This is a genomic window from Steroidobacter gossypii (assembly GCF_016801985.1).
GTDB classification, from domain to species: Bacteria; Pseudomonadota; Gammaproteobacteria; order Steroidobacterales; family Steroidobacteraceae; genus Steroidobacter; species Steroidobacter gossypii.
Genome location: NZ_JAEVLS010000006.1, coordinates 1 through 57,671 on the forward strand (window position 1 = coordinate 1; position 57,671 = coordinate 57,671).

Annotated in this window: 46 protein-coding genes (1 of these 46 running past the window's edge); 28 read left to right on the forward strand and 18 right to left on the reverse strand. The window is 62.5% G+C overall.

The window, feature by feature from the left end:
- Positions 1-249 precede the first annotated feature (249 nt).
- The 6 genes from JM946_RS23715 to JM946_RS23740 all read right to left on the reverse strand — a co-directional run bounded on the left by JM946_RS23715 (position 250) and on the right by JM946_RS23740 (position 4,042).
- Positions 250-699: a YaiI/YqxD family protein gene (locus tag JM946_RS23715; protein WP_203169877.1), complete on the reverse strand. Its 450-nt coding sequence runs from the start codon at positions 697-699 to the stop codon at positions 250-252.
- A gap of 114 nt (positions 700-813) precedes the next feature.
- Entirely contained in the window at positions 814-1,275 is a 462-nt protein-coding gene (locus tag JM946_RS23720; protein WP_203169878.1) for an HIT family protein, read from the reverse strand.
- Positions 1,272-1,808, reverse strand: coding sequence for a DUF6714 family protein (locus JM946_RS23725; protein ID WP_203169879.1), 537 nt, complete (start codon positions 1,806-1,808; stop codon positions 1,272-1,274). The genes JM946_RS23720 and JM946_RS23725 overlap by 4 nt, the downstream gene beginning before the upstream one ends.
- A gap of 486 nt (positions 1,809-2,294) precedes the next feature.
- Complete coding sequence (locus tag JM946_RS23730) at positions 2,295-2,894, reverse strand: tetratricopeptide repeat protein (protein ID WP_218043092.1); 600 nt, start codon at positions 2,892-2,894, stop codon at positions 2,295-2,297.
- A gap of 240 nt (positions 2,895-3,134) precedes the next feature.
- Positions 3,135-3,611, reverse strand: coding sequence for a hypothetical protein (locus JM946_RS23735; RefSeq protein ID WP_203169881.1), 477 nt, complete (start codon positions 3,609-3,611; stop codon positions 3,135-3,137).
- Positions 3,608-4,042, reverse strand: coding sequence for a hypothetical protein (locus tag JM946_RS23740; RefSeq protein ID WP_218043093.1), 435 nt, complete (start codon positions 4,040-4,042; stop codon positions 3,608-3,610). Before JM946_RS23740 ends, JM946_RS23735 begins: the two co-directional genes overlap by 4 nt.
- 207 nt (positions 4,043-4,249) lie before the next feature.
- Between JM946_RS23740 and JM946_RS23745 the strand changes: the two genes are divergently transcribed.
- From JM946_RS23745 to JM946_RS31360, 10 genes are all read left to right on the forward strand, one after another.
- Entirely contained in the window at positions 4,250-5,335 is a 1,086-nt protein-coding gene (locus JM946_RS23745) for a LirA/MavJ family T4SS effector (RefSeq protein ID WP_203169883.1), read from the forward strand.
- Positions 5,336-5,635: 300 nt separating this feature from the next.
- Positions 5,636-6,574, forward strand: a complete 939-nt coding sequence (locus tag JM946_RS23750; RefSeq protein ID WP_203170318.1) for a ribose-phosphate diphosphokinase — start codon at positions 5,636-5,638, stop codon at positions 6,572-6,574.
- Between the two features lie 499 nt (positions 6,575-7,073).
- Positions 7,074-7,790: a 50S ribosomal protein L25/general stress protein Ctc gene (locus JM946_RS23755; RefSeq protein ID WP_203169884.1), complete on the forward strand. Its 717-nt coding sequence runs from the start codon at positions 7,074-7,076 to the stop codon at positions 7,788-7,790.
- Positions 7,791-7,895: 105 nt separating this feature from the next.
- The gene (gene pth / locus JM946_RS23760) at positions 7,896-8,477 is read left to right on the forward strand and encodes an aminoacyl-tRNA hydrolase (RefSeq protein WP_203169885.1); all 582 of its coding nucleotides are present in this window, start codon (positions 7,896-7,898) and stop codon (positions 8,475-8,477) included.
- Positions 8,478-8,485: 8 nt separating this feature from the next.
- Positions 8,486-9,577 carry a redox-regulated ATPase YchF gene (ychF, locus tag JM946_RS23765; protein ID WP_203169886.1) on the forward strand — a complete coding sequence of 364 codons (1,092 nt, stop codon included), beginning with the start codon at positions 8,486-8,488 and terminating at the stop codon, positions 9,575-9,577.
- A gap of 222 nt (positions 9,578-9,799) precedes the next feature.
- Positions 9,800-11,965, forward strand: a complete 2,166-nt coding sequence (locus JM946_RS23770) for a type I secretion system permease/ATPase (RefSeq protein WP_203169887.1) — start codon at positions 9,800-9,802, stop codon at positions 11,963-11,965.
- Positions 11,962-13,383, forward strand: a complete 1,422-nt coding sequence (locus JM946_RS23775; RefSeq protein ID WP_203169888.1) for an HlyD family type I secretion periplasmic adaptor subunit — start codon at positions 11,962-11,964, stop codon at positions 13,381-13,383. Before JM946_RS23770 ends, JM946_RS23775 begins: the two co-directional genes overlap by 4 nt.
- A 95-nt stretch (positions 13,384-13,478) precedes the next feature.
- Complete coding sequence (locus JM946_RS23780) at positions 13,479-14,273, forward strand: hypothetical protein (RefSeq protein ID WP_203169889.1); 795 nt, start codon at positions 13,479-13,481, stop codon at positions 14,271-14,273.
- 20 nt (positions 14,274-14,293) lie between these two features.
- A complete protein-coding gene (locus JM946_RS23785) occupies positions 14,294-14,959 on the forward strand; it encodes a hypothetical protein (RefSeq protein WP_203169890.1) in 666 nt (221 codons plus the stop codon).
- 29 nt (positions 14,960-14,988) lie between these two features.
- Positions 14,989-23,280 (forward strand): calcium-binding protein, encoded by an 8,292-nt coding sequence (locus tag JM946_RS31360; protein WP_322110970.1) that lies wholly within the window; start codon positions 14,989-14,991, stop codon positions 23,278-23,280.
- A gap of 66 nt (positions 23,281-23,346) precedes the next feature.
- Here JM946_RS31360 and JM946_RS23850 read toward each other — a convergent pair whose 3' ends face one another.
- Entirely contained in the window at positions 23,347-23,931 is a 585-nt protein-coding gene (locus JM946_RS23850) for a hypothetical protein (RefSeq protein WP_203169891.1), read from the reverse strand.
- Between the two features lie 157 nt (positions 23,932-24,088).
- Here JM946_RS23850 and JM946_RS23855 point away from each other — a divergent pair, with 157 nt between their 5' ends.
- From JM946_RS23855 to JM946_RS23870, 4 genes are all read left to right on the forward strand, one after another.
- Positions 24,089-25,228, forward strand: a complete 1,140-nt coding sequence (locus JM946_RS23855) for a hypothetical protein (RefSeq protein ID WP_203169892.1) — start codon at positions 24,089-24,091, stop codon at positions 25,226-25,228.
- Positions 25,229-25,408: 180 nt separating this feature from the next.
- On the forward strand, positions 25,409-26,539 hold the full coding sequence (locus tag JM946_RS23860; RefSeq protein ID WP_203169893.1) for an efflux RND transporter periplasmic adaptor subunit: 1,131 nt from the start codon (positions 25,409-25,411) through the stop codon (positions 26,537-26,539).
- A 65-nt stretch (positions 26,540-26,604) separates the two neighbouring features.
- A complete protein-coding gene (locus tag JM946_RS23865; RefSeq protein WP_203169894.1) occupies positions 26,605-29,691 on the forward strand; it encodes an efflux RND transporter permease subunit in 3,087 nt (1,028 codons plus the stop codon).
- Positions 29,692-29,775: 84 nt separating this feature from the next.
- A complete protein-coding gene (locus tag JM946_RS23870; RefSeq protein ID WP_203169895.1) occupies positions 29,776-30,315 on the forward strand; it encodes a TetR/AcrR family transcriptional regulator in 540 nt (179 codons plus the stop codon).
- A 3-nt stretch (positions 30,316-30,318) separates the two neighbouring features.
- Here JM946_RS23870 and pcaD read toward each other — a convergent pair whose 3' ends face one another.
- On the reverse strand, positions 30,319-31,131 hold the full coding sequence (pcaD, locus tag JM946_RS23875; protein WP_203169896.1) for a 3-oxoadipate enol-lactonase: 813 nt from the start codon (positions 31,129-31,131) through the stop codon (positions 30,319-30,321).
- Positions 31,132-31,463: 332 nt separating this feature from the next.
- Between pcaD and JM946_RS23880 the strand changes: the two genes are divergently transcribed.
- The 5 genes from JM946_RS23880 to JM946_RS23900 all read left to right on the forward strand — a co-directional run bounded on the left by JM946_RS23880 (position 31,464) and on the right by JM946_RS23900 (position 37,385).
- A complete protein-coding gene (locus JM946_RS23880; protein ID WP_203169897.1) occupies positions 31,464-32,687 on the forward strand; it encodes a hypothetical protein in 1,224 nt (407 codons plus the stop codon).
- Between the two features lie 12 nt (positions 32,688-32,699).
- Positions 32,700-33,122: a type 2 periplasmic-binding domain-containing protein gene (locus tag JM946_RS23885; protein ID WP_203169898.1), complete on the forward strand. Its 423-nt coding sequence runs from the start codon at positions 32,700-32,702 to the stop codon at positions 33,120-33,122.
- Positions 33,123-33,251: 129 nt separating this feature from the next.
- Positions 33,252-34,931: a methyl-accepting chemotaxis protein gene (locus tag JM946_RS23890; protein WP_203169899.1), complete on the forward strand. Its 1,680-nt coding sequence runs from the start codon at positions 33,252-33,254 to the stop codon at positions 34,929-34,931.
- 118 nt (positions 34,932-35,049) lie between these two features.
- Complete coding sequence (locus JM946_RS23895) at positions 35,050-35,487, forward strand: YciI family protein (RefSeq protein WP_203169900.1); 438 nt, start codon at positions 35,050-35,052, stop codon at positions 35,485-35,487.
- Positions 35,488-35,552: 65 nt separating this feature from the next.
- The gene (locus JM946_RS23900; RefSeq protein WP_203169901.1) at positions 35,553-37,385 is read left to right on the forward strand and encodes a glycoside hydrolase family 15 protein; all 1,833 of its coding nucleotides are present in this window, start codon (positions 35,553-35,555) and stop codon (positions 37,383-37,385) included.
- Between the two features lie 104 nt (positions 37,386-37,489).
- On the opposite strand, the gene JM946_RS23905 is transcribed toward JM946_RS23900, so the two are convergent.
- Together JM946_RS23905 and JM946_RS23910 are read right to left on the reverse strand one after the other, a co-directional pair.
- Positions 37,490-37,669: a hypothetical protein gene (locus tag JM946_RS23905; protein ID WP_203169902.1), complete on the reverse strand. Its 180-nt coding sequence runs from the start codon at positions 37,667-37,669 to the stop codon at positions 37,490-37,492.
- A gap of 24 nt (positions 37,670-37,693) precedes the next feature.
- Positions 37,694-38,098 carry a hypothetical protein gene (locus JM946_RS23910; RefSeq protein ID WP_203169903.1) on the reverse strand — a complete coding sequence of 135 codons (405 nt, stop codon included), beginning with the start codon at positions 38,096-38,098 and terminating at the stop codon, positions 37,694-37,696.
- A gap of 284 nt (positions 38,099-38,382) precedes the next feature.
- Between JM946_RS23910 and JM946_RS23915 the strand changes: the two genes are divergently transcribed.
- Positions 38,383-41,142, forward strand: a complete 2,760-nt coding sequence (locus tag JM946_RS23915; RefSeq protein WP_203169904.1) for a serine/threonine-protein kinase — start codon at positions 38,383-38,385, stop codon at positions 41,140-41,142.
- On the opposite strand, the gene JM946_RS23920 is transcribed toward JM946_RS23915, so the two are convergent.
- Positions 41,139-42,251, reverse strand: coding sequence for an NADH:flavin oxidoreductase/NADH oxidase (locus JM946_RS23920; protein WP_203169905.1), 1,113 nt, complete (start codon positions 42,249-42,251; stop codon positions 41,139-41,141). The genes JM946_RS23915 and JM946_RS23920 overlap by 4 nt on opposite strands.
- A 35-nt stretch (positions 42,252-42,286) precedes the next feature.
- Between JM946_RS23920 and JM946_RS23925 the strand changes: the two genes are divergently transcribed.
- Genes JM946_RS23925 through JM946_RS23940 form a run of 4 tightly spaced genes read left to right on the forward strand, consistent with a single transcriptional unit; the run spans position 42,287 to position 46,261 of the window.
- Positions 42,287-43,060, forward strand: coding sequence for a HupE/UreJ family protein (locus tag JM946_RS23925; RefSeq protein ID WP_322110971.1), 774 nt, complete (start codon positions 42,287-42,289; stop codon positions 43,058-43,060).
- On the forward strand, positions 43,041-45,071 hold the full coding sequence (locus tag JM946_RS23930) for a TonB-dependent receptor (RefSeq protein ID WP_203169906.1): 2,031 nt from the start codon (positions 43,041-43,043) through the stop codon (positions 45,069-45,071). The genes JM946_RS23925 and JM946_RS23930 overlap by 20 nt, the downstream gene beginning before the upstream one ends.
- A gap of 10 nt (positions 45,072-45,081) precedes the next feature.
- Entirely contained in the window at positions 45,082-45,798 is a 717-nt protein-coding gene (locus tag JM946_RS23935; RefSeq protein ID WP_203169907.1) for a DUF4198 domain-containing protein, read from the forward strand.
- Complete coding sequence (locus tag JM946_RS23940; protein ID WP_203169908.1) at positions 45,767-46,261, forward strand: carboxypeptidase-like regulatory domain-containing protein; 495 nt, start codon at positions 45,767-45,769, stop codon at positions 46,259-46,261. Before JM946_RS23935 ends, JM946_RS23940 begins: the two co-directional genes overlap by 32 nt.
- Before the next feature lie 20 nt (positions 46,262-46,281).
- Here the strand turns inward: JM946_RS23940 and JM946_RS23945 are convergent, their stop codons facing one another.
- On the reverse strand, positions 46,282-46,983 hold the full coding sequence (locus tag JM946_RS23945; RefSeq protein WP_203169909.1) for an alpha/beta fold hydrolase: 702 nt from the start codon (positions 46,981-46,983) through the stop codon (positions 46,282-46,284).
- A gap of 250 nt (positions 46,984-47,233) precedes the next feature.
- Here JM946_RS23945 and JM946_RS23950 point away from each other — a divergent pair, with 250 nt between their 5' ends.
- Positions 47,234-48,109 (forward strand): hypothetical protein, encoded by an 876-nt coding sequence (locus JM946_RS23950; RefSeq protein WP_203169910.1) that lies wholly within the window; start codon positions 47,234-47,236, stop codon positions 48,107-48,109.
- 53 nt (positions 48,110-48,162) lie between these two features.
- Here the strand turns inward: JM946_RS23950 and JM946_RS23955 are convergent, their stop codons facing one another.
- The 4 genes from JM946_RS23955 to JM946_RS23970 all read right to left on the reverse strand — a co-directional run bounded on the left by JM946_RS23955 (position 48,163) and on the right by JM946_RS23970 (position 53,159).
- Positions 48,163-50,166, reverse strand: coding sequence for an acyltransferase family protein (locus JM946_RS23955; RefSeq protein ID WP_203169911.1), 2,004 nt, complete (start codon positions 50,164-50,166; stop codon positions 48,163-48,165).
- Between the two features lie 382 nt (positions 50,167-50,548).
- The gene (locus JM946_RS23960; RefSeq protein WP_203169912.1) at positions 50,549-51,112 is read right to left on the reverse strand and encodes a thioredoxin family protein; all 564 of its coding nucleotides are present in this window, start codon (positions 51,110-51,112) and stop codon (positions 50,549-50,551) included.
- Positions 51,113-51,130: 18 nt separating this feature from the next.
- On the reverse strand, positions 51,131-52,444 hold the full coding sequence (locus JM946_RS23965; protein ID WP_203169913.1) for a cytochrome P450: 1,314 nt from the start codon (positions 52,442-52,444) through the stop codon (positions 51,131-51,133).
- Between the two features lie 67 nt (positions 52,445-52,511).
- Positions 52,512-53,159, reverse strand: a complete 648-nt coding sequence (locus tag JM946_RS23970; RefSeq protein ID WP_203169914.1) for a class I SAM-dependent methyltransferase — start codon at positions 53,157-53,159, stop codon at positions 52,512-52,514.
- A gap of 171 nt (positions 53,160-53,330) precedes the next feature.
- Between JM946_RS23970 and JM946_RS23975 the strand changes: the two genes are divergently transcribed.
- Together JM946_RS23975 and JM946_RS23980 are read left to right on the forward strand one after the other, a co-directional pair.
- The gene (locus JM946_RS23975) at positions 53,331-55,316 is read left to right on the forward strand and encodes an Ig-like domain-containing protein (protein WP_203169915.1); all 1,986 of its coding nucleotides are present in this window, start codon (positions 53,331-53,333) and stop codon (positions 55,314-55,316) included.
- Between the two features lie 174 nt (positions 55,317-55,490).
- On the forward strand, positions 55,491-56,006 hold the full coding sequence (locus tag JM946_RS23980; RefSeq protein ID WP_203169916.1) for a DUF3280 domain-containing protein: 516 nt from the start codon (positions 55,491-55,493) through the stop codon (positions 56,004-56,006).
- 5 nt (positions 56,007-56,011) lie between these two features.
- On the opposite strand, the gene JM946_RS23985 is transcribed toward JM946_RS23980, so the two are convergent.
- Complete coding sequence (locus JM946_RS23985; RefSeq protein ID WP_203169917.1) at positions 56,012-56,398, reverse strand: VOC family protein; 387 nt, start codon at positions 56,396-56,398, stop codon at positions 56,012-56,014.
- A gap of 23 nt (positions 56,399-56,421) precedes the next feature.
- Entirely contained in the window at positions 56,422-56,826 is a 405-nt protein-coding gene (locus tag JM946_RS23990) for a nuclear transport factor 2 family protein (protein WP_203169918.1), read from the reverse strand.
- A gap of 106 nt (positions 56,827-56,932) precedes the next feature.
- On the opposite strand from JM946_RS23990, the gene JM946_RS23995 reads away from it, so the two are divergent.
- Positions 56,933-57,671, forward strand: the 5' portion of a protein-coding gene (locus tag JM946_RS23995; protein WP_203169919.1) for an AraC family transcriptional regulator. Its footprint extends 227 nt past the window's final position; only the first 739 of its 966 coding nucleotides appear in the window; it begins with the start codon at positions 56,933-56,935; its stop codon lies beyond the right edge, outside the window.

Consider the following 57,671-nt stretch of genomic DNA (forward strand, 5'->3'; position numbering starts at 1 on the left):
TGGATCAAGGGGTCGAACCCGTGCACCAGCCACCTGAGACGTTTCCGGGCTTAACCAAGGCCGTTCTGCTGATCAGTGCTAGTGCGCGCGCATTCCCATCAAGGCCCGAGGCACATCGTGCGCCTCATACAGGCCGAATACATGAATGCAACCATCCCCAAGACCTCAGAAGTGATTTTCCTCTTGCAAGGGTGGGGCGGACCATACAAGAAACGAATGTAAAATTCGGCTTGCGATCCTGGTGCGCACCTAACGTCGGCGCTTCGCCAGGAATGCATCGAGGCTGTTGGCAAATGCCTGTCGGTCTCGTTGACTCAGCGCGCTAGGGCCTCCCGTGGCGATTCCGCTGCCACGCAACTCGTCCATGAAGTTCCGCACCGACAGCCGCTCCCGGATGTTGTCCTTGGTGTACATCTCGCCGCGCGGGTTCAGGGCATGGCCGTTCTTGTCGATCGCCGCGGCTGCCAACGGAATATCGGCGGTGATGACCAGGTCCCCTGCGGCGAGCAGCTCGACGATGCGTTTGTCTGCAACGTCGAGACCGGGTGGCACTTGTAACGAGCGAATATAGGGCGATGGTGGGATCCGCAATGCTTGATTCGCGACCAGATTGATTTGAACGCGCTCGCGCTCGGCGGCGCGAAACAAGATTTCCTTGATCGCGCCTGGGCAGGCGTCAGCATCGACCCAAATCTGCATCGAGCTCTCGGTTTCCTAAGGCATGTGAAATGCGCAATCGCGTCGCGGTCTACAGAATACACCGGTCACGTGTCGAGCTGTTTGGGGGACGTGTGCCGCCAACCCTTCGATGCTTTATCTTTCACGCGCTCGCTCCAGCGAACTTCTCAGACGGCTAGCCACGTCCATGCGTTCTTCGATTGCGTAGGGTGCTGCCGCTCCCCCATAGAGCCCGTCATCGCGGAAGCGAGGGAAAACGTGAAGATGGAAGTGCCAAACGTCCTGATTGCCCGCCGGGCCATTGTGCTGGCGCGTAGAGATGCCCTCGCATCCAAATGCATCCTGCAAAGCGTTCGCGATCAGGCGGGTCGCGCGAAAGAAGTCTTCGCCGAGATTGTCCGGGATGTCGAAGACGTTCTCATAGTGAGCGCGGGGAACAATCAGGCAGTTGCCACGAATTCCGGCGTAGTGGTGAAGTGGAACGAAGGCAAAGACTCGGGGTTCCACCAGAATGATCGCCGATTCCGACGCCGGTTCATCCAGTGTTCCTGCCAGACGGCAGAACGGACATTCGTAGCCAGCCGGCGCGTGTCTCATGAGGGCTGGCGCTCCGGCTTGGCACTTGGCAGCCAGTACTCATGCGCCAATAGCACCTTGATCTCCTGCTTGGTCCAGGGGTCTTTGGGATTGTCCTGAGCAGCGACATATCGAAGTACAGCCACGCATGCTTCCCGCTGGCCTGCCGTGAGCTTCGAAAATTTCTCCACGAAATAGTCGTACAGAGCGCAATCCGGTTCATTCTTCGGCGGCGTCAACCATCTAACGAGTGCTGCGTAGTGCCCATACTTCATTCCTCTGAGCACTGCTACGAGCAGCGCAGGCAAGTAGAACCGGGTGCCGAGCGCATCCAAGTAACTCGATGCTAAGGAGATGTTGTCCAGCTCCGATTCTGGGATTTGCCACCATTCTCCTTTCACGTCCTGTTCCGCGGTGATTCGTCGGAGTTCCTCCGGGTCGGAGATCCAGTCATCCATCGCGACTGCCGCTCGAAGCCCGCAATGGGAGGGAAACGGTAGCGATCCGAACTCCGCCCTGACAAGGTCCATCGTGGTCTCGACGTCGTGAGTCATTGTCTCAGCTCAACCACTGGATGATGCCACTCTTTCAGATATCTACGACCTGCCTACTCCGCCGTTGATTCAGGAGGCCGACCGGTGCGCCGGTTCTCAATGGCCTTCTTGATCCTATAGTACAGCCCGATCAATCCTACCAGGCCCCCCAGCGCCAGCGTTGCCAATGCGCCAAGATACGTCATCGGCTGATGCTTGACGTTGTAGTACCCAATCTCCTGGCCTGATTGCTTGCCACAGCGCGCGGAACACGAAGGACAGCACGCACAGCCCGATCGCGCCCCATCCGATGATTCCGAATATCTGCTTTCCCTTCATGGGGCTCTCTCGATTGCTGTGAACAATCTCAGATTCTTCCGTGGGTCGATCGATCAACTACCCCGGTCTGGCTGACAACGCGAAACGGGAGGGAGCTTTCTGCAGAAACGTCGAATGTTAAATTCAACTCTGATTCTGGGTTCGCATAGCAGAGTGTGATGGAGTCCCTTAGGAAGCGGCACACTGTGTTCCGTAGGGCGTCCGATCGGTTCGGGCCTGGCCGGTTGGGAAGGTGCGTCGCAGCTCATCGGCCCTGGCTTTCAGAGGCGACGCTTCGGCAGGACGACTCAGCGCTTCCAAGGTGACTGCGTATTCATCAAGAAATACTGCGTATCCGAGCGGGTCTGCTGTCTGAGCATCCATGCGCTCGAAGAGTTGGTACAGCGAGGTGAAATAGTGCTCTGCTGAGGCGTAATCCTTGCGGTCGAAGTACATGCGGCCAAGTTCCATCTGAGCGAGATGCACAGGACCGTTGCTGCCCTGGTCGAGCTCCAGTGCTCTTTTCAGACTTTGTTCCGCTGCCTCCCAGTCGCAGATCACTCCGGAGGCGCGGCCATACTCGTAGTACAGGACAGACATCTGACGCGGCGTCGCGCCCCCGACCTGGGCGTTCGGAATCGCTTTGGCGAGGTTCGATTGGGCCCGTCGCCAGTCGCCCGCATCGCGGGCAGTCCACGCTGCCTCCGAATAGCGTACCGCGGTACTGCGGTTCACAGGATTGGCGCACCCGGCCAACGCACATGTCAGTGCTACAACCATCGCTTTCAAGTCTTCTTCTCCCTGATGCCGCGCGTGAGTCGCGGGCGAAGGCGCATGATGACTAATCTCGTATGAGCCAGCTGTGAGGTAGTCCGTGGTGTGGCTTGTTTGTAGCCAGATCTCAGCGGTACCTGACACCATCACCAGATCGTTAGGATCGTAAAAAAATGCACCCCTAGAAAGGTCAGCAGGAGGCACGCAACTGACACCGCGCCGCGGCGAAGCTTCCGAATTTCCATACTCTCAGATTCATCGACGCTCGCGGCGCCAGGCCTGCCGGTCCAAGGTGAGGTTCTCGTCCGCATCCATGACGCCATGCTTCACGAGCTTCTGAAGGCTGGTTCTTCTGAGCAGGAAGTTCTTTGCGTAGCGACTGAACTCGTCCACGTCGGCAATGACGGGGCCGCCGTCCGGTTCTGGGCCATGGTATACGGCGCCTTCCATGAGCAGGAGGCAGTGATACGGAATAGCCACGGTGACCCACAGCTTCATGGGATCGTAGGAGCTTGAATAGTGAATTCCGATTTGCCAACGATAGCGACCGAATTGGACATGACTCGCGCCGATCTCCTGCACGCTCAGCCACACCGTCGGTTCCGGGACGACCCATCGGCTGCGCGTGCCCCGTTGCTCGCGCTGTTCCGCTAGGAAGAGTTCCAGAATCTCTTTCCAAACATCGTGGGGAAAGAGTTCTGACTTGAGGAAGACGCGGCTGTCTTCGCTCACTGTGCCGTCGTTTTCATCTGATAGGTGCCAGCGGCGCCATCGATCTCGATGGTGAACGAGTAGGAGCTCGATTCGAAGAGCTCCGCGCGACCAGTAACTACGATGCTATTGGTACCGTTGGGTGAGCAGCGAACGTCGAACAATTCGAGCTCCAGGTGATCGTTATTGAGTTCAGCGAACGTGAAGCCCCTGGCCACTTCGAGCCAGGTGCCGCGCGCGTTGGGTCGAACCATGTCGACGAACAGCATGGTGCCGCCGTAAAGGTACGCCTGAAGAATGCGAAACCGGCCGGACTGGCCATCGATCTGCCACTGACCGCATGTTTCGAGGGAAGTCACAGAAGAGTGAGGCAACTCCTCGTAGCCGACGTCGCGGCCGAGCGCAAAACCGGACGCGCACGAGAGCATCAGCACTAGTGCTCCTGCTGTCATCCCGCGGACTTTGTTGATATGCATCGATCCTAGTGTAAGGCAGGTTCATCACCTCGTGTGGATGAGCATGGCGGCGAGATCCAGGTCAGCGAGCGTCTGGCGGCCTCGCTGCCACAACGGCTGGGCCTGTAACGAAATCCTGAAGCCGGGAGGATTGACCGCGAATGGATTTATGTATATTCGCCGGCGCCTACAGGGAGTGTCGCGATGCCCGAGATCACCTCGAACGACAAGGTCGCCGTTCAGAGCTTCATCAACACGCAATTCGGTTTGAACGATCCGGTGCTCGCGGCGGACTACGCCGAAATCGCCATGTTCCTTTCGGTCGAGCAGCGATGGGGACCGGAGGTGGCGAGGCTTTCGGGTTTCCTGGAAGAGGAGTACTGGGTGCAAACGGCCAAGGGCTTCTCCAATCGGCTCTCCACGGCGATCTCGACGGTGGGCGCGCAGTTGGGCTTCAGCAACTATTCGAACGGCATCGTGATGGCCGGTTTCACCGACCCTGGCGTGTTCACCTCGTATGTGTCGAAAGGCTCCTTCTGGAAGGACGCGGTCAGCAGCAATCACGGTGAGTACAGTCACAGCCTGCAATGGCTGACGCTCGGGCTGGCGGCCGCTGGGAAACGGCTGAGTCTGCGTACTACCGCTTCATATCTGTTCAAGAACGCAGTGGCGCACCAGAGCGATAAAGAGTTCGTGGTCCCGGGGCGCAACCAACCCAGCAAGATCTATCTCTGGGATTTTCTGGTCGATTGTTTCGATTTCGGTCCCGACCCCGACTGGCAGGCGAATACCGCCACCCATACGGCGCGCTCGCCGACCCATTTCAATACCCGAATTCAGGCCAGCAAGACCTGGATCGGCCGGCACCTGAGAAAGAGGTACGCAAAGCGCGGGTGGGCCGCACCGGGATCCCCGACGCCCACCTCTACCAAGGGATACGCCATCGAGCGCGCCACGCAGAAGGGCTATCAACAGCAACACTCCAACTCGGGAGGCAACTACGTCTACGAACACAGCCGGGTGACCACGCCCGTCACGGTCAACAAGCCGGCTGGGCCGCGCGGCCGACTGAAGGGCCAGCTGACTATCAGCGCAGGTGCTTGGGGGGCGGAGGCGCCCCGAACGGCAACCCTGCAATGGACCACCCGCCTCGGGACAGTCCTGCGGCTGACCTACCTTGGGAACACCGCCGAGTTCAACGCGGGCTGTCACGACGTCACCTTCGATTTCGGGGAGGACGCGGGCCACAGGCTCACGGTCCTGAACCTGGCGAAAGCCAAGGCGAGCTGACCGCGACCCTGGAAGGGGTGCCACGCCGGCGGAATTGCTTGCACCGGGGAGGCTAAGACGGCCCGGTTTCGTGTATATTGCGCCCCCGCTTTCGACCGTGTGCTTAACTGGTTCACCGGTATCGCTGGTGCCAGCTGGGCGTCAGCCACGGGGAATCCATTGGGAGTGGAGGGGGTCGAAACCCGGGTGGAATCAGTAAGTTGCTGATTTCTTTAGTCCTCTGGTCGGGTGCTGCCCGCGCTTCGAGGCCCGAATCCTTCCGCCCCAGTCAATCGGAGTGTTTGAATGGATCGTGCCACGATGGCGGTGTTCACGGGCAACGCCAATCCGCAGCTCGCCCAGGACATCGCGCGCCACCTGACCGTGCCGCTGGGCCGCGCTGCCGTCAGTCGCTTCAGCGACAGCGAGTGCACGGTCGAGCTGCTGGAAAACGTGCGCGGCCGCGATGTGTTCATCGTGCAGCCGACCTGCATGCCGGCCAACGATCACTTGATGGAATTGCTGGTGATGACCGACGCCTGCCGACGAGCCTCGGCCGCGCGTATCACCGCTGTGATTCCTTATTTCGGTTACGCCCGCCAGGATCGCCGCCCGCGCGCCATGCGTGTGCCGATCACGGCGAAGCTGGTCGCGAACATGATCGCCAGTGCCGGTGTGAACCGCGTACTGACCGTTGATCTGCACGCCGATCAGATCCAGGGATTCTTCGATATCCCGGTGGACAACGTGTACGCCTCGCCGGTGTTGCTCGGCGACGTGTGGAAGCAGAAGTACGACAACCTGATGGTGGTGTCGCCGGACGTGGGCGGCGTGGTGCGCGCCCGAGCGCTCGCGAAGCGGTTGGATGATGCCGAACTGGCCATCATCGACAAGCGTCGTCCGCGCCCGAACGAGTCGGAAGTGATGAACATCATCGGTGAGGTCGAGGGCAAGACCTGCGTGCTGATCGACGACCTGGTCGATACCGCGGGGACGCTGTGTCACGCGGCCGAAGCGCTGAAGGCGAACGGCGCGAAGAAGGTGCTCGCGTACATTACCCACGCGGTGCTGTCGGGGCCGGCGATCGACCGGATCTCGCAGTCGCAGCTGGATGAGTTGGTGGTGACGGATACGATTCCGCTGCGGCCGGACGCCCGGAGCTGCAAGAAGATTCGTCAGCTGACGGTGGCTGGGTTGCTGGCGGAGACCATGCGGCGTATTCGCGATGAGGAGAGCGTCAGCTCTCTGTACATCGACTGATTTTGCTGCTCGCGGCTGCCTGTCGGCGCCGCTCGCAGGGAGAGTTTCTTATTTAATGGCGCGGCTATCGCCGCGCCGAGTGTTTTAGTCCACGGCTGCCGCCGCGCCGGATCGAGACCACCGCGGCACCGCCGCGCGGATCGAGACCACCGCGGCTGCCGCCGCGTGGCATCTGGGCTGATGCGGCGGGCGGCGACTTTGGTCGCGGCGCAGCCGCAGAAGATAACCAGCGGCGGCGTTGGGCCGCAGGGTTTGAGTCGTTTCCTCTCGCGGGGAAGTCGCGACAAGAAGGAAAACACGGTGGCGGCGTAGGGCCGCAGGGTTTGAGTCGCTTCCTCTCGCGGCGAAGTCGCGGCAAGAAGGAAAACACGGTGGCGGCGTAGGGCCGCAGGGTGAAGTTTCTTTTCCTGGTGCGGCGAGAGCCGCGGCGGGGAAGTCCACGGTGGTGGCGGGATTGGTCGCGATCCGCCGCTGCTTTGTTTCTCAACTGGAGTTATTCATGAAAACCTCATTCGATCTCGTCGCCGACTCTCGCGACGTGCAGGGGAAAGGTGCGAGCCGCCGCCTGCGTCGTTCCGGGAAGGTTCCGGCGATTCTTTATGGTGGCCATCAGGAGCCCAAGCAGATCCTTCTGGACCACCAGAACCTGCTGTCGCTGCTGGTGAACGAGAAGTTCTTCTCCACCATTCTGTCGGTCAAGATCGACGGCCAGCCGCAGGCCGCGATTCTCAAGGACGTGCAGCGTCATCCGGCCAAGAACCAGATCCTGCACATGGATCTGCAGCGCGTGCTGGAGAACGAGCAGATCCGCATGACCATTCCGCTGCACTTCAAGGGCGCGAGCGTGTCGCCGGGCGTGAAGACCCAGGGCGGCGTGGTGTCGCACCTGTTGAACGAAGTGGAAGTGGCCTGCTTGCCCAAGGACCTGCCGGAATATCTGGAGATCGATCTGTCCAACATGGAGATCAACCAGATCCGTCGTCTGTCCGACCTGCCGCTGCCTGAAGGCGTCGAGCTGGTCGCGCTCACGCACGGTCGCGACGAGGCGGTGGTGTCCATCCATCATCCGCGCGCCGAAGAAGCGGCTGCCGAAACTCCGGCCGCTGCTGCGGCGGCTCCGGCAGGTGCTGCTCCGGCCGCGGCTGCGAGCGGTGGCGACGCCAAGAAGGCGGCCGCTGCTCCGACCGCTGCCAAGGGCGGCGCTCCGAAGAAGTAACGCACACACGCTCACCGGTCGCGGTCACGCGGCCGGTGGGGCGTGTAAGCGATGGCGGGCGCATTTCCAGTCCGCCATCGTTGCGTTACTTTCGGTCGTACTGCTATGGCGGGCACTTCCCTCAAAATCATCGTCGGCCTCGGCAATCCCGGGCCGGAGCATCTGCTCACGCGCCACAACGCGGGCTTCTGGTTCGTGGATGCGCTGGCGGCCAAGCTCGGCGGCAGTTTTCGCAGTCATGCGAAATTTCACGGCGACATCTGTCGCGTGCAGTACTGCGGCCAGGACATCACCCTGCTCAAGCCGTCCACTTACATGAACCGCAGCGGGCTCGCGATCCGCGCGCTCGCCGATTACATCAAGGTGGAAGCGGGCGAGATCCTGGTGGTGCATGACGAGCTCGACCTGCCGGTGGGCGATGTGCGTTTCAAGCTCGGCGGCGGCGCCGGCGGCCACAATGGCCTGCGCGACACCATCACTCACATGGGCCCGGATTTCTGGCGGCTGCGCATCGGCGTCGGCCATCCCGGCGACAAATCGCAAGTAATCGACTACGTGCTGCGGCGGGCGCCGAAGGAGGAGGAAGAAAGCATCCTCGGCTCCATCGAGCACGCGCTGCAGGCGTTGCCGACGTTTCTCGAACAGGGCGCGGAGCGCGCCATGAACGGGCTGCACAGCAAGAAGTGATCTAATCTATGGGCATCAAGTGCGGCATCGTTGGTCTTCCCAACGTTGGTAAATCGACTCTGTTCAACGCGCTGACGCGCGCGCAGATCGCTGCTGAAAACTATCCTTTCTGCACCATCGACCCGAACGTGGGCATCGTGCCCGTGCCGGATCCGCGCCTCGGCGTGCTCGCTGGCATCGCGAAGTCCGAGAAGCAATTGCCTGCCACGGTGGAGTTCGTCGACATCGCAGGTCTGGTGGCCGGCGCGTCCAAGGGCGAAGGCCTGGGCAACAAGTTCCTCTCGCACATTCGCGAGACCGATGCGATCGCGCACGTCGTGCGTTGTTTCGAGAACGACGACATCGTGCACGTCGCCGGCAAGATCAAGCCGCTCGATGACGTCGAAGTGATCAACACCGAGCTGGCGCTTGCCGATCTGGACACCGTCGAGCGCGGCTTGCAGCGCGCTGAAAAGGCGTCCAAGGCGGGCGACAAGGACGCGATCAAACAGCGCGACCTGCTCAAGAAGCTCAAGGAGCATCTGGACTCCGGCCAGCCGGCGCGCTCGCTCATCAAGGATCCGGAAGAGCGCAAGCTGCTGCACGAGTTGCACCTCATCACCATCAAGCCGTTGATGTACGTCGCCAACGTGTCGGAGAACGGCTTCACCAACAATCCTCACCTGGACTCGGTGCGTGAGCTCGCGGCTCGCGAGAATTCCGAAGTGGTCGCGGTCTGCGCAGCCATCGAAGCGGAGATCGCGCAGCTCGAGGAAGCCGATCGCGCCGATTTCCTGAAAGACATCGGCCTCGACGAGCCCGGTCTGAACCGCGTGATCCGCGCCGGTTACAAACTGCTCGGCCTGCAGACCTATTTCACTGCTGGCCCGAAAGAAGCCCGCGCCTGGACCGTGCGCGTCGGCGCCACCGCCCCACAGGCGGCCGGCGTGATTCACACCGATTTCGAGAAAGGCTTCATTCGCGCCGAAGTCATCGCGTTCGACGACTATGTGAATTTCAAAGGCGAGCAGGGCGCCAAGGAAGCCGGCAAGCTGCGCCTGGAAGGCAAGGAATACATCGTTCAGGAAGGCGACGTCATGCACTTCCGCTTCAACGTCTGATTTCGACCAGCGCCCCTGCCTGCGCGGGTGCACGCAAGTCAGTGCCCGAAACGGGAGGGGACCGAGGGTGTCCTCTTCCTCCGGGCCGCGAGTATCAAACTAAATATTCGCTCGCGCATCCTTCGCTCCAGCTCCCCCATCGGTTCCTCTGCATGGACAGGGTGCGGTCATTCCTCTATATAGGTGACGGCAAACACCCGGCAAGAAACCGGAATCCAAGGAATGGCGCAGGGGATAGCGAATTTGCGCGTGCCGGTGGGGGCCATCGGGCGCGATGAACACAGGGATTTGGGACTGGCCGGGCTGGTGTTGCTGGCGAAGTTTCATGACATTGCTGCCGACGCGCAGCAACTGGCCCACCAATTCGGCCGCGGCGGCGAGCTGTTCGACGAGCCGACGTTGTTGCTCGCTGCGAAACAACTGGGGCTGAAAGCCCGCGTCGTTCCGCAACCCGCCGAGCGCCTCGACAAGATCGCGTTGCCGGCGCTGGCGCTGCAAGCCGACGGCGTGCATTTCATCGTCGCCAGGGTCGGCGACGAGAGCATTCTGATCCACGACCTGCAGCAGCAGCGGCCGCAAGCCATCTCGCGAGCGGATTTCCAATCGAGATATTCCGGCAAACTGTTGGTTGTGACATCGCGCGCGTCCGCGCTCGGGCAACTGGCGAAGTTCGATTTCCGGTGGTTCGTGCCGGCGGTGGTGAAGTACCGCAAGCTGCTGCTCGAAGTCTTCGTCGTCTCGTTCTTCATACAGCTGCTCGCCCTGGTCACGCCGCTGTTCTATCAGGTGGTGATGGACAAGGTGCTGGTTCATCACGGCCTCACCACTCTGAATGTCATCGCTATCGGCCTGCTGTCGATCGCCGTCTTCGACGTTCTGCTCAGCGGGCTGCGAGCCCACGTATTCGCGCACACCACCAGCAAGATTGATGTGGAGCTGGGCGCGCGGTTGTTTCGGCACATCGTTTCTTTGCCGCTGACGTACTTCGAATCCCGCCGCGTGGGTGAGACCGTCGCGCGCGTGCGCGAGCTCGAGAACATTCGCAGCTTTCTGACCGGACAGGCGCTCACGTTGGTGCTCGATCTGTTCTTCACCTTCGTGTTTCTCGCCGTGATGTTCTACTACAGCGGCTGGCTGACGCTGATCGTGGTGATCTCGCTGCCGTTGTACGCGCTGTGGTCCGCCTCCATCACGCCGCTGCTGCGTAAACGGCTGGACGAGAAGTTCGCGCGAGGCGCCGACAACCAGTCGTTCCTTGTCGAGACAGTCAGCGGCATTGGAACGGTGAAGGCGACCGCCGTCGACACTCGCATGACGCGCACTTGGGACAACCAGCTGGCGGGCTATGTCACTGCGGGATTCCGCGTGACGCGGCTGGCGAATATCGGGCAGCACGGCGTGCAGCTGGTGCAAAAGCTGGCGAGCGTGGCGCTGCTGTTCTTCGGTGCGAGACTGGTGATCGAAGGCAAGCTGTCGGTGGGCCAGCTGATCGCGTTCAACATGCTTGCTGGCCAGGTGACCGCACCCATCATCCGGCTGGCGCAGCTCTGGCAGGATTTCCAGCAAGTGGGCATCTCGGTCGAGCGCCTGGGCGACATCCTGAACACTCGCACCGAGTTGCCGGGCAGCCGCGTGACCTTGCCGGAGATCAAAGGTCGCGTGACGTTCGAACGTGTGACCTTCCGCTATCGCCCGGATGCGCCCGAAGTGCTGGACCGTATCGATCTGGATATCGCGGCCGGCGAAGTCATCGGCATCGTCGGCCGCTCGGGGTCCGGCAAGAGCACGCTGACCAAGCTGGTGCAACGTTTGTATGTGCCGGAGCGCGGTCGCGTGCTGATCGATGGCCATGACCTGGCGCTCGCCGATCCGGCTTGGCTGCGCCGTCAGCTCGGCGTGGTGCTGCAGGAAAATTTTCTTTTCAATCGCACCATCCGGGAAAACATCGCGCTGAGCGATCCGGGATTGCCGCTCGAGCGGGTGATTCAAGCGGCCAGACTGGCGGGCGCGCACGATTTCATCCTGGAGCTGCCGGAAGGTTACGACACCAAAGTCGGCGAGCACGGCGCCGGACTCTCGGGTGGCCAGCGGCAGCGTGTGGCCATCGCGCGAGCCTTGATCAGCGATCCTCGCATCCTGATCTTCGACGAAGCGACCAGTGCGCTGGATTACGAGTCCGAGCACGCGGTGATGTCGAACATGCGAGCGATCTGCCAGGGCCGCACCGTGTTGATCATTGCGCATCGTCTCTCGACGGTGCGCATGGCCAATCGCATCGTGGTCGTCGACAAAGGGCGCATCGTCGAGGCCGGCAGCCATGCCGAGCTGGTGGATCGCCCTGGCGGTCAGTATGCGAACCTGTATCGCCTGCAGCAGGGTGCGCCATGAAACATCGGGTGCAGGCCTGGAAAGAATTCATGGGCCGCTACGCGCAGGCGTTCAAAGCGGCTTGGTCGATCCGTGAGGCGCTGGATCCACCGAAGCGCAGCAGCGACGAGCTGGCGTTTTTGCCTGCTCATCTGGAACTGATCGAATCGCCGGTGTCGCCGAGTCTGCGCTGGACCATGCGCATCATCATCAGCCTGTTTTGCGTGGCGCTGTTGTGGTCGGTGCTGGGCAAGCTCGACATCGTCGCGGTCGCGCCCGGGCGTACCGTTGTGAGCAGCCGCACGAAGGTGCTGCAGCCCATGGAGACCGCCGTGGTCCGGCGCATTCTGGTGCGCGATGGCCAGGCGGTGAAAGCAGGGGATCTGTTGATCGAGCTGGACGCCACCAGCGCCGCGGCCGAATTCGAGCAAGCCCATGAAACGCTGATCAGCGCGCGCCTGGCGGAAGCTCGTTTTGCCGCCCTCGAGACGGCTCTGCAGACCGGCGTACTGCCGCCCGTCGAAGTTGCCGAGCCGGTCTCGCAGCATCGGCTCGACGCCACGCAACAGCTGGCCAACAGCGAATTCAATCAATATCAGGCCAAGCAACAAAGTCTGCAAGCCACCATCGCGGTTCGGCGGGCCGAAGCACACACCGTGCAATCGCAGATCGGGCCGCTGGAAGAAAGTGTCCGCATCGCGCGCGAGCGCACGGCCAATCTGGCCGGCTTGTTAGATAAGAAATATATCTCGCGTCACGATTATCTCACTCGCGAACAGGAACGCGTCGAGATGGAGCGCGCCCTGACCGCGCAGCAGGCGCGGTTGCAGGAAACGCTCTCTGCGATTGCCGCAGCGAACGATGAGCTTCGGGTGTTGACGGCGGAGACCCGCCAGCGAACGCTGGATGGTCTGCGCCAGGCGCGTGAACAGATCCATCAGTTCACCGCCGAGGTCAGCAAGACCCAACAACGCAGTCAGCTAATGCAGTTGCGCGCCCCGGTCGACGGCACGATTCAACAGCTCGCCATCCACACCATCGGCGGTGTGGTGACGCCGGCGCAGGAGTTGCTTGCGATCGTGCCATCCGACGAGCTGCTCGAGGTCGAAGCGACGGTACTCAACAAGGACATCGGCTTCGTTCGGGCCGGCCAGCGCGCTACCGTCAAGGTCGAAAGCTTTCCCTACACTCGTTACGGTTATCTCGAAGGCGTGGTCGAGAGCGTCTCGCACGACGCCGCGCAGGACGAGAACCTGGGGTTGGTATTTCAGGCGAGAGTCAGGCTGAGCAAGGCATCGTTGCTGATCGACGGTGTCACGGTGGCGCTGACACCCGGCATGACGCTGAACGTAGAGATCAAAACGGGCACGCGGCGGGTCATCGACTATGTCTTGAGCCCGCTGCGTCGACATCAATCCGAGTCCATGAGGGAAAGATGACGATGCGGCACGTTTTTCACCTCAAACCCTGGCCCTTATCGATCGGCTGTTGTCTCCTGCTTGGCGCCGCCGCTGCATCCGCTCAGGACAGTCCGATGCTCACCTATGCCGCCATCCGCCAGGAAGTCGAGGTGCTGCCGCTTTCAGAGGATCCCCGGGTCAAGCCGCGAGCGGCGAGCTTCTTTCAACTGGCGGGCGCCGCCGACGAGCAGCTGTGCAACGAGGTGCTGCAAACTTTCAACGAGCCAGGGCGCTATTCCGGCGACAACGGTGCGCGCTGGCTGTTGAACAACTCACAAGAGATCGAACTGCGCAGCATGAGCGCGCAGGGCGCGGCCGAGGGCGCGGCGGTCAGCGTCTTTCTCGGTCTGGACTACGTGAACGTGGATATCGATGCCGACGGCAATGACGAACACGTCTATCGGCTGACGAGCGTGCTCAGCAGCCAGGAGCATCAGCGCCTGATGATCGTCGGCGAGCAGTTGCAACGGCGCCCGGAGTTGCTGAACGGCCAGGCAAGGCGATGCTCTCAGATCGACCCCTCTGGCTCATGTGACTCCATCAACACCATGATCAGGTATGCGCTCACCGCGCGCACGCCGGACCGCATTGCCGGTGAATGGGCGTTCACCAGGCAGGACATCTGGAGATCGACCACCGCGGACCGCGACTCCCGCCGCTTGATTTTCATCGGTCGCAATCAGCCGAAAAGAAACATCGGCAGCGCCACCGGAGCGTATTGGAGCCTGTACCGGATTCGCTCGAGGGTGCTCGCGGTGGCCGCGCCCAACCAGGATTTCGCGCCGCCGGAGCTGATGGTGTTTGCTCCAGAGCAGCGGCGCAACGGGATTTTGCAATGTGTGCTCATGCCGGTGGCATGGCATAACTGACATCAGAGGAACCCTGATTCATGAAGTCATTCGTGGTGACTATCGCGCTTGCTTTGCTGCTCGTGGCTGGCGTGGCGGCCCAAGCGCAGCGACAGAAACAAGCCTACGTCGAGATCAAGAGCGAGCCCCAAACCGAGCTGTGCGTTTCAGCGCGCCAGGCAGTACACGAGTTGCGCGACGGAACGAACGACGGGCTTTTCGCAAAATTCCGCGATCCGAGAACGCGATCTACGAGTGACGTGCAAGTCGCGGGGTTGTCGTTCCCGGCGTTGCAGGCCAAAACGTTCGCGACCGTGGATGACGCCGCGACCGAACGGTCCCGCGAAGTCACGTTCTATCACCTGGATCTCGACAACGACGGTTCGCCCGAAATGATCACAGTGGTGACCGGCGGCCATGGCGCTGCCGGCGATGGCGACACCTTTTCGATCTTGCAGCACGACCTGCTCTCGGCGCCGCAACCGGTGCGCAACGACGAATTCATCCAGGTTGCCTTGCAGCTCGGCGGCCGGACTCACACCTTCTATGGCAAGCAATTGCAGTTCGACCCCGCCTACTACATGCATCCATTCGTGTTTCGAGGCAAGCACTATCTGTTGATCGAAGGCAACCGCGCCAGCGACCGCCCACACCTGGTGGTGGAGCTGCTGCCGGGAGCCAGCCTGGAGACCCGCTGCTACTTCTGATGATCTGTCGTTGACAAGGAGAATTTCACATGGCTGTGAACACCACCGCTTCCTGGACGATCGCCAACCAGCTGCCCGACTTCAATCGTGACTACGGCGACTACGAGGCGTTTCGCAATGCGCTGATCAAGATCAGCGAGAACGACGTGCTGTTCCTCAGGGAGCTGAACAACAACATCACCGCGGACGACCTGCGAGCGCATTTCGACGGCGTCAACAGCGTCGCCATCGGCTACGGCCTGGATCTCATGGTCCGCAGCAACCAGGCGATCAACCAGTATCTGGCGGCGGCGGGGCTGCCGGCGCTCTCGGCGGCGGATTCGGCGACTTTGAGCGCAGCCCGAGCGATGAGGAATCAGTACACCAACGACCAGATCAGCGATGCGCAGAAGAATCAGTATCTGGACAATCTCGCGACCACTCTCAACATCACTTTCCCGCCGAATGCCGGCCTCGCCGTCAAGTATCAGGCGCTGATGAATCATTACGTGGACGAGCTGGAGTTGGCGTTGGGCGATATCCAGGACGCCAACGAGATGCTGTCGCATCACATCCAGACCACGCTGGAACACCGCATCGACCTGGCCACCATGCCGCAGTCCAAGGAGCGAGCGGCGATCCTGAGCGTGCTGTATCAGATCCCGGGCTCGCCCACGCTGATCGGGCTGGCCAATGGCACGGTCACGGATTCGGATGAAAACACTCGCGCCAAGATCTGGGTGGAGATCCGCTACCTCACCAGCACGGCGTATCAAGCGCGTCGCAATCGGGAATCCGATGCGTTCGGGTTGTTCGACGGCGCCACCGGTCAATTCTCGGGCAACACCGACGAGGCGCTCGAAACCATCGATTATCTGCTGCGAGGCGAGCGCGTCAGCGCCAGTGGCGCTCGATCGAATGTCTACGACAGCATCACTGCCGCAGAGCGCACGGATATGCGCGCCGCCATCGCGACGGCAATGACTCACCTGTCGACCACGTTCGCCGATGGAGTCGCGCTGGATGCGGCCTATTTGCTTCGGGAAGGCGAAACCGAGCTCGACGTGGCCGATGTTTCATCCAGCGGCGTCAACCTGGTGCGCGGCAATCAACTCGACAACACGATTCGTGGTCGCGAGCTGCAGGATTTCATTTATGGACTGGGAGGTGTGGATACTCTGTACGGCAACGCCGGAGATGACAAGCTCTACGGAGGCGCCGGGGACGACGTCCTGCACGGTGGCGACAATGACGACACCTTGCACGGCCAAGAGAACAACGACGAGTTGAACGGGGATGGCGGCGTCGATCGCCTGTACGGCGGCGCCGGCACAGACACGCTGCGCGGTGGAGCGGAGGGTGATTTTCTCTATGGCGGCGCCGAGAGGGATCGACTGTATGGTGGCGCCGGCCGCGACCATTACTTTGCCGATAGCGAGGACATCATCGAGGACGAAGACGGCCTGGGCGTGGTCATGCTGGGCAACCGGGTGCTCAGCGGCGGCACGCGCACCGAAGACGATCCGGAGAATACATATTACGGCGGCGGCAACACCTATGTGTTGAATGGCACCACCCTGACCATCAATGGCGGGCTGGTCATCAACAACTTCAACAACGGCGATCTGTCCATCAATCTCAGGACCGAGGAAGAAGACGAGGATGAGGAGGAAACGCCGGACACCGATGAGGCCGAGCATCGCACCTCGCCCATCGTGCTCGACCTGGACGGCGACGGCATCGAAACATTGCAGCTGGGCGCCAGTTACTTCGATCTGGACGGCGACGGACTGAGCGAACGCACCGGCTGGGTCAGTCCCGACGACGGCTTGCTGGTGCACGATCGCGATGGCAACGGCGTCATCAGCAGCGGCGCCGAGCTGTTCGGTAACAACAGCGTGCTGAGCAACGGGCAGCGCGCCGAGCACGGCTTCCAGGCGCTCGCCGAATACGACAGCAACGGCGACGGGGTGGTCGATGTACAGGATGCCGCTTATGCCTCGCTGCAAGTCTGGCGCGACTTCAACGGCAACGGAGTGAGCGACGTGGGCGAGCTGCAGAGCCTGGCCGATGCGGGCGTGCTGTCGATCGGCACTGGCTACAATGTGTCGACCCACGTCGATGCCAATGGCCATGAGCATCGCCAGGTTGCGACCATCCTGCTCAGCAACGGCACGGCCTCCACCGCCGCGGACGTTTGGTTTCGCGTGGATACCACTCATCGCGTCAACAGCGGCGCCATCGAGCTGACGCCCGAGGTGCTGTCGCTCGCCAATGCCAGAGGTTTCGGCCAGGTGCATGACTTGCACCAGGCCATGGTGCTCGATCCGGCGTTGATGGATTTGTTGCATCAGTACGTGGCCGCGACCGATGCCGCTGCCCGCGATGCATTGCTGGACGATCTGATCTATCGCTGGGCCGGCGCCGCGAATGTCGATCCATACAGCCGCGATCCCACCAAAGTCTACGGCCACGTGATGGATGCGCGGCAACTGGTCACGCTGGAGCATCTGGTCGGCCGGCCCTACATGGGCATCTGGTGCTGGGGGGAATACGATCCGAATCCGCACGGCCAGGCGGCGCCGCTGCTGATCGCCGAATATCTCGAATTCAAGCGGTTCACGGCCGCGCAGATTCTGGCTCAGACCGAATACGCCGCCGAGCTCGACATCATCAAGTCGGTGTTCGGCTCCGATGCCGGGCGCATGGTGGTCGATTGGGATGCGTTGCTGGGCAAGCTGCAGACGTTGTACGCAGCGGGGCAGACCGATCGCATCGAACAGGTCATCACCGTGCTCACCGATCTCGGCACGTATTCGCCGAGTTACCGGGCGGAGCGAGACGCAGCCTATCAAGCCATCGCTGCCGCGAACGCCAACCTCGCGCCGTACTTCGACTTCTCGACGCGAGTCGGCACCGCCGCCAACGAAACGCTGTACGGCGTCGGCAATGGCACGATCTTCCACGGCCTGGAGGGTAACGACCGTCTGTACGGGTATGGCGGTGGCGACAGTTACCAGTTCAGCCGTGGCCACGGCGACGATGTGATCCTCGACTACGGCGGGCTGGATCAGATCGTGTTCGGCAACGGCATCACCCAGGCCGACCTGGAGTTTTCTCGTAACGCCACCACGGTCTGGATCCGTGTGAACAACGCCGATGGCAGCAATGCCGGCTCGCTGCGCATCGATAACTTCTTCGACTTCGACGGCACCGTGCACTTCGGCGCCATCGAGCTGATCCGCTTCACCGACGGCGCCAGTCTCAATCAACAGCAGATCCTGGCGCTGTTGACGGCTGCATCGCTGACAGCAGGCGATGACCTGGCGTTCGGCACTGCCCAAGGCGATACGATCGATGCGCTCGCCGGCAACGACAACGTGCATGGGCTCGGTGGCAACGATCAGTTGTCGGGCAACGCGGGCGACGATGTGCTGATGGGCGATGACGGCAACGACACGCTGAGCGGCGGCGCCGGGAATGACTCGCTCATCGGCGGCCGCGGCAGCGACACGTATCTGTTCAGCGCCGGTCACGGCGCGGATGTGATCCAGAACGCGGCAGAAGCCTCGGGCAAAGTCGACCGCATCGTGTTCGATGCGAGCATCGATCGAAACGCCGTGACCGTACGACGCCAGGGCAACGACTTGTGGATACAAACATCCGCGAGCGACAGCATCAGAGTCACGGATTACTTCCGCAACCAGACCGTCGGGGGCATCGCTGTCGAACAGATCGAGTTCAGCGACGGTACGGTGTGGAGCATCGAAGACGTGAAGGGCATGGTGCTGCAGGCCGGTTCGGGTGACGACAACATCGAAGGCTATGACTCGAACGACACCTTGTCCGGACTGGCCGGCGACGATCGTCTGAGCGGACTTGCGGGCGACGACCTCCTGTCGGGCGGCGATGGCGACGACACGCTGGACGGCGGCGTCGGCGACGATCAACTCACCGGCGACGCCGGCAGGGATTTTCTGCGCGGCGGTGAAGGCAACGATCTGCTCGATGGCGGGGCGGATGACGATCGATTGGACGCCGGCAGCGGCGACGACACACTGCAAGGACGCGCCGGCAATGACGTGCTCGATGGCGGCGCCGGACGTGACAATCTGTATGGCGGCGACGGCGACGATTCGCTCACCGGCGGCGCGGGGGACGACTTCCTGGCGGGCGGCGCCGGCAACGACCGTCTCGATGGCGGTGGTGGCACCAACCGTTATCTTTTCGCACGCGGCGACGGCCACGATACGATCGTCGACGCCTACGAAGACGTCGTCACGATCTACATCGCCAACCTGTCGCTGGAAGAAATCGTGTTCCGGCGCGACGGCACCAGCCTGGTGGTGACTTTCCAAAGCAGCCCCGACGATCGCTTGTCGCTGAGCTCGTTCTTTGTCGACGAGACCGCGATCAGCGGCATTCGCCTGCAGTACGGCGACGGCCAGGAAACATTGATCGACCCGGCGCAACTGCGCTTGCTGACCCTGGCGGGCACCGCAGGCAACGATGTCATCTACGCCTACTCCGGCAACGACAGCATCAATGCGCTGGGCGGCGACGACGTCGTGTATGCGGGAGCCGGCAACGATAACGTGCAAGGCGGCGCCGGCAACGATCGGCTGGAGGGCGGCGCGGATCACGACACTCTCGACGGAGGGACGGGCGACGACATCCTGGTGGGGGGCGATGGTCACGACACACTTAGCGGCGGCGCTGGCGCGGATCGACTGGAAGGTGGCGCGAACGACGATGAATATTCCTTCGATCCGAACTGGGGCGCAGACACGATTTTCGACAGCGCCGGCGGCGACGATGCCGTGTACTTTCACGAGGCGAACTATTCGGACGCGCTGTTCCGGCGCGATGGCCTGGATCTGGTGATCTCCGATCGCGGCACCGGTGATGAATTGCGGATCGTGGGGCAGTTCTCCAACGCAGCCGGCGTTTCCGGCGCGAATGCGATCGAGCGCCTGTACTACTACAACGGGATGACTGGCCTCTACATGAGTGAGGAGGCCATCAGGCTCAAGGCTCTGGAGGAGACGGCAGCCGACGACACGATTTACGGGCACGCCGACGACGACACGATCGATGGCGGCATTGGCAACGATCGGATCGATGCGGCCGCTGGTAACGATGTCGTCAGTGGCGGCGAGGGCAACGACATTCTCAACGCCGGCACGGGCGATGACGTGATGTCGGGCGGCGCGGGCGACGACGTCCTGCTGGGTATTACGGGCAGCAATCAGCTCTCCGGTGGAGACGGTGCAGACACTGTCATCGGTGGCGATGGCAACGACCTGCTGTTCGGCGACGGCGGCGACGATGTGCTCGACGGCGGCGACGGCGAGGACATCGTTCGTGGCGGCGACGGCGATGACGTGCTGAGCTCAGGCGGCGGAGTCTATGACGAGCTCTATGGCGACGCGGGCAACGACACGTTACGTGGCGCCGGCCTGCTCGACGGCGGCAGCGACGACGATCTGCTCGAAGGCACTGGCACGCTGTTGGGCGGCGATGGCAACGACACGCTGCGCGGTCTACGTTTCGATATCTTGCGAGGTGGCGCCGGCGACGATGTGTTGCAGGCTTATAGCAATGCCTGGGATCAAGGCAGCAATATCCTGGAAGGCGGCACAGGCAACGATACGCTGTATGGCTCCTTCGGCGAGGACACCTACCTCTTCGATCTCGGCGACGGCCACGACCTGCTGATCGAGCGCCGGCAGAACGAGGCGTACGGGAACGTCGCGCCCAGCAGCGATACGTTGAACTTCGGCTCGGGCATCGTCGTGACCGACCTGAGCTTCCATCGCCGTGGCGACGATCTCATCATCGAACACGCCAACGGCACGGACTCGATCACGGTACAGAACTGGTTTCGTGAGCCGACCGATCATTTCAAGCTGGAACATTTCCTGTTCGCCGACGGCAGCTCGCTCGGCCAGGCAGACGTCGAGAGCCAGGTGATCTATCACGGCACGGCCGGTGCGGATAGCTTCCTCGGCTATCGCGCCATCGACGACACGATGCTGCTGGGCGATGGCGATGATCTTGCCTGGGGTCGCGCCGGCAACGACATGCTCTACGGCGAAGGTGGCGACGACTATCTCGAAGGCGAAGCCGGCAACGACGCGTTGTATGGCGGCGATGGCAACGATCAACTCGACGGCGGGGCCGGCGTTGATTTCATGGTCGGCGGCGCGGGCGACGATAGCTACGTGTACGCGCTGGGCGATGGCGTCGACACGATCGACAACTCCGGTGGCGGCTTCGACGGCGTATTCTTCACTGGCGGCATCGATGCCAGCCGGTTGAGCTTCAGTCGCGACGGCGACGACCTGGTGATCCTGGTCGATGGCGATGCGGCCCAATCGGTGCGCGTGCTCGGACATTTCCTCGGCGGTGACCGAGCGATCAGTTTCGTGCAGCCGGACGGTGGATTCATGATCGAGGCCGAGCGCATCGGTCACATCGTCGCCGCACAAGGCGTGCCCGGCAATTTCGCCGCGCTGATCGAAGGCTCCAGCGCCGGCGAACAGCTCGCTGGCTACGAAACACGCGATCTGCTGCTTGGCCAGGGCGGCGCCGATACATTGTTCGGCATGGCGGGCAACGACCAGCTCGAAGGCGGCGATGGCGACGACTACCTCTCCGGCGGCAACGGGACGTCGGCGGGCTCCGGCGACGACGTGCTGATCGGCGGCGCGGGCAACGACGTCCTGGTCGGTGAAGACGGCGACGATCAGTTGAGCGGCGGCCTGGGCGATGACGACTACTACTATCGCGAAGGCTACGGCATCGACGTGATCGACAACAGCCACGGCGGCTTCGACGGCGCGTTCTTCATCGACATTGCGCTGGAGCGGTTGAGCTTCCAGCGCGACGGTGACGACCTCGTGATCCTGGTCGACCAGGATCACGGTCAGCAGTTGCGTGTCACCAATCATTTCCTCGGCGGCCACCACGCCATCGACTTCCTGCAGCCCGGCAGCGGGCCGTATCTCACCACGGCGCAGATCAATGCGTTGGTCGACAGCGGTTCCGGCGGCGAATACGACCAGGTCATTCAGGGCACGGCCGCCGGCGAGCAGCTGGTGGGCGGCGCCGCCAAAGATCTGATCCAGGCGCTAGGCGGCGACGATCAGCTGTTCGGTCTCGGTGGCGATGACACTCTGCAGGGCGGGGACGGCGCCGACTATCTCGCAGGCGGCAACGGCAGCGGCTCTGGCTCGGGCGACGATCGTCTCGAAGGCGGCTCGGGCAACGATACCTTGTTCGGTGAGGATGGCGCGAATGCTCTGATTGGCGGCGCCGGCGACGACGACTACGTGCACGGCTCCGGCCAAGACACGATCGACAACACCGGCGGCGGCTTCGACGGCGTGTTCTTCGACGCCGGGATTGCCGTCGAGAATCTCACATTCGCGCGCGATGGCGACGATCTGTTGATCAGTGTCAACGGTTCTGCCACGAACACAGTGCGCGTCACCAACCATTTCCTCGGCGGCGACTATGCGCTGGACTTCGTGCAGCCGGGCAGCGGCAGCACGCTAGACACGGCCGCCATCAATGCGCTCGCAGGCGAGGGCAGTGGCGATCCGGGAGATGGCGGCGATCAAGGTAATGACGCGGATTATCCAAATGTCGTTACTGGCACAGCCGCGGGCGAGCAGTTGCTCGGCAGTTCCGGGCGCGATCTGATTCGCGGCCTGGGTGGCGCCGATCAGCTGTTCGGTTTCGGCGGCGACGACAAGTTCGACGGCGGCGATGGCGACGATTACATCTCCGGCGGCAACGGCTCGTTCAGCGGCTCCGGCGACGACATCCTGATCGGTGGAGCAGGCAACGACACGTTGGTGGGCGAGGACGGCAACGATCGCCTGTTCGGCGGCGCGGGCGATGACGACTATTACTATCAGGCCGGCTCGGGCAGCGATTCGATCTACGCCGGCGGCGGCGCCGATGTGGTGTTCTTCAACGGCATCGCGCCCAATCGTCTGGGCTTTCACCAGGATGGCAACGATCTGATCATTCGAGTCGATGCCAACGCCGGTCAGCAGGTGCGCGTCGTCAACCACTTCCTCGGTGGCGAGCACGCGATTGCCTATGTGCAACCCGGCAGCGGCTTCGCCATTCCGGCGGCTCAGATTCCGGGATTGTTGACGCCGCTACCGGCGGGCTTGCTGGCGCAGGGGGCGATGGATCCGGTCACGCACCCGAATGCGGAGTTGGACAGTCTGATCGCGGCGATGGCGGGATTTGCGCCGGCGGAAGCTGGGATCAGCGAGTTTGCGCCGGTTCGGACGCCGCACTATCAGCTCGTGGCGACGCCGTAGCGCTGTAGAAACGGGTCGGAAGGCCTCCTCCCTCGCGGGAGGAGGCCGGTCACGGTCGGAGAATGATCAGAAGTTGAGACGGGCCTGCGCGCCGAACACGCTGACGTCGCCGCCCAGCGTGATCAATGCGCCCACCGAGAACTGCGGCGTGAAGTTGTAGCGGCCTTCGCCGATCAGGTAGGTGTCGCCATCGATGCCGGCCACGTCCACGGCCAGGTGCTCGACGCCACCTTCGATCTCGACCTTCGGTGCGACGATGGTGCGCAGGCGCACGCCGGCGAACAAGCCGGTGTCGTCGTCGTCGAAGCGGCCGATGTCCACTTCATACTGCACCACGCCGCCGCGGGCGATCAGATCCAGGTTGCCGCCCAGCGCCCAGTGGCCGCCTGCGCCCACCATGAAACGCGTGGCGTCGATGCCGTTGTCCAGGCTCAGATCCTGGAACTCGGCCAGCGCGAAAATGTTCTGGTACACGGGCAGCGAGCCACGCAGCTGCAGGCCGTCGCCATCCTCATCGAAGCCGTTGGCGTCGATTTCCGCTTCGGGGAAATGCGCCACGTCCACGTAACGGTAGCTCAGGGTGTCAGCCATGCTCGTCAGCGGCAGAGCCAGAGCGGCTGCGCAAATCAGGTTTTTCGCGTTCATCTTCATGGTTGCGTTCGTGCACTCTCAAGTCGTAGCGCGTCGGTGCGCTGAATGTATTCTACTGTTCTCGCCCGCCTGGCGCTCGGATTCGAGCACTGACGTCGTCAGCTGGCGACAATGCAAGCGATTCCGCTGGATCATGAGCACGGTAAGGAGCATTGGTGTGGCGCGATGGATTTTTGTGACTTTGATCACGGCGCTGCTGTCGTCTTGTGGTCGTCACGGCGCTGACCGGGCTACGCAGGAAGACTGGAGCGCCGAACAGCTGCAGGCCTTCGAACAATTCAAATCCGATGCGACGGCGCGCCCCAGGGTCGTCGAGAGCATCGCCCGATCGTTTCCTGCAACCTTCAATCACGCCGACCGCGCCATTTCACAACAAAGATGGGTCGAGCTACTCGGTCGGCCCTCGGTATCTTTCTCTTCGGTGGAGCGCCCGGAGTATCTGGCGGGCGAGGGGCCACCTCAGGATTTCGATCCACGGGAGCTGCACATCCTGCTGTACGACGTCGACTGTCTCATGACGGGCGATGGCGATGTTTGTTCGCACCTGGAAGTCATCGCGCTCAAGCAGCGTGTGCTGCGGGTTCGTTTGTTACATGGCCGTCGCGAGGAGTCGGTGGCGCTGTTGTCGGAGCCTGCGACTCCTCCGGTGCGTCCGGAACACAGTCGCTTGATTGCAGAGATGCCGCGGGCAGGTTGGCGGCAGGTGGCGAGGGGTCGCGCGCAGGAGCTCGCGAAGCAGTTCGGGGGCAGGTCGCTGGACTCCGAGTTCTACGAGCACGGCGACGGCGATGTCGTGTATGGCCGCATCGTCGCCCCCATGCAGCTGATCAAAACCTCCGCGAGCGAATCAGTTTGTATCGCCGACGCTGAAGATATTTTCGTGCCGTCGTTACAGCAGGACCCCAGGAACTCGGCGCAGCGCCGTGCTGCAAATCTGCGGCTCGTGGTGTTCGCGGCCAGTATCGAGGCGTGCGCCGAGGCTTATCGCGGTGGCCAGTTCGTGCGGTTGACAGGTGAGTCGCTGGCTGCCACCCAGTTGGCAGGCATCCATGATCTGTTCGTCCGACGGTTCGCCGCCGAGTGCGATGTCCCTTCGTGGCTGACGCCCAACGGTTTGATGCCGGCCACTGGCGGTAGCTATCGTATTGCCGTCGCGCCGCCGGCTTCCGGCAGGGATCGCTGGTCTTTCGAGGTCGCGGTGGACTTTTCGGTGCCAAAAGGTGGCAACTATTCGGCGCAGGTTGCAATCAGTCCTTGGGGCACCCGCTTAAAGGGCGGTCGCCAGACCGATCGTTAGTTTTTCCCGCTCCGGCGAATCTCTGGCAGTTACATTTATGTTACTGCCCCGCGCATCGACATCCCGTCGATTACTGCTTTCCTGGCAAGAGTGACTTTCGCCGCCCCCGATTGGTCCTGGGCCAGCACGCGGATACTTTGCACGCTCTCGGTACTCATCGAATGAACCTGGGGATCAGTCATGCAATCGCGTCAATGGATAGGATCTTTCTTGCTGGTGGGCGCGGTGATCGTGTCCGGCGTGCTGCTCAGCGCTTGGAAACGATCCAGCATTGCTGAATCGGAAGCAGCGGCCGCCAGCCAACCCGAACCGGCGGAATCTATCGTCACCGCCCTGGTTCGTGAGCACGAGCACGTTCGGACGACGACGTCCATCGGCACGGTGGTCGCGACTCGATCCATCACCGTTCGCAACGAACTGCCGGGCACGGTCCGACACGTTGCTCTGGAGCCGGGCAAGATCGTCGAAGCCGGCACCGTTCTGGTGGCCATGGATGTCTCCGTCGAAGAAGCCGATCTGCAGGCGCTGCTGGCGCAAGCCGAGCTCGCGCGGACCCAGTTCGCTCGCATGCAACGCATGAGCGAACATCGCGCGGCCTCTGAAATGGAAGTGGACAGCGCACGCGCCGAGCAGGAAGTCGTGCAGGCGCAGGTGGCTCGCATCAAGGCCGTCATCAATCGCAAGATCATCCGCGCGCCGTTCCGGGCTCGCATTGGCATTTCAGACGTGCATCCCGGTCAGTATTTGAACGAAGGCACGCTGCTCACGACCCTGCAAGGCGTGGACGACGAGGCCTACGTCGACTTCACCGTGTCTCAGCAAGTTGCCGCGGATCTCCGCCCGGGAAACAAGGTGGATGTATTTACCGGCAGCGGCACGACGGCGGGCACAGAGGCCGAGATCGTCGCGATCGACGCGCGAGTCGATCCTTCCACTCGTAACGCGATGGTGCGCGCCAAGATCAAAGGCGATGCGCCGGCGCCGGGCGCGTCGGTTCGAGTTCAGGTGGACGTCGGCACTCCGACGATGGCGGCCGTCGTGCCGGCGAGCGCGGTGCGTAAAGGCCCGTCCGGCGATCACGTGTTCGTGGTGCTTGCGGATGAACACGGCAAGATGCGAGCTCGTCTGCGTGAAGTGCAGGTCGATGCCATGGCGGGCGATCAGATCGTCATCACCAAGGGCCTGGAGCCCGGCGAGTTGGTGGCGGCGTCCGGCTCGTTCAAGTTGCGGGAGGCCGCGCTGGTGGCGGTGACCAATCCGGCCGAGTCGGTGGCGCAGAACGAATCGCACTCCGCCGCGACCAGCATGTAACCACTCGGTATGTAACAGCTAAGAATGGGCCGCGCGCAACGCGGCCCGTTTCAGGGAACACGCACATGCGCTCATTCACAGATATATTCATCAAGCACCCCGTGCTGGCGGTGGTGGTCAACCTGGTCATCGTGCTGGTCGGCGCACGGGCGTTGTTCAACCTGCCGGTGCAGCAGTTCCCGAGCGTCGAAAGCTCGTCGATACTCATCAACACGGTTTACACCGGCGCCAGCGCCGAGACCGTGCGTGGCTTCCTGACCACGCCGATCGAACGGGCGGTCTCGGCGATCGGTGGCGTCGATTACGTGGAGTCGACCAGCCGCGCCGGTCTGAGCACCGTCACGATTCGACTCAAGCTCGATCACGACAGCACCGACGCGCTGGCGGAAGTGACGGCGCGACTCCAGCAGGTTCGCTCCGAACTGCCGGCGGAAGCCGAGCCGCCGGTGGTCGAAGTGCAGCGCGCGGACCGTCCGTATGCAACGTTTTATCTGGGCTTCACCTCGCCGGATCGCACCGTTCCTGAGTTGACCGACTGGCTGTCGCGCACTTTGCAGCCGCAGTTGTCGACACTCGAAGGCGTGCAACGCGTGAGCTACGAGGGCAGTCAGCCACTGGCGATGCGCGTGTGGATCGATCCGGATCGGCTCGCCGCCCGCAACCTTTCACCTGGCGACGTGCACGACGCTCTGCGTCGTAACAACTATCTCGCCGCCGTCGGCCAGACCAAGGGCAACCTGGTGCAGGTGAATCTGCTCGCCAACACCGACCTGCGCGCGGTCGATGAGTTCGAGCGGCTGATCGTCGCCGATCGCGGTGGCGCCATCGTGCGCTTGAGCGATGTGGCGCGCGTCGAGCTGGGCGCAGAAGAGGCCGCGATGGTGGCCAAGTACAACGACCAGCAGAGCGTGTATCTGGGCGTGTGGCCGCTGCCCGGCTCGAATGAGATCGAAGTGGCGCAACACCTGCGCAAGGAGATGGAGCGCATCGAAGCCACCTTGCCGGCCGATGTCGAAATGCGCCTGGTGTGGGACGGCACCATGTTCATGCGCAGCGCCCTGGAAGAAATCACCAAGACGCTGGGCGAGACCGTGCTGATCGTGGCCATCGTGGTGTTCCTGTTCATGGGCTCGGTGCGCACCGCGCTGGTGCCGTTGGTCGCCATGCCGGTGTCGCTGGTGGGCGCGGCCATTGTGATGATCGCGTTCGGTTTCAGTTTGAACCTGCTGACCATTCTGGCCATCGTGTTGTCGGTGGGCCTGGTGGTCGACGACGCCATCGTGGTCGTCGAAAACGTCGAGCGGCATGTGCGTGAAGGCAAGAACCGCATCGAGGCTGCGTTGGCCGGTGCGCGCGAGCTGGCTGGACCCGTGATCGCCATGACGATCACGCTGGCGACGGTGTACACGCCGATCGCGTTCCAGGGCGGGCTCACGGGCTCGTTGTTCCTGGAGTTTGCGATCACGCTCGCGGCGGCCGTCGTGGTCTCCGGTCTGGTTGCTCTGACTCTGTCGCCGGTGATGAGCTCGCGCTTCGTGCACGAGCACGGCCATGAAACCAAGCTCACCGTGCTCGTGAACCGCGGCTTCGACGCGGTTCGGCGTCGGTACGAGGGCTTGCTCGACGGCGCGCTGAACATGCGCTGGGGCATCGTCGCTGTCGCCGCGCTGGTGACGTTAGCGGCGTGGCCATTGTTCATGTACTCGCGTCAGGAGCTGGCGCCGGTCGAAGACCAAAGTCACATCAGCTTGTTCTTCGAAGCCTCGCCGGATTCCTCGCTGGTGGCGACCGATCGCGACTCGCAACAGGTCGTGAAGGCGCTCACCGCGTTCCCTGAAGCGGACTTCATGTGGTCGCTGACGGCGGCGTGGGGCGGGTTCGGCGGCCTGGTTGCCAAGGATTGGCAGCAGCGCGAGCGCTCGACCGAGGAGATGTATGGTGAGGTTTACGGCGCCGTGTCTCAGGTTCCCGGCCTGCGCGTCTATCCGCGCCTGGATCCTCCATTGCCGACGCCAGGGCAATATGACGTCGAAATGATCGTGCAGAACGAAGCTTCGATCGAAGAACTGCTCGCGACCACGCAGGCCATTCTCGATGCCGGCTTGGCCAGCGGCAAGTTCCTGTATGTCGACACCGATCTGAAAATCGATCTGCCGCAGGCGCGCGTGGTGCTCGATCGCGAGCGACTGGCCGATCTCGGCTTGGATCTGGCGGGCGTCGGTCGTGAGCTGGGCACACTGCTCGGCGGCGCGTACGTGAATCGGTTCAATTATTTCGATCGCAGCTACAAGGTCATTCCGCAGATCGGCGACGAGGATCGCGCCACGCTCGAACCGTTGCTCGATCTGAAGATCAAGACGCCAGACGGTGCGCTGGTGCCGGTCTCGACCTTCATGCACATCGAGTCGGACACCGGTCCGCGCACCTTGAATCGTTTCGCGCAGCGTAACTCGGCGCGCATCTTCGGGGGCGTGCAGCCTGGCGTGACCAAGGAAGAAGGTTTGCGTGTGCTCGAAGATGCGGCAGTGAAGGCGGGCGGACCGGGCGTGCTCATCGACTACGCCGGTGAGTCGCGCCAGATTCGACACGAAGGCGCGGCGTTGACGGCGACGCTCGGCTTCGCGCTGATCCTGATTTATCTGGTGCTGGCTGCGCAGTTCCATAGCTTCCGCGATCCGTTGATCGTGCTGCTGGGATCGGTGCCGCTGGCGATCTCGGGTGCGCTGGTGTTCACGTTCCTCGACATGACCACCATCAACATCTATTCACAGGTGGGCTTGATCACGCTGGTGGGTCTGATCGCGAAGAACGGCATTCTCATTGTCGAGTTCGCCAATACGCTGCAGGAGCGGGGCCTGGAGAAGATCGCCGCTCTGCGTGAGGCGTCGCTGACGCGATTGCGGCCGGTGCTCATGACTTCGGCGGCGACGGTGTTCGGTCACTTCCCGCTGGTGCTGGTGTCGGGGCCGGGCGCCGAGGCGCGTAACAGCATCGGCATCGTGCTGGTGACCGGCATGGTGGTCGGCACGCTGTTCACGCTGTTCGTGGTGCCGGTGTTCTACACATTGATTGCTGCGGATCATCGCAAGCGTGGCGCCGAGGCGCAGGCACCGACAGTGAAAGGTACGCCGGTGCCCCAGCCGGCTGTCTGATCAGGAACGTCGCGATTTGGACAGTTTTGACCAAATGGGCCGGGCCCGGCTTGATAAGAGCCGGTCCGGCGCCACGTCTGGCGCATGTCCACAATTCCATCCACTCGTGTCCGCGCCGCAAGTCAGCGGCGTCGGCAACTGCTCGACGCCGCGGCCTCGCTGGTCATCAGGAAGGGCGCTGCCGGCCTGACGTTGGATGCGGTCAGCGAAGCGGCGCATGTCAGCAAAGGCGGTCTGCTGTACTACTTCGATTCCAAGCAGTCGCTGTTCGAAGGGCTGGCCGATCATCTGGCCGAGCAGTTGCAGATGGAAGTGGAAAAACAAGCCGAGGGGGGCAGTCTCGCCCGAGCGTTCTTGCAGCTGGTGGCGCGCATGGGGCAATTGCCCAAGCACGAGCAGGTGTTCAAGGCGATCACCATCATCTGCACCGCTCAGCCGGAACTGGCTGCACGCGTGCGGGCTCGTTTGAATCTATTCCAGAAGAATATCTCGCCCGAGCTGGCGCTCGAGGAGCTGCATCTGCGGCTGGTTGCCGATGGCATGTGGCATGCCGACTTGTTCAGCTGTTACGAGATCACGCCCGAGCAGCGCGCCGCCCTGTTACAGAAGCTCGGCGTCGCCTGACCCTCAGGCGGCGGTAGTCGCGGGCTGGGTCAGCTCGCCTTGCAGGAATTCGATGAGCGTGCCGTTGAATTCCTCGGCGCGCTCGATGTTCGACAAATGTGCCGCCTCCAGCATCACCAGCTTCGACTCTGGAATATTGCTCGCGAGGAGCCGCGCGTGCTCCGGCGTCGTCGATGTGTCCGCGCTGCCGCCGATGACGAGCGTTTTTGCCGTGATCCCGCGAATCGATTCGCGTTGATCCATGTCGCGAATGGCCGCGCAGCAGGCGGCGTACCCCTGCGGTGACGTTTCCAGAAGTAACGAACTAATGCGCGCCACTTGCTCCGGATGCTCCTGATGAAACTGCGGCGTGAACCAGCGTTGCAGCGTGCCTTCCACCAGCGCCGCCATGCCCTGGCTCATCACCGTCTGTATTCTCGAATCCCAGTTCTCGCGCGGGGGCATGTGGGGCGAAGTATTACACAGCGCCGCTTTCAGCACGCGATCCGGCCACTTGGTCGCGATGTGCATGGCGATCATGCCACCGAGGGAGATGCCGCAAAGATGAGCTCTGGCCACCCCGCACGCATCGAGCACGTTGAGCGCGTCGGTGGCCAGCAGGTCCATCGTGGCTTCTTTTTGCGCGCCGCTTGTAGATTTGCCATGCCCCCGGGCGTCGAAGCGGATCAACTCGAAGCGCTCGCTCAGGGGCGCCAACTGCTCGTCCCACATTTCCAGCGATGTGCCCAGCGAGTTGAGCAACAGCAGCGCCGGCGCTCCCGGACGTGGCGTGTGCTCGACCCGAAGTTGTACATCCTGTGAGGTGACTTGCTTCATTCCGCCTCCAGCGTGCGATACAGGGCACCTTATCCTACAACATAAGACCCGGCACCTGATTCGGGCCGGCGAGTGTGACGGCGGTCGCGGTCTTCGTCGGTAGCACTGCCTTGCTCATCGGTCGCTTTCCATATCCATGGGTAAATGACAGCGTTGCCTGGTCAAGAATGTGAACCAGTGCGTCGGCCTAAGGGAGTCCCCGTAGGGCGAGGTGCATGTTTCCGGCAGTGCCGCATCAGGAGAGATCAAATCAAGTCGCCATGCTGCGACGCCGATACGAAGGCTGTCATGGGGCCATCTGCTCCGTGCATCCAACTACCGGAGTCTCACGCATGTCCTCTCGTTTTCCCCTCATCGCGATCGCCGTAGCGGCAGCGTTGCCGACGGTGGCATCTGCGGTGGATTTCTCGTACAGCGGCTTTTCGACCGCGGCCTATTCGCAGACCGACACCGATCTCGCCGACGTGGGCTACAGCTCGCAGCCGGATTCGATCGACAAGGGCGGCAGCTTCGAAATCGATTCCAAGCTCGGCCTGCAAGTGACGGCGAAGTTCGACGAGATGTTCTCGGCGACCGTACAAGGCGTGGCCTATACCGACCTCACTGGCGATTGGGAGCCGCATCTGGACTGGGCGTACGTCCGCGTTCAGGCGACGCAAAGCACGAGCCTCCGCGCCGGCTATCTGCGCGCGCCGACTTTCATGTACTCGGATTCGGTATTCGTCGGTTACGCCAACGTGTGGGTGCGTCCGCCGCTGGAAGTTTACAACTTGTCGCCGGTGTATCAGCTGCTCGGCGTCGACGCTACTTACCGGGCGCAGTTCGGCAATGTCATCGTCTCCGTGAATCCCTATTTCGGCGAAGGTGAAGTCAAGCTCGGCACCGGCGAGCTCGAGGTGTCCGAGTGGCTCGGTCTGGCGACCACCGTCAACTACGGCTCGTTCCAGGCGCGCATCGGTTATAGCCGGCCCAAGATCGACGCAAGCTCGCTGTCGATCGGCCCGATGACCGACGCACTGCTCGCAATTCCCGCCAGCATGTGCGGAGGCTGTGCGAGCGTGGCCGAGAAGCTGACCATCGATGGCGCAAGGATCGAGAACTTCAACATCGGCGTGCAGTACGACGACGGCGCGAACTTCATCGCGAGTGAATTTGGCGAAGCGCGCAGCGACCAGGGCGGCTACTTGCTGCCGGATCGCCGGGCCGCCTATGCCACTTACGGCCGTCGCTTCGGCAACCTGATGCCGTACGCGACTATCGCCGGGCTACGTCGTCAGGAAGCGTTGAGCACGAACGCGATTCCCGCGGGCGGTGCGCTCGGCGCCCTGAACACGACCGTGAACGATTTGATTCGGACCGCGGGCGCCAACGACCAGGACAGCTACAGCCTGGGTGTGCGCTACGAGCTGCCTTCGTTCTCTATCGTCAGAGGCGCAGTGGTGAAGTTTCAGTACGACCACATCGACGCGGACGGCCGCGGCAATCTGAACAATGTGCAGCCGGGCTTCGATGGCAAGGTCAACATGTTCAGCGCCTCCTTCGATTTCATTTTCTAAGAGCCATTCGTCATGCGTAGTTTGAAAACGATATTGAGTTTGTGCGCGTTGACGCTGGCCGCCGCCAGCGCGAGCGCCGAAGTGGTCGTGATCGTCAACCCGAAGAACCCGGCGGCGGCGCTCACGGCCGAGCAGGTCGCGGCGCTGTATCTGGGCAACACGAGCACGTTCCCCGACGGCAGTGCTGCGGCACTGGCCGATCAGCCGGAATCCGCCGGCATTCGCGGCACGTTCTACGAGAAGGCTACAGGTCGCTCGGCCGCGCAGGCAAAGGCCACCTGGGCGCGTCTGACCTTCACGGGTAAGGGCACGCCGCCGAAGGAACTGAAGAGCGACGCGGACGTGAAGGCGTTCGTGGCTTCGGATCCGAAGGCGATCGGCTATGTCGACTCCAGCGCGGTGGACGGCTCGGTCAAAGCAGTGCTCAAGCTGTAACGATTCGGCGGCTGGCGGCGCCTCGTGGGGATGGCCGCCAGCCGCTGCAAGTTGTGCAGTATCCAAAGCAGTCGTTCTTATTCAGGCGGCGCGCATCCACGCGAGTCCGCCTACAGGCAAGTCAGTCCAATGAAATTCAAACATCGAATCTGGATGCTGCCGATCATGACGGCGGTGATCATAATGATCGGCATCGCGGTCAGCTCGCAGATGACCTCGCGCACCTCGTCGGCGCTGGCTCGCGTGGAGCAGGTTCAATATCCGACGGTCGAAGCTCTGCGCATCGTGGCGTCCGAACTGATCGACGTGCAGGAATCTTTGCAGCGCGCGGTGGCGGAAGGCGACGAGAATGCGTTGAGCGCGGCTTCCGAACATGCCATCAAACTGCGCGATGCTCTGCGAGAGCTCGGAGCAGTCGATAAGGAACGAACCCTGGCGAGGGATCTGGGCAGCGCGTTCGAGGATTACTATTCGGCCGCCACCTCGGCGACCAAGATCATGCTGGGCAGCGAAACCGGTGACGCCACCACGGCGATCGGTCGCATGCAGAAAACCAACGAGAGTCTGACTGCCGCGTTGACCCAGGCTCAGCAAGCCGCCATCGGCGAGTTCCGTTCCCTGCTCGCGAGCGGCACGGACAACGTGCAGCGCAGCCTGGTTGCCAGCCTGGTGACCGCCGTGGTCATGATGCTGGCGTTGGCTGTCGGTTCGTGGGTGTTGATTGGCAGTGTGTTCCGTAGCCTCGGCGGCGAGCCGGAAATGGCTGTGCAGATCGTGCGCACCATCGCCTCTGGCGATTTCACCCAAGTGGTGAGCTTGCGTGCGGACGACGATTCCAGTCTGTTGCACGGAATCGAAACATTGCGTCAGAAGCTGGGCACGCTGATTCAGGATGTGCGTGTCACGTCCAGCGCGGTCGATGCTGCGGCCGGTGATATCAATTCGGGCATCGAGCGGTTGAGCTCTCGCACCTCGGATCAGGCGGCCAGCCTGGAAGAAACCGCGTCGAGCATGGAAGAGATGACCGTGACTGTGAAGCGCAATGCCGACAATGCGCGTCACGCCAATCAGCTGGCGAGTGAAGCTCGCGATCAAGCGGAGCGCGGCGGTGCTGTCGCGTCTCGCGCAGTGACCGCGATGGCTGAGATCAACGAGTCCAGCCGACGCATTGCCGACATCATCGGCGTGATCGACGAGATTGCGTTTCAAACGAATCTGCTCGCGCTGAATGCCGCCGTTGAAGCGGCGCGCGCCGGTGAGCAGGGTCGTGGCTTCGCTGTGGTCGCCTCTGAAGTTCGCAGCCTCGCGCAGCGTAGTGCTACGGCGGCGCGTGAGATCAAAGAGCTGATTCAGGACTCGGTGTCCAAAGTTCAGGATGGCACCAAGCTGGTCGACGAGTCCGGCCGCCACCTGACCGACATCGTCTCGGCGGCCAAGAAGGTCGCCGACATCATCGGTGAGATTTCCGCGGCCAGCCAGCAGCAGGCCTCGGGCCTAGACCAGGTCAACGGCGCCATCACTCAGATGGACGAGTCGACCCAGCAGAACGCCGCCATGGCCGAAGAGACCTCCGCGGTCGCCGCTTCCATGAGCGAGCAGGCGCGCAAGCTCACGGGCTTGATCACTGTGTTCAAGATTCGTGAGAACAGCGGTCATCAGACCGTCGTTCGCGCTCCGCTGGCGCCGCCGGCGCTGAAACCCGCTGCTGCGAAGCCGGCCCCCTTGGCCAGCACCAAGCCCGCCCTGACTGCGTCCCCGCAGCCCGTGAAGAAGGCCGCCGGCTCGGATGTGGAGTGGCAGGAGTTCTAACCTAGATGTGATTTTCGCGTGGCAAAGTGTCGGTCTGGCCTGGGGAGGTTCGTCTTCAAGGCACAGACCGGCGGCCCGTTGTCGTCGGCAAGTCCTTCAGTGAACAAGGAGCACGGCAATGCGCGTCATGGTGATCATCAAGGCGACCCGGAGTACCGAAGCGGGAGTCATGCCCAGCGAGCAGCTGCTCGCGGACATGACCAGGTTCAACGAAGCGCTGGTGCAGGCCGGGGTCATGTTGGGCGGGGACGGCTTGAAGCCGAGCCGCCACGGCAAGCGGGTGCGGTTCGTCGGGGACAAGCGGCTGGTGATCGATGGGCCGTTTGCCGAGACCAAGGAAGTGATCGCCGGCTACTGGATCTGGCAGGTGAAGGACATGAACGAGGCCCTGCAGTGGGTGAACAAGTGTCCGCATCCCATGCCCGGCGAGGACACCGAAATCGAAATCCGTCCGTTCTTTGAAGCCGAGGACTTCGGCGCCGAGTTCACACCGGAGCTGCGCGAAAAGGAAGAGCGTCTGCGCGAGCAGATCGAACGGCAGCAAGCCAAGCAGTAAAGCTTGCATAGCCGGCGCGCTCGTCCAACGCAGGAACGATCGGGGGCGTGATGCATTAGTCCCAGATGAGTCGAGTATCGAGGCACATCGAAGACTACGGGCTGATCGGAGATTGCGAAAGCGCGGCGCTGGTGGGGCGCGACGGGTCCATCGACTGGCTGTGCTGGCCGCGCTTCGATTCGGATGCCTGTTTCGCTGCCCTGCTGGGCGGACCGGAGCATGGGCGCTGGTTGCTGGCGCCCTCGGACACTACCGCACAGAGCACTCGAAGTTACCGTGAGGACACGCTGATCCTGGAGACTCGGTTCCAAACCGAGTCCGGCTCGGTGCTGGTCGTGGATTTCATGCCTCCTCGCAGCGGCTCTGCTTCCGACCTGATGCGCCTGGTCATCGGCGAGCGCGGCGTCGTGCCCATGCATCTCGAGCTGGTGGTTCGCTTCGGCTACGGCGTGGCGACCCCATGGGTCACGCGCATCAACAAAGGAGTGTGGACCGCGGTCGCCGGCCCGGACATGGTGGTGCTACATACCGACGTGCCCGTGCACGGCGAGAACATGAAGTCCGTCGCGCACTTCACCGTCGAGGCCGGGCAGAAGTTTTCATTCGCCTTGACCTACGCGCGTTCGCATCACGATCCCGTGGCCATCCAGGTTCCGGATGTGCCGGACGCGCTCGCGGACACCGAGCTGTTCTGGAAAGAATGGATCGGCAAGGCCCGTCTCACCGGTCGCTGGCAGACGGAGGTGAAGCGCTCTTTGATTACGCTGCGCGCGCTGATTCATCAAGGAACCGGTGGCATCATCGCCGCGCCCACCACATCGCTGCCCGAATGTATCGGCGGCACACGCAACTGGGACTATAGATTCTGCTGGTTGCGAGACGCGACGCTGACGTTGCTCGCACTCATGAACGCCGGCTTCCTCGAGGAAGCCAAAGCCTGGCGCAACTGGCTGCTGCGTGCGATCGCCGGCAGCCCGCGCGACATGCAGATCATGTACGGCGTGGCCGGCGAGCGTCGGCTCGACGAGTGGGAGCTGCCCTGGCTGCCCGGTTACGAACAATCCCAACCGGTGCGCGTCGGCAACGCGGCCTATGCGCAGTTACAGATCGATGTGTTCGGCGAAGTGATGGATGCGATTCATCAGGCGCGCGCCAACGGCCTGGCGCCGCTCGAAGCCACCTGGAACATGCAACTGGCATTGCTCGCGCATCTGGCGGAGATCTGGGACAAGCCGGACTACGGCATCTGGGAGGTGCGCGGCCCGCCTCAACATTTCACCTATTCCAAGATCATGGCCTGGGTCGCGTTCGATCGGGCCGTGCAAGATGCAGAACGTTATCGCCTGCAAGGCCCGGTCGAGGAATGGCGCGCGCTGTGCCGACGCATCCATGCGCAAGTTTGCGAGCATGGATATAACGAGCGACTGAATTCGTTCGTGCAGGCGTATGGATCCGAGCAGCTCGATGCGAGTCTGCTGTTGATTCCGGAGCTGGGCTTTCTGCCGCCGGAGGACCCTCGCATCACCGGGACCATCCGCGCTATCGAGTCACGCTTGATGCGCGATGGCCTGGTGCAACGATATGACACCGCCGCGACCGACGACGGTTTGCCGCCGGGCGAAGGCGCTTTTCTCGCGTGCAGTTTCTGGCTGGTCGATGCGTATGCGATGTGTGGACGGCGTGATGAAGCCGAGGCCTTGTTCGAACGGCTAGTGAAACTGAGCAACGATTTGGGCCTGCTCGCGGAGCAGTTCGATACGGCGACCGGGCGGCAGATCGGCAATTTCCCGCAGGGATTCTCGCATTTGTCGCTGATCAACTCGGCCTTCAACCTGGGCCATCGCGACAAGCCGGTCGAGCAACGTTCGCGGGCGGTTGGGCCGTCGGCCTGTCTATAGAAACGATGCAATTAAGGCGCGCGGCCGGGCCGCGCGCCTTTTCGATGGGGCTGCTTGTTGTTATGACCGCGCCGGACCGCCCGCTTGTCCGGTGGCTGTATTTTTTACAGCGGGCGAGCCAGCGAGCCACCGGCGGCCTGAGCGCGCAGGGCCTCGGCCAGTTCGGGAGTCAGGTCGGCAACCTTGATCATCGAAGCGGCATCGGTGTCGGCCGGCACGGCGGTGCCCGACACCATCGGAACCAGGGCCAGGACAGCCAGCGACAGAAGGAACAGCTTTTTCATGATATTGCTCCGGAGATGGCTGGGTTAGACGAACAGCGGACGCTTGGCGCCGCCGGTATCGCCAGCCAGCAACGGACGCTTGGCGCCGCCAGTATCACCAGCCAGCAGCGGACGCTTGGCGCCGCCGGTATCGCCAGCCAGGAGCGGACGCTTGGCGCCGCCAGTATCACCAGCCAGCAACGGACGCTTGGCGCCGCCGGTATCACCAGCCAGCAACGGACGCTTGGCGCCGCCAGTATCACCAGCCAGCAGCGGACGCTTGGCGCCGCCGGTATCACCAGCCAGCAACGGACGCTTGGCGCCACCGGTATCTCCCGCGAGTTGCAACAGCGGACGCTTCGCGCCGCCGGTATCGCCAGCAAGGGCAGAATTCGACAACAGAGCACTCACGACCATGGCCAGCGAGGCAGCGACAGGGGCGATCCGCATGTTTCTCTCCAGATGTGACATAACCGGCAATCCAGCCAAACCCCCACGTCGTTTTGTGACATCGGTCACGCTTGCTGTGTGACGTGGTTCACATAGATTCTTCATCATGCCGGGCAGATTGCATATTCAGGGGAACCCTGAATCGCGCTGAGGCGACCCTCTACGTGGAGTTCCCAGCCCGCGGATTGCAAAAGTGAGGCCCTGTAACGGATTCGGTGCTGTTTGTTTGGTGGAATGCCCGAGTGGTTAGTCCGCACTGCGGCGAAGAACACAATGCTCGACTCATGACCGTTCCGAGTGCGCCAGACGAACGCTGGAAGCGAATAGGGAATCTGTTCGCCAACGCGACCAAGCTGCAGCGCGCGGAGCGAGAAGCATTCGTGCGCGACCATGCCTCCAACCCCGAGGAATTGCGGGAATTGTTGGATCTGGTCACGCTCGCCATCACCCAGCACAGCTCCGGCCCGATTTCCCGCGCCATCGGCGAGGCCTTCTATGCCTCGAGCCGCCCGGGCAGCGACTCGTTGGTGGGCCGGGTCGTGGGGCCCTATCAGCTGGTATCGGTGCTGGGGCGGGGTGGCTCGGGAACGGTGTATCTGGGCGAGCGCGCCGACCAGCAATATTCCGCACGGGTGGCGCTCAAGATCATCGATGCAAGCGCCGCCGCAGCGTTCGGCCCACGCTTCCGCGCCGAGCGCCAGATTCTCGCCAGCCTCAATCATCCGAACATCGCCCGTCTGCTCGATGCCGGCGAAACCGAACAGCAGCAGCCCTACCTGGTGATGGAATACGTCCACGGCGAAACCGTGGATCAGTATTGCGACCGAAAGCAGCTGGATCTGCGGTCGCGCCTGCAATTGTTTCTACAGGTGTGCGGGGCGGTGCAGTACGCGCACCAGAACCTGATCGTCCATCGCGACTTGAAGCCCGCCAACATCCTGGTGACTGGCGAAGGCACGCCCAAGCTGCTCGACTTCGGCATCGCCAAGCTGCTGGACGCCAGCGACCTGACCAAGCCGTCCGACCTGACGCGCATGAACGACCGGCTGCTCACGCCCGAGTACGCCAGCCCCGAACAGATCCTGGGCAAGCCCGTGACCACGGTGAGCGATGTTTATTCGCTGGGCGTGGTGCTGTATCAGCTGCTGACCGGCTTGCGCCCGTACACGTTGTCGCATTCGGCGGCCAGCCAGTTGGAGCTGGAGCGCGCCATCTGCGTGACCGATCCGACGCGCCCGAGCGCCGCAGTGCATGGCGCTCGCAACGCTGTCCTCAAGGACGACGAGCCCTCGATTTTCAGCCTGGCCGCGGCGCGCGGCACCACGCCGGACAAGCTGGGCCGCAGCCTGAACGGCGATCTCGACGCCATCGTCATGCGGGCGCTGCGCAAGGAGCCGGAGCTGCGCTACAACTCGGTCGAACAGCTGATCGCCGACATCCAGCGTCATTTGAGCAATGAGCCGGTCCAGGCGCGCCAGGGCAATTGGGTTTATTACACGAACCGCTTCGTCCGCCGCAATCGACTGGCGGTGGCCGCCAGCGTCAGTTTCATGATGTTTCTAATCGGCGTGTCGGCGGTGATGTCGATTCAGCGCTCGGCCACCCAGGCCGCGCTCGAGCTGGCCACGCAGGAAAAAGAACGCGCCGAACGAGTTTCCGGGTTCATGAGGAACATGTTTGCCGCCGCCGATCCGTTCGTGAACTTCGGTAAGGAACAAACGGCGCGCGACGTGCTGGATCAGGCGAGTCGCTCCATCGAAACCGATCTGGACGAGCAGCCCGAGGTGCGCGCGCCCTTGATGGAAACGATCGGTCTGGCGTATCGGCGCATGGGCCTGCCCGACCGAGCCGTGCCGCAGCTGGAAAGCGCGTTGCGCCTGCAGCGTCAGCTGCAACCTGGGAACAATCCACGCACCGCCGAGCTGCTGATCGAATTGGCGATCGCGCTGCGCGAGGCCGGGCAGTTCCAACGCTCCGATCAGTTGTTCAGTGAAGCGCAGCAGATGGCGCAGCTGTCTGGCGAGGTGGACCCATATGTCAACGCCACGCTGCTGGTGGAGCATGGGCGCCTGGAGAATCTGCGTAGCAACACCACACAGGCGCACCAGTCATTCGTCAAAGCACTGGAGCTGATGCGTATCGCACGCGGTCCGCGCCACGAAGAGGTTGGCAGTATTCTGAGCGAGTTGGCCAACATTCTGGCGTGGGCCGACGATCTGGCGGGCGCAGAGAAGGCGGCGCGTGAGGCCGTGGATATCTATCGCGACGTGGCCGAGTTGCATCCGGATCGAATCAAGGCCGACTATCACCTCGCCGAAATCCTGCTGTATCAGGGGCGCGTTTCCGAGGCCGCGCCGATCTTCGAGCGCACTTTGACCGCGCAGCGGCTGCTGTACAAGTCGAACAGCAAGGTTGCCGATACGCTGGCGTCGCTGGCGCAGGTTCGCATGGCTCAGGGCAATCCGCTGGCCGCCGAGTCTTTCGTTCGGGAAGCGCTGGCGGCCCATCACGACTCGGGCAGCACCGCGTACGGCAAGATCGGCTATCTGCAAACCATGCTGGGCACGGTGCTGATCAAACAAAACAAGTTTGCCGACGCGGAGAACGTGCTGCGCGATACGTTGGATCTGTTCGCGAAGAGCCTGCCGCCCGATCACGAGTACGTGGCGTCGGCGGAGCATTATCTGGGCGAGGCGCTCGCCGGGGGCGGCAAGCTGACCGACGCCGAGGCGCTGTTCACCGCCGCCATGAATCGCTGGAAACGCACCGACGCGCCTGAATGGCGATCGGCGCGTTCCGCCAGCGCGTTGGGCGAGATTCTTCATCGTGAGGGGCGCACTCAGGAAGCCGAGCGCTACCTGCTCAACAGCGTGCAGGTCATCACCGCCGCCAATGGCGTCGATCGCGAGACCGTCGAAAAAGCTCGCGAACGGCTCTCGCGTTTCTATACAGAGACCAACCAGAGCAGCAAGCTGGACGCCATGGCGCTGGCTCCGCCGACCGGACGGCAGAGCGCCGAGTCGCCGAGCAAACCCAAAATCTAATCGTCCGCGCGCACGTCGAACAGCCCACGAAAACGTGCCGGCTGCGAGCGCAAGTATTGATCTGGCGCTTTTACGCGCGCACCGAAATGAGCGGCGGCATGCCACGGCCAGCGAGGGTTGTAGAGCATGGCGCGGGCTAGCGCGATCATGTCGGCGTCGCCGGCGACGAGCACCGCTTCGGCGTGCTCGAACTCCGAAATCAATCCCACTGCGATCACCGGCATCTTCACCGCGGCTTTGACTGCTCGCGCCAGTGGGACCTGATATCCCGGGCCGACTGGAATCTGCTGTGTCGGTGTCAGTCCGCCGCTCGAAACGTGGATGGCGGCGCAACCGCGTGCCTCGAGAGCGCGTGCGTACTCGACTGTCTGCTCCACATCCCAGCCGCCCGGCGCCCAGTCGGTGCCCGAGACTCTGATGCTCACCGGCAGGTTGGCGGGAACCGCGGCGCGCACAGCATCGAATATCTCCAGCGGAAAGCGCATGCGGTTCTCCAGCGAGCCGCCGTATTCGTCGTCTCGGCGATTCGACAGCGGTGATAGAAACTGATGCACCAGATAGCCGTGCGCTGAGTGCAGCTGAATCGCATCCAGTCCGAGACGAACCGAGCGTCGCGCAGCGTCGACGAACGCCTCGCGCACTGCAGCGAGGCCAGCGCGATCCAACGCCATCGGCGCAGCCTCTTGCTCATGGAAAGCGAGTGCGGACGGCGCTTCGGTCTGCCAGCCATTCGCATGATCCTTCGGCAACTGCGCGCCGCCTTTCCATGGCAAGTCGGTGGATGCCTTGCGCCCCGCGTGCGCCAGCTGAATGGCGATAGGCATGTCGGACCAGCGCCGCACCGATTCGAGCACGCGGCGCATCGCCTCTTCGCAGGCATCCGAGTACAAACCGACATCGGCGTAGGTGATCCGCCCCTCGGGTTTGACGGCGGTCGCTTCGATGGTGAGCAGGCCCGCGCCCGACATCGCCAGCAGTCCAAGATGCATCTGATGCCAGTCTGTCATGCAGCCATCGACGGCCGAGTACTGACACATGGGTGCAATCACAATGCGATTGGCGAGCGTGAGCGGCCCTACCTGAGCGGGCGAAAACAGTTTGGTGCGCATGGGGGGCATCCAGGAACTTGTGTCGTGAAATCAGAGTGAAATATTCTGCGGTCATCATACAACGCGATCGCGCCTCGGCTGGTTCGAACGCGAACAACATCAAAGGGGCGTGGGCGGCGGTGACGAGGCGGTGGCCATTCATTGTAAAAGTGGCGTTGGGATGGGCGAGCCTGTTACCCGCCGCCGCGATGGCGCACTCGGTCAGCGAACAGGCGCAGCAGCGCATGCTGATCGGCGGATTCTTCGATGTCGCGTGGATCGGTGCGGAGCACATGCTCACCGGCTACGATCACTTGCTGTTTCTGCTCGGCGTGATGCTGTTCCTCACGCGGTTCAGCCAGATCGTGGTGTTCATCACGGCGTTTACCGCCGGCCACACCATCACGTTGCTGTTCGCGACCCTGGCGGGCATTACCGCCAATCCCTATCTGGTGGACGCGGTCATCGCGCTGACGGTGACATATAAGGCGATCGAGAATCTCGACGGCTTCCGGCGCTGGTTCGGTCGGCCCGCGCCCAATCTGCTGTTCATGGTGTTCATCTTCGGGCTGATCCACGGCTTCGGTCTGTCCACTCGTTTGCAGCAGATGACCCTGGCCAAGGATCCGGAGCTGGTCACCAAGATCATCGCGTTCAATGTCGGCGTCGAGTTCGGCCAGATCGCCGCGCTCACGGCGATGACGGCGGTGGTCCAGGTCTGGCGCACGAGCGCCAGTTTCCCGTCGATTACACGCGTCACCAACGGTGCGCTCATCGCAGCGAGCGCGGTTCTGCTGGGGTTGCAAGTGCATGGCTACTATGTCGGATAGCGTATTGCGCTGGGCGGTCGCGGCCGCGTTGGCATCGGTAGCGATCGGCGCCGCCGCTGAACCAGCAGCCGAGGCCAATATCGATGAAGTCGTCGTCAAGGGGCAGCTGCTGCGCGCCAAAGACTCGGCTTTCAGCGCCACGGTGCTGGATACAGAGACGATTCGTGAGCAAGCCCTGCCCGACATCGACGAGTTGTTTCGGCTCGTTCCCGGCATGGTTGTTCGCGATCTGCAGCTCGGCTCGGTCGCCAGCAACATCGTCATTCGCGGCTTCGGCAACGGCGGTCATGGCGGCGATCTCGGCGCGGTGATCGACGGCATCCCGCTCAACGAAGCCATGTCGCATGCCGATGGCTACGTCGACTTGAATGCGGTCGTGCCGCTGGAAATCGAAGCGTTCACCGTATTCAAAGGTCCGGTGTCGGCGCTGTACGGCAACTACAATCGCGGCGGGCTGGTGGACATTCAGACGCGCAAGAGCGGCAACTATGCGCAGACGGATCTGTCGCTGAGCTCTTACGATACCCTCGATCTGCAGGGCGCGTACGGCACGGCGCTGGGAGACACTCAGCAGATCAACCTGGCGGGCCAGATATTCCGAACCGACAGCTTCCGGCCGCAAAGCGCGACCGAGCGTGGCACGTTCTCCGGCCGCTGGTCGGCGCAACTCGCGCCGGCGCTGCAAGTCGCTTTGTCGTCGCGCTATCTTCAGTCCGAAAGCGATTCGGCCTCGTATCTGACGGAGGAACAATTTCGAAGCGACCCGCGTGGGATCGATCCGCGAACCCAGAACGACGGCGCGGACAAAGAGTTTCTGACGGTTCGTGGCGATGTGAACTACCAACTTGCCGACGAACTCAAGCTGCTCACGTTCGCTTACGCCACTCAGCAGGATTTCACCCGATGGTTCTCGCGACCGGTGAGCGCCGTGGCCTGGCGGCAGCGCGAGGAAGCATACGATCGCAGCGTGTTCGGCGCCGGCGCCAGTCTCAATGGCGTGACCGCGTTGGCGTCTGTTCCCGTCAGCTATATCGCGGGCATCGAGACGTTCCGCGAATCGACCGAGTACAAGTTCTTCGATGGATTGGATCGCCGCCGCCGCGTGCTGCCGGCGCAGTCGGATCGCGAGACCGACTTGAACAGCGTCTCGGCCTTTGCCGAGGCGAGGGCGGATGTGCATCCGCTGGCCCAACTATCGCTGGGTCTACGGGCGGATCGTTTCACCGGCGGTTGCGAGTTGCGCGGCGCCGAGACGGGCAGCGATCCCTGCGGAGCGCTCAATCAGGCCGAGCACGTGAGTCCGAAGGTCGGTCTGCATTCGCAGGTCACGGACTGGCTGCAATTGCGCGCCAGCTGGGCGGAAGGCTTCGCCCTGCCCAACGGCTTCGTGAAGTACTCGATCGGAGGCCAACCGCTGGATGAAAACATCTTTCGGCAGACCGAGGTCGGGGTGCGTTTCGTCGCCAGCGACGTGTTCGACTTCGACGTGGCCGGTTATCGGTTGAAGTCGACCGGCGAGGTGCGGACCGTTTCGCCGGGCGTGTACGAGAACTACGGCGCGACCTTGCGCGAAGGTTTGGAGGCGAGCGTTCGTTGGCAGCCGATCTCGAGTTTCGAGGTCGGCGCCGTGTACGGCGTCACCGATACCGAAGTGGAACAGAACGCCGATGCCCGTTTGTTAGGATTGTCCGTCGCCGGCGTGCCGGAGCGCTCCGGCAGCCTGGAAGCGACGTTCTGGCCGGGTGCCGATTGGAGCATCAATGCAGCTTGGCGCTATGTGGGTGAGTACGACGTCGACGCGCTGAACACGCTTGAGGCAGAGAGCTACGACCTGCTCGATATCGGCGTGTCATACACGCGGCCTGGCGAGCACGGCTATCGCGTCTACGCCCGGCTCGACAATGTCACGGACGAGAAGTACGCCACATCGGTTTCGGTCATCGGTGGACAACTGTTGTTTGCTCCCGGCATGCCGCGCACGGTGCGTGCCGGGATCCAGTTCGATTTCTGAAGTGTTGGATATGTTTGCAAAATCACGCCAGCGGGTCCTTGCGGCTTTCATTGCCTGTTGCGCTTCCAGTGCCTCCGCCCACACCGTGTGGCTGGAGAGCGTCGATAAGAGCACGACGGATTATCAGGTGCTGTTCGGCGGTCACGCCGGCAAGCTCGAACCGTATCGGCCGGAGAAGCTGAAGCAGATCGATGCCGTCGATCGACAGGGAAAGACACTTGCCGTGAGCCGGGATGTCACTGCCGACGGCGTGCGCCTGCATGTCGACGGTGCGCCGGTCCTGATCTCCATGCATTTCGACAACGGCATTCACACTCGGCCTCCAACCGGCCGAAGCGTGGAAAAGCCGATGAACGAAGTGCCTGGCGCGACGCGCGCGACCTACGCCGTTAAATATCACAAGACAGTGGTGGATTGGTCGCCGCTGGTCACCCAGATCATCGGTCAGCCGTTTGAAGTGGTTCCGCTGTCCGCCAAACAGCCTGCAGCTGGCGAGCCGTTCCGCATTCGCGTGCTTCAGGATGGCAAGCCGGTCGCGGGTGTGAAGCTCGGACATGGCGAAGAGGGCACGGCGAGCGATCCGGTGACGGATGCCGATGGCGTAGCGGCCTTCGTGCCCAAGCCCGGCTTCAACCGGCTATGGGCCGGCAAGCGCATTGCCGTCGACGACAACCCGAAGTACACCGAGCTGAGCTATGAATATTCCTTTGGGTTCGACGCCAGGTAACGCCATGGTTCGCAACCTGATCGTGTGCGTGTTGCTGGTTCTGCCGTCTCTCGCGGTCGCTCATGGTCTGCTGCTTGACGCCCGACACGTTGGCGATCACATCGAAGGAACCGTTTATTACTCCAACGGCGAGTTGGCGGTACGCGAAACGGTGGAGCTGACGGATCTCTCCACCCCGAATGCGACTGCGGTCGTCGCTGAAACTGACGATGCGGGAAAGTTCAAATTTCCCGCGGTGTCGGGGCATCGATATCGGATCTCGGCGTATGGAGACGAAGGTCACAGCGTCGATGTCGAGATCGAGGCGGTAGCGGATGCGCGCCCGCGGCTTATCGAGAGTGAGGCCGCGGCATCTGAAGAGCGGTCGTGGTTGCCGCCGGCGTGGGCCGTCATCGGTTTGTTACTTCTCGCTTCCATGGTGCCGGTCGTGCTTGCGCGCCGGCGCAATGGCGTCCGTTCCTGACCCAGCGCAGGCGGGCTACCTTACTTAGAAGCCAGCCACCGTCGAAGCAAAGCCGACGTCTCCTCCGGACTCTCCATCGGCGGCAAATGCCCACACGATGCAAATGTATGCAACGTGGACCCGGCAATGCCTCGATGGATTTCCGCCGACTCAGAGGGCGGAGTCATCACATCGGCATCACCTACGCCAATCACCGTCGGCACGACGATCGAGCCGAGCACCCCACGCGAGTCCGGCCGATTGAGAATCGCCGTCTGCTGCCGCAGAAAAGCATCCCCACCGACACGCTTGGCCATCGCCTTCACTTCCTCACCCACCAGCCCACGCACATGACGTGCATGCACAAGCTGCGGCAACATCCGAGCCGTTACCCCGAAAAAGCGACCAAGCCGCAGCGACTCCATGCCCGCCAACCGCTGGGCCGTGCGCTCTGGCGCATCCGGCGCCGCGCTGGTGTCGAGCAGCGCCAATCGAGTCACGCGCTCGGGCTGTTGACGCAGGATCTCGAACGCAACGTATCCGCCCATCGACAACGCCGCCAGCGCGAATCGCTCCGGCGCGCCATCCAGCACGCGCTTCGCCATCGCAGCCACCGAGTCGTCGAGTGTGAGATCCGCAATGGTCGAGTCGGCAATATCGGCAAGGTCGCGAGCTTGATCGCGCCACAGGCGCTCGTCGCACAGCAGGCCGGGTAGAAATACGAGAGGGATTCGGTCGGGCACAGCGGTCAGTTCCTAGGTCCATCCTATCTTCCGTATAGAGTGTGCAAATGTCACGACAATCTGTTATCTAAGTGCGCGGATCTGGAACAATGGTCTCGTCGCAGCGAGACCGGCAGCAGGGAAAGACCAGGGAATGGCGTAGCTGCAATTTCGTGGCGCAGTCCGCGCCGCCTCAGCACTGACTCTCCTCGATCCCTGTCGCGCGTAACGGATTCGCGCTTATCAATATCCATTGAAGTTAGGGAGAACTATGAAAACGGCAGCAGTGTTTTGCAGTGGCCTGGTGTTGTCCGCTTTGGCCTGTGCGCAAGCTTCGGCGGAGCCCGTGCGAGTGCGATTGACGGCTCGAGTCCTGTCGGTGACCGATCCGGGCGCGGTGCTACATGGAGACATCGTTCCGGGTCAGCGCCTCACCGGCACTTACGTGTACAACACCAATACACCCGATCAGTTCGCGCACGAACCCGACTATGGGATGTACGTGCCGTACGCCAACGAGGCCCGAGTGCGCTTCGCGTCCGGCGGCATCGTGTTCGAGAGCGTGCAGCCGACGCAGGGCATATCCATCGAGATCGACTCACACGAGGACTGGTCCGGCTTTTTCAGATTTCAGAGCTTCGAGAACCAGCCGCTGCCATCGGGCGTCGGCGTGGACGAGATATCGGTGCAGTTCGACGGCGTGGGTACGGTGACGGAGACGGACGCGCTGCCATCGGTCGCCCCGGATCTGGCGGGATACTCGATGAAGGCTGTGACGATCCGTGGCAGCGGCTTCGAATTGCATGCCGAGATCGAAGTGGCTGAGCTGATCGGGGCCGGCGCGCTCGCAGTATCGCCCGCCTCGGGTGACTTCCTTCCGCAGCAGCACTTCGATGCGGCCATGACTCTGCCGCGCAATACCAGCGCCGCGTCTGCGCAGGCGGTGGCAAATGGCGTCGTTCTGCCCCTCGGATATCCCGGCACTTGTCAGCAACTCGCGCCGAACAGCGCTGGCAAGCGTTCGTTGTTGTGCCCGAACGCCGAGACCGTGCTGTCGCAGGCGGCCGGGGCGCCGATCGAATGGACCGTCGTGCTCACCAACGGCACGACTCTCACGCAAACAGTGAACTGGGTGCTCACTCAGTAATCGCTGAAACGCCGCGCGCGCTCACACTTCGAGCGCGCGCGTCGACTCTTCGTTCAACCCGAGTCCGCTTTCAACATGTCGCGCGAGATCAACTGCGTCAGCCGGGTGTTATCGATGAGCAATCGGGCGCCGGCGCTGCTCAGGTGGACGGCGTCGCTGTACAGCAGCGGCTTGCCGGGAGGACGTTGTGAGCACACATTGTCGGCGCACAACACTCCGATCGAATCGACCAGTTGAATATCGGGATAGGTGGTCTGCACGCGCGCGAGGACGCGGTTGTACGGCGCCATGGCGCGCTCGACCTGTTCGCGATCGCGCTCGGGGTGGCACTGAGTGGTGGGTAGTCTCACGGCGCGGAGGAAACAGGAAGGCCCGGTCGCGAACCTCGGGATCTCGCCGAGATAGATCACTCGGGTGGTCTGCACGAGCTCGCTCAGCAGGCTGCGGATGCCGTGCTCGAAGATGGCTTCTTTCGATTCACGTGTGGGAGCGCCCTCACGGATCAACCGAATGTTCGGATCAGTGATCAGGAACGAACCGTTGCCAACCACGACCACGACTTTCGGTTTGGTTTTGTGCACGTAATCTACGAAAGTGCGCCAGACCTGCGGGCAGTCCGCTTCGTTTGGGTCGTAGCCGCTGATACGAACGTGCAGTAGCGGCGGGCAACCGCCACGGCCGAGCAGCATCACCGAATGCTCGGCGGCGAACATCGGCGCGGCCGCTTCATAAATCGCGTGCGCCCGCGAGTCGCCGATGAACAGGATCGAAGGAGGCTCGGCGCTGGTGGAGCGGCAATAGTTGATCGGCGCCGCAGGTCCGAACCGCGCATAACAGGAGCGGTCGAGTCTGGGGCCGTGTCGCAAGGCTTGTATGTCCGCGTCGAATCGCTGCGCGACGCCGCCCGCTGCATAGATGATCACGCCGGCGAGTCCGGCCGCGACGGCGGAGGCGGCCAGGCGGATGTTGAACTTCCATTCCTTGTGTTTGCGAATCGGGATTTCGACGTAGTGATACGTGAGCCCCGCCAGCAGGAAGCCTGCGCCCAGCGCCATCCATCGAATCGCTGCGGGAGGAGTGCCGGCCGAAAGGATGTTCAGGAACGCAAGCAGTGGCCAATGCCACAGATACAAGGCGTAGCTGATCAGCCCCGTCCAGACCAGTGGACGCGAGCCCAGCACCTTCCGCTGCAGCCAGACATGCTCCGGTGTTGCGAGGATCAGCAACGCACCGACCACCGGCAGCAGCGCGGGCCAGCTCGGAAACGGAGTGCTCTCATCGAGCTCCATGATCGACGCCAGGATCAATGCGAGCCCGGCCGCTGGCAGCAGGTTGTATCCCACATCCAGAAAGCGACGCTCATCCTCGGTCGGCGCAGTACGCGTGCGCCCCTCCATCAGCAATGCGAGCAGGCAGCCCGCGCCAAGCTCCCAGAAGCGCGACACCGGCCAATAGAAGTTCGTGACCGGCGACGCTTGGGCCAGATGCACACTCAACGCGAAGGAGGCCAGCACGAGCGTCCAGAGAATCACGAGCAGCGTCGTCCTGCGCTTCCAGAATGCTACGAGCACCGCAGGCCATACCAGGTAGAACTGTTCTTCGATACCCAGCGACCATAGATGCAGCAGCGGCTTGAATTCCGCGGCGGTATCGAAATAACCGCTTTCGCGCCAGAACGCGAAGTTGGCGAGGAACGCGGCAGCCGCGCCGACATGTTTGCCAAGCTGCTTGAACTCGTGCGGCAACAGTAGAAACCATCCCAGCACCAGGGTCGTCGCCAATACCAGCACCAGCGCTGGAAACAAACGCCGGACGCGTCGCCAATAGAAATCCACGAACGAGAAATCCGCGTGCAGCAGTTGGCGCGCGATGATGCCGGTGATCAAGAAACCGGAGATGACGAAGAACACGTCGACGCCGACGTAGCCCCCGGACACCGTTTCCGGAAACGCATGAAATCCGAGCACAGCCAAGACTGCCACGCCACGCAAGCCATCGACGGCGGCGCGATACTGGAAGTGCTTGGCGTGCCCCGCTGACGGGATGTCAGGGCGCATGGCAAAACCCTCTTGAGCTCGACGAGGAACCGAGAGCCGAGAGAGTGGAGAGCTACGGTGGGGAGGCGAGCGAAGCGGCGGCCGAGGCGGCGGGAGAAAGCAGCGCCGAGCAGCTGGTGTTGCTCAGCATGGGCCGCTCTTGCGAGCGATGCTGCCTGCCGATGCAGGAATAATGCGCGGGAATGCGCCGGACGTGCCGACCTTTACGACGTCGCCAGAGCGTTTTGCACAGGAGCTGCACGACCCGCGTCGGATCGGCCGACATCGACGTAGTCTTTTTGGCGCCGCTCCCCATAACAGCCGCAACGCCGTCTGCTACGCCAAAGTTCCTGCACAACGCCCCGCGGAGAACTTCGACAATCGCGACGGGGATCTATCTACATCAATGCGCGGCCGAGGCTTTCCACTTGATGCTGCAACCGATGCTTGGCTTCTGATGCGTCGAGACTGGTGCGCCACTTAGCAAAGCATCGCACGCCGCGCGGAGATCGGCGCCCGTGGGCTCGCCCTTACCGGGTCGGCTATCGTCGAACTGGCCCCGGTAGACCAGCTTGCGAGCTTGATCGAACAGAAACAGGTCCGGCGTGCAAGCCGCGCGATACGCTTTGGCAACTGCTTGAGTCTCATCGAGCAGATAGGGAAATGTATATCCGGCGCTGCGTGCTTCGGCGGCCATTCCCTCCGGGCCGTCTGCAGGGTATGCCAGGATGTCGTTGGAGTTGATTGCAATGACTGCGATGCCCTTCGGCCGATAGTCGCGTGCAAAGCGCGCGAACTCGTTTCTGATGTGTTTGACGAAGGGGCAATGATTGCAGATGAAGGCGATCACCAGGCCGCTCGCGTCACGGAAGTCGTCGAGCGAGGTTTCCCGGCCATCGAAGCTGACCAGGCGGAAGTCGGGTGCGGGCGTGCCGAGTTCGAGCATGGTGGATTGAGTTGCGGCCATGGAACGGTGGCTCCGATTTCAATGTCGGCGCGGGATCCTGACCGGCAGCGAGCGGAAGCCACGAACGAAGGTCGAATAGACGCGTTCGGGCTTGCCGACCACATCGATCACAGGGAAGCGCTTGAGGATTTCTTCCCAGACGATCCTCAGCTGCAGCTCCGCGAGCCGATTGCCGACGCAGCGATGAATGCCGTAGCCGAACGAAATGTGCTGGCGCGGCCGGTCTCGATCGATGATGTACTCGTTGGGGCGCTCGATCACCGACTCGTCGCGATTGCCCGATAGATACCACATGACGACCTTGTCGCCCTTGCGAATCAGCTTGCCGCCGAACTCGATGTCCTGCACTGCGGTCCGCCGCATATGGGCGAGCGGCGTTTGCCAGCGAATGGTCTCGGACACCATGCTCGCCACCAGTTCCGGGCGCTCGCGTAGCTTCTGATATTGGTCGGGGTTCTGATTCAACGCGAGCACGCTGCCGGTGATGCTGTTGCGTGTCGTGTCGTTGCCGCCGACGATCAGCAGCACCACATTGCCCTGAAACTCGTAGGCCGGCATGTTTCGAGTTTCCGCGCCGTGCGCGAGCATTGAAATCAAGTCGTTGCCGGGTGGACCCGCGGCCCGCTCGTGCCAGAGCGCCTGGAACGTCTGGAAACATTCCGTCATCTCTTCGACCCATTGCTCGGGCCGGTCGATGATGCCGCCGCCCGGAACCGCCGTGGCCACGTCCGACCAGCGCGTCAGTTTGCGTCGCTGTTCCTGCGGGAATTCCATCAGTGTCGCAAGCGTCATGGCGGTCAGCTCGATCGACACCTTGTCGACCCAATCGAACTCGACGCCCACCGGCAAGTCGTCCAGGATTGCGGCCGCTCGGCTGCGGATCAGCGGCTCGAGGTTGCGCAGGTTGGTCGGCATGACGATCGGCTGTACCGCACGCCTCTGCACATCGTGCTTGGGCGGATCCATGGCGATGAACATCGGCAGCGCGGTGTTGCTCGTGGCTGAGATGGTGATGCCGCCCAGGGCTGCATCCGATGAGAACTGCTGATGGTTGGTCTCGACGGCGACAATGTCGTTGTAGCGGGTGATCGACCAGTAACCGCCGAACGTCGGGCTCTCGGCGTAGTGAACTGGATCTTCGCGACGCAGCCGCTCGAAATAAGGGCCCACGACGTCCGCATGAAACAGTTTTGGATTGGCTACATCGATCTGCGCCAGCGGCAGCGAGTACGCATGTTCTCGCGCGGCTTCGAGAGTCGCGGGCGGTTCCGGAAAACCATCGATGCTGAAGTTGTTCGGTGGACCGGAGCGAGTGGCGAGTGTGTCAGTCATGAAAGGGCTCTGTGTTCAGGTTGGGCACGAGCTCGACGACGGCGTGTCGATCATCGCGCATCCGAGTTCAGAGCGCCACTACCGAAGGCTTGCTCATCAATGCGACATTCGGGCAGGGGATGTCACAGTCCCAGCCAAAGCGGCTGGCGATCTGGCGCAATGTTTGCTCTCGGTAGAACACCACATGCGTGGGATCGCGACGATAGTGCCACTGTGCGAATGTCGAATCGTCGGACAGAAATCGTGTCATTACCGCCAGCACGCCGCCCGGTCGCAGCAGCGCATCCAGTTTGTTGAACTCTGCGGAAGGGCAATGGAAGTGCTCGATGACTTCAGCGCACGCGATGAAGTCATACTGCTCGTCGAGCACGGCCAGGTCGTCATGAAAGAACGGATCGTAAAGCGCGACATCGTGCCCCGCCTCTCGCAGCATCGCCGCTAGGGCCGGCCCCGGTCCGCAACCGTAGTCCAGCCCACGACGGGCAGGCGGCAGTCGCTCCAGCAGCGGCGTTGTCAATGTTTCGAGGAAGCGGCGATATCTCGCATCATTCGGTTCGTTCCGATGCAGCAGGTACTCCGACAGTTCCGCCTCCGGCGGCGGCAGCATCGACGGATCGAGGAACGTTGCCTGGCAACGTTCGCATCGCCAATACATGCGGTCGCCGACGCTTTGAAACGGGCGGCACTCGGGTTCTTCACAGACAGGGCACTTCATGCGCCGGTATCTTCGCAGCTGAACTGGTGGCGCTCAATGTTCGCCCTCGAGACGCTCTGAACGAAACATTCACAGGGCGCCAGAGACGTCGTAGGCGATTTGCTGGCTGAGGTTGAGGAGTGTTCTGCAGTATTTTGTGGCTCCGCACTTCAGAAATGTGAAGGGGGGGACATGCGGAACGCCTCGAGCTGGATGTCGCTGGGTCGCGCACTGATCGGAATGGTTGTTCTTGCGGTCGCCGGCTGTGGCGGCGGAGGTGGGGGAGGAAGAACCAATGCACCTCCAGCGCTCGGGTCACTGGCTTTCTCTACCAAACTGAACACCGATCTGCAGGGCCAGGTGCCGGCGACCGATCCCAGCGGTGAAGCGCTCACCTTCTCGGTCACCGCTCATCCTTCGAGCGGGACCCTGGTCAATTTCAGTCCCACTGGCGCATTTGTTTATCGGCCGGGGCAGGGCTTTCTCGGCGACGACAGCTTCCGCGTGCAGGTGAGCGACGCGGGTGGCAACACGGTGCCTGGGGTCGTCAACATCAACGTGCATCCAAATCGCGTGCCGGCAGCGGCGAACGACGCCATGCGCGCGGACGGGGCGGCGCTTGCAAACATCGTCGTGTTGGCGAACGACACAGATGCCGATTCCGACCCTCTGACCGTGACCATCGAGGAGGCGCCGCTCACGGGCACCGCCACTGTCAACGCGAACTCGTCGATCGGCATCAGCGCGCTGCCGGCGGATTTCAAGGGAGTCACGCGTTTCAAGTATCGAGTGACCGATTCGAGCGGTGCGTCGGCGATCGCTACTGCGGCCGTGTTCGTGGGTGTCGACCCATTTCGGGTGGTGTTTGCGGGTGACCCGGCGGCGAATGGTTCGCCGGAGGTTTGTTTGAGCGATTTCGCTGCCGAACCCACGGCGCTGACGGTCGCAACCGAAGGCAGCATGCGGCTGCGTGGTTTCGCTGCTTCTCAGAACGGTGCGACGGTTGTGTATCGTCGCGAGGATCAATCCAATGCCGCTGGCGTCGATCTTGGGTTCGTTCGGACGGCTTCTCCCATTCAGCGAGGCACGGTGCCATTGCCTGTCGGCGCGACGCTGCCGCTCGATGCGGGCAACAAAGACCAGTTCCTTGTGAGTCCTAATGGGCAGTGGCTCGCATTGATCGCACGCGTCGGAAGCGCGGATGGCGTGTATGTGTTCAACGTCGCGTCGCCTGGGGCGCTGACCAAGGTGAGCCCGGCCAACGCGGTGTTCGCGAGTCGATTGCGCTTCTCGCGCGACTCGCGGAATCTATACTTTCTGGCATCCCCGGTCGCAGGTGGCGGGTCGAAGACGCTCTACACCATGACGCCGTCCGGCCCCAGTCCCACTGTGCCGGTTTCCGCCATCAGCGATCCGGCCACATCGGATGACGTTCTCGACTACTCGATCGCCGCGAATCAGACCTCGATCCTGATCCACGCCAATCGCAGCGGCCGCCAGGGATTGTTCTTTATCGATGCACGCCAGTTGCAGGCCGAAACTCAGGTGAGCCATACGCTCGGGTTTGGCGAAATCATCAGCGCCAGCACCATCTCGCTGACGGGTGGCACGATTGGCGGTGGGGTCGGGCAGCGTGTGGGTTACACGGTTCGCACGCCTTTGCTGACGTCGCGTGCATATGTTGCAGAGGTGTCCGCCACTCCGAATCCGCGCGAGGTCGACCCAGCCGGCGAGGTCATCGGGTTGCGCCCCGACGACGGCGCGCTGTTATATGCGAAGAGCGGCCAAATATATGAGCGGGATCTGACCACGGGCGGTGACACCATGGTCGCGGCCGGCGGGGCAGCATGGTACGACTCGACAGGGAACATCGTGCTGGTACAACAAGCGCAGTTCAGCGGGCTGACACCGTACCCCGTTCTCGCCGTGACAACTCGCGGCGCATTTGGGGGAACTCACCCGCTGGGAACGCCAGCTCAAGCGGCGCGTCTCAGCGAGGTGAGCGGCTTCGATCGTGGTGTCGCGTTGCTCGCCGAAGGCTCACCTGCCGCGGCCGCCCCCGCTCGCGCGCGTGTAGCGCTTGTGAATGCACTCGCTCCCGACCGGTTGCTCTATCTGAGTGAATTCGAATCGCCTCTGCAACTCACCTCTCCCGCCGCGGTGGTCGTGGCGCGGTGACGCTAGTTTATTTGCATACGAGCAACAAGCACCCTGAAATGCCGCTGTGTGTTTCGTGCTCGCTTGGAGCGGGCGCAATCCAGGATTTCGCTAGCGAGCAATCATGATAAAGAGGATGCGACCACGGCATTGATCGATTGAAGTGTCTCGAGCGCACAGATCCGGGAGGGAGCCATGAAGTCGGTGATTACTCCTTTACTCGCGGCTGGATTGCTGGTGACGTTTGGTGCGGCGGGCGCGCCGGCGCCGATCGCACTCGCCATCTTCGACTTCGAGCTCGAGGATTTCAGTCCCACCGAGGCGACGGAAAGTATCGCTCCAGCCGATGCCGCGCATCTGGCGAAAGTCACCCGCACGGTGCGTCAGCTTCTCGCGGAATCAGGGCGCTACAAGCTGATCGATGTCGCGAGCGCGGATGCACCTGCAGCCAAGACCCACACGCTCCGCGACTGTGATGGCTGCGAGGCCGAGATCGCCTTGAAGTTGGGCGCGCAGCAATCCTTGGTCGGTGTGGTGAGTCGAATCAGCCGCACCGAGTACGTCGTAAGGTTCCACGTGCGCGACGCCCGGACGGGCGCCGTCGTCGCCAATGGCGACAGCGGGCTGCGAATGGGCGCCGACTATTCCTGGGATCGAGGCGCGGCGAGCTTGTTGAAGGATCAGTTGCTCGCGACCGCGCCCAAGCGATAGTCGCTCTAAGCTTCTCTCTGCAGCAACACGATGAAGTTGCCGCACGTGTCGTCGAAGAATACGAACCTGCTCGATCCGAGCTTTTTCGGCTTGCCGCGAAACCGAACGCCGAGGCGCTTCAGGCGTTGGTATTCGCCGGCGATGTGGTTGGTCGATAGAATGGCCGCCGGAAACACAGCATCGTAGAGCGCCTTCTGCGCCGCCCGTGCCGGCGCAGGGGAATTCGGTTCCAGCACCAACTCCACGCCCTTCGGGCCTGTCCCAGAGGCGACCGTCAGCCATCGAACGCGGCCGCCGCGATCGGCGATCTTTTTGAAGCCCAGGACGCTCGTGTAGAACGCGAGCGCCTTGTCCTGATCGTCGACCTTGATGACGACATGTCGAATCTGCATGACTGATGCCCAAAAAGTGGATGTCATTCGACAGCGCTGCGCACGGCCGTCGCCACAGATGCCTCGCCGGTTTTCACGTAACCAAGCGCTTCCACGATTTGGCCGTTACGCACGCGCATCACGTTGACGCCACGAACGGACTTCGAGAGCTCGTGGCCGAAGCGATAGCGCCAGCGAATGAAGCCGTGCTCTCCAGCTGCAACGATGTCCTCGTCGGCGAACTTCCCTTCGCGACTGTTGGCCAGCTTCTGCCAAAACTCCAGGCATGCTTTGCGCCCGACGTAGCGCGTTCCGTCTGGAGCAGGTTCCACGCTCTCCATGATGCAGTCCTCGGCGATCAGCCCGTCGAGCAGCGCTGCGTCGTGCTGTATGAAGGCGCGGTTGAACCGCTGCAGGATTTCCAAAGTCTGAGATAGCTGAGCTTTCATGGTCTCTCCTATACTCCGCGATGCGAGTGATCGTGCTGGGAGAGAGTGTGCCGAGGGGCTCCCGGCAGGAATTGACCGAGAGTCCGGAGTTCTTTGCAGGTGCCGGATGGATGCACTGTCTGAAGCCATGCGCGCCGTGCGCCTCACGAGTGCGCTTTTTTTCAACGGCGAGTTCTCCGCGCCGTGGCGTTTCGCCACGCCTTCGCAGGACAAGGTGGCTGCCATCGTTTCGCCGCAAAGTGAGCGGCTGGTCCTGTTTCATCTCGTCACCGACGGAGAAGCGAAGGCACGCAGCGACGATCGCGATGAAGTCCCGCTCACCGCGGGAGATATCGTTGTGTTCCCACATGGTCATGCTCACGAAATGTGGAATGGACGAAGCTCCAAGCTATTTCCCGGGAGCCGCCTGTTGCCGCGGCTCTCGAAGGGAGAGCTGGCCGCCGAAAAGTGGGGCGGAAGCGGTGCTGTGACCCGCATCATCTGCGGCTATCTGGGTTGCGAGCGTCACGCCGAAGGTTCGTTCCTGAGCGGCTTGCCGTCGATATTCAAAGTCAACGTGCGCAGCAGCCCGGCCGGTGCGTGGATCGAGAGTGCAATACGCCACGGCGTAAGTGACAGCGAATCGCAGCGTGCCGGACGAGTGGCGGTGCTTGCCAAGTTGGCCGAGACACTGTTCGTGGAAACCCTGTGCCGCTACATGGACGAGTTGCCACCGGAGCGTACGGGCTGGCTCGCCACCGCGCGCGATCCGAAAGTCGGGCAGGCGCTTGCACTCCTGCATCGTGAACCTGCGCGTGCGTGGACGTTGCCTGATCTTGCACGAGCCAGCGGAACGTCACGAACGG

Coding starts and splice junctions, on each gene's coding strand:
- JM946_RS23720 (WP_203169878.1), bottom strand. CDS start 1,275: ATGAGACACGCGCCGGCTGGCTACGAATGTCCGTTCTGCCGTCTGGCA.
- JM946_RS23980 (WP_203169916.1), top strand. CDS start 55,491: ATGAAGTCGGTGATTACTCCTTTACTCGCGGCTGGATTGCTGGTGACG.
- JM946_RS31360 (WP_322110970.1), top strand. CDS start 14,989: ATGGCTGTGAACACCACCGCTTCCTGGACGATCGCCAACCAGCTGCCC.
- JM946_RS23755 (WP_203169884.1), top strand. CDS start 7,074: ATGAAAACCTCATTCGATCTCGTCGCCGACTCTCGCGACGTGCAGGGG.
- JM946_RS23895 (WP_203169900.1), top strand. CDS start 35,050: ATGCGCGTCATGGTGATCATCAAGGCGACCCGGAGTACCGAAGCGGGA.
- JM946_RS23745 (WP_203169883.1), top strand. CDS start 4,250: ATGCCCGAGATCACCTCGAACGACAAGGTCGCCGTTCAGAGCTTCATC.
- JM946_RS23860 (WP_203169893.1), top strand. CDS start 25,409: ATGCAATCGCGTCAATGGATAGGATCTTTCTTGCTGGTGGGCGCGGTG.
- JM946_RS23935 (WP_203169907.1), top strand. CDS start 45,082: ATGTTTGCAAAATCACGCCAGCGGGTCCTTGCGGCTTTCATTGCCTGT.
- JM946_RS23785 (WP_203169890.1), top strand. CDS start 14,294: ATGAAGTCATTCGTGGTGACTATCGCGCTTGCTTTGCTGCTCGTGGCT.
- JM946_RS23725 (WP_203169879.1), bottom strand. CDS start 1,808: ATGACTCACGACGTCGAGACCACGATGGACCTTGTCAGGGCGGAGTTC.
- JM946_RS23960 (WP_203169912.1), bottom strand. CDS start 51,112: ATGGCCGCAACTCAATCCACCATGCTCGAACTCGGCACGCCCGCACCC.
- JM946_RS23770 (WP_203169887.1), top strand. CDS start 9,800: ATGGCGCAGGGGATAGCGAATTTGCGCGTGCCGGTGGGGGCCATCGGG.
- JM946_RS23955 (WP_203169911.1), bottom strand. CDS start 50,166: ATGCGCCCTGACATCCCGTCAGCGGGGCACGCCAAGCACTTCCAGTAT.
- JM946_RS23910 (WP_203169903.1), bottom strand. CDS start 38,098: ATGCGGATCGCCCCTGTCGCTGCCTCGCTGGCCATGGTCGTGAGTGCT.
- JM946_RS23900 (WP_203169901.1), top strand. CDS start 35,553: ATGAGTCGAGTATCGAGGCACATCGAAGACTACGGGCTGATCGGAGAT.
- pcaD (WP_203169896.1), bottom strand. CDS start 31,131: ATGAAGCAAGTCACCTCACAGGATGTACAACTTCGGGTCGAGCACACG.
- JM946_RS23965 (WP_203169913.1), bottom strand. CDS start 52,444: ATGACTGACACACTCGCCACTCGCTCCGGTCCACCGAACAACTTCAGC.
- JM946_RS23915 (WP_203169904.1), top strand. CDS start 38,383: ATGACCGTTCCGAGTGCGCCAGACGAACGCTGGAAGCGAATAGGGAAT.
- JM946_RS23885 (WP_203169898.1), top strand. CDS start 32,700: ATGCGTAGTTTGAAAACGATATTGAGTTTGTGCGCGTTGACGCTGGCC.
- JM946_RS23975 (WP_203169915.1), top strand. CDS start 53,331: ATGCGGAACGCCTCGAGCTGGATGTCGCTGGGTCGCGCACTGATCGGA.
- JM946_RS23985 (WP_203169917.1), bottom strand. CDS start 56,398: ATGCAGATTCGACATGTCGTCATCAAGGTCGACGATCAGGACAAGGCG.
- JM946_RS23780 (WP_203169889.1), top strand. CDS start 13,479: ATGCTCACCTATGCCGCCATCCGCCAGGAAGTCGAGGTGCTGCCGCTT.
- JM946_RS23775 (WP_203169888.1), top strand. CDS start 11,962: ATGAAACATCGGGTGCAGGCCTGGAAAGAATTCATGGGCCGCTACGCG.
- JM946_RS23920 (WP_203169905.1), bottom strand. CDS start 42,251: ATGCGCACCAAACTGTTTTCGCCCGCTCAGGTAGGGCCGCTCACGCTC.
- JM946_RS23870 (WP_203169895.1), top strand. CDS start 29,776: ATGTCCACAATTCCATCCACTCGTGTCCGCGCCGCAAGTCAGCGGCGT.
- JM946_RS23715 (WP_203169877.1), bottom strand. CDS start 699: ATGCAGATTTGGGTCGATGCTGACGCCTGCCCAGGCGCGATCAAGGAA.
- JM946_RS23890 (WP_203169899.1), top strand. CDS start 33,252: ATGAAATTCAAACATCGAATCTGGATGCTGCCGATCATGACGGCGGTG.
- JM946_RS23950 (WP_203169910.1), top strand. CDS start 47,234: ATGAAAACGGCAGCAGTGTTTTGCAGTGGCCTGGTGTTGTCCGCTTTG.
- JM946_RS23930 (WP_203169906.1), top strand. CDS start 43,041: ATGGCTACTATGTCGGATAGCGTATTGCGCTGGGCGGTCGCGGCCGCG.
- JM946_RS23940 (WP_203169908.1), top strand. CDS start 45,767: ATGAATATTCCTTTGGGTTCGACGCCAGGTAACGCCATGGTTCGCAAC.
- JM946_RS23990 (WP_203169918.1), bottom strand. CDS start 56,826: ATGAAAGCTCAGCTATCTCAGACTTTGGAAATCCTGCAGCGGTTCAAC.
- ychF (WP_203169886.1), top strand. CDS start 8,486: ATGGGCATCAAGTGCGGCATCGTTGGTCTTCCCAACGTTGGTAAATCG.
- JM946_RS23740 (WP_218043093.1), bottom strand. CDS start 4,042: ATGACAGCAGGAGCACTAGTGCTGATGCTCTCGTGCGCGTCCGGTTTT.
- JM946_RS23850 (WP_203169891.1), bottom strand. CDS start 23,931: ATGAAGATGAACGCGAAAAACCTGATTTGCGCAGCCGCTCTGGCTCTG.
- JM946_RS23905 (WP_203169902.1), bottom strand. CDS start 37,669: ATGAAAAAGCTGTTCCTTCTGTCGCTGGCTGTCCTGGCCCTGGTTCCG.
- JM946_RS23880 (WP_203169897.1), top strand. CDS start 31,464: ATGTCCTCTCGTTTTCCCCTCATCGCGATCGCCGTAGCGGCAGCGTTG.
- JM946_RS23750 (WP_203170318.1), top strand. CDS start 5,636: ATGGCGGTGTTCACGGGCAACGCCAATCCGCAGCTCGCCCAGGACATC.
- JM946_RS23970 (WP_203169914.1), bottom strand. CDS start 53,159: ATGAAGTGCCCTGTCTGTGAAGAACCCGAGTGCCGCCCGTTTCAAAGC.
- JM946_RS23865 (WP_203169894.1), top strand. CDS start 26,605: ATGCGCTCATTCACAGATATATTCATCAAGCACCCCGTGCTGGCGGTG.
- pth (WP_203169885.1), top strand. CDS start 7,896: ATGGCGGGCACTTCCCTCAAAATCATCGTCGGCCTCGGCAATCCCGGG.